The sequence below is a fragment of the Pseudogulbenkiania sp. MAI-1 genome, assembly GCF_000527175.1.
Lineage (GTDB): Bacteria > Pseudomonadota > Gammaproteobacteria > Burkholderiales > Chromobacteriaceae > Pseudogulbenkiania.
This window is the reverse complement of record NZ_AZUR01000001.1, coordinates 3293248-3350263: the sequence shown is the minus strand read 5'-3', so window position 1 is coordinate 3350263 and position 57016 is coordinate 3293248. Positions and strand designations below refer to the sequence as shown.

Genomic DNA, 57016 nt, shown 5'->3' with positions numbered 1-57016 from the left:
GCCGTGGCGCCGAGGTGGTGGCGTACGACCCGATCGCCGCCGAGGAGGCGCGCCGGGTGATGGGCGGCAACCCGCGCCTGAGCTTTGCCGAGGACATGATGAGTCCGCTCGCCGATGCCGACGCCTTGCTGATCGTCACCGAGTGGAAGATGTTCCGCGCCCCCGACTTCGAGGCGATCCGCCGAGCGCTCAAGACGCCGGTGATCATCGACGGGCGCAATATGTACGATCCGGCCTGGCTGCGGGCGCAGGGCTTCGATTACCAGGCGATCGGGAGGTAACACATGACGACAGGACTGTTGCAGACCCTGGGACTGGAACCGGCCAAGCTGGCCGACACGCTGGCCGACGCGCGCGTGCTGGTGGTGGGCGATGTGATGCTCGACCGCTACTGGTTCGGCGATGTATCGCGCATCTCGCCGGAGGCGCCGGTGCCGGTGGCCAAGATCGGCCGCATGGAAGAACGCGCCGGTGGCGCCGCCAACGTGGCGCGCAACATCGCCGGTCTGGGCGGCAGGGCCACCATCCTGTCGGTGGTCGGTGACGACGAAGCGGCCAGCGCGCTGGAGCGGCTGATGGACGCCGACGGCATCGCCACCTCGTTCAAGCGCGATGCCGGCATCTCCACCACCATCAAGCTGCGCGTGGTGGCACGCCAGCAGCAGCTGATCCGGCTCGACTTCGAAGACGCGCCGAGCCACGAGATCCTGGCCGACAAGCTGGACGAGTACGCCGCCATCGTTGCCGAGCACGACGTGGTGATCCTGTCCGACTACGGCAAGGGCGGCCTGACCCACGTCACGCGCATGGTCGAACTGGCGCGCGCCGCCGGCAAGCCGGTGTTGATCGACCCTAAGGGCGACGATTACAGCAAGTACGCCGGCGCCACGCTGCTGACGCCGAACCGCAGCGAGTTCAAGCAGGTGGCCGGCAGCTGGCAGAGCGAAGAGCAACTGACTGCCAAGGCCGAGGCGCTGCGCGCCGAGCTCGATCTCGACGCCTTGCTGGTGACGCGCAGCGAGGAGGGCATGACGTTGTACCGTCCGCAGGGCGTGGTGCACCAGCCGACGCTGGCGCGCGAAGTGTACGACGTGTCCGGCGCGGGTGACACCGTGATCGGCACGCTGGGGCTGGCGCTGGCCGCCGGGCTGGAACTGCCGCTGGCGATGTCGCTCGCCAACGCCGCCGCCGGGATCGTGGTCGGCAAGCTGGGTACCGCGGTGTGCACCCAGCCGGAATTGTTCGCGCTGTAATCGGGCAGCAAAGGGGACGCGCCATGCTGTGGCACGAAGAGGTGCTGTCATTCTGGTTTGGCGGCATCGACGACGCGAGCCTGGGGGGCGAACGGAGCGCCTGGTTCCGCAAGGATCCGCAGTTCGACGACACGATCCGCAAGCGCTTCCGGACGCTGGTCGAGGCGCTCGCAGCGGGCGAGCTGTCGCCCGATCTGGGCGACGCCCGCGCCACGCTGGCCTGGCTGATCGTCGCCGACCAGTTTCCGCGCAACCTGTTTCGCGGCACGGCGCGCGCCTTCGCTTGCGATGCGCGGGCGCGCGAGGTCGCCAAGCGGGCGCTCGCGGCCGGGCTCGACGCCCAGCTGCCGCCGGTGGCGCGCTGGTTCGTCTACCTGCCGTTCGAGCATAGCGAGAGCCTTGCCGACCAGGACGAGGCGGTACGCCGGTTTGCCACGCTGGCCGGCTATCCCGGCCAGGAGAACGTGATCGACTACGCCCACCGTCACCGCGCGGTGATCGAACGTTTCGGGCGCTTTCCCCACCGCAACGCCGCCTTGGGACGGGAAAGCACCGCGGAAGAAGCGGCGTTCCTCGCGGAACCCGGTTCCTCCTTCTAGAGAATTCGTCTGAAAAGGACTACATCATGACCATCGTCGTTACCGGCGCCGCTGGCTTCATCGGCTCCAACATCGTCAAGGCGCTCAACGGCCGCGGCATCACCGACATCATCGCGGTGGACAATCTGACCTCCGGCGACAAGTTCCGCAATCTGGTGGACTGCGAGATCAGCCACTACCTCGACAAGCACGAATTCCTCGACCTGCTGCTGGACGGCGAATACGACGGCGAGCTGATGGCCATCGTGCACGAGGGCGCCTGCTCCGACACCATGAACCATGACGGCAAGTACATGATGGACAACAACTATCAGTACACGCTGGCCCTGCTCGACTATTGCCAGAGCGAGGAGATCCAGTTCCTCTACGCCTCCAGCGCGGCGGTGTACGGCGGCGGCAGCACCTTCAAGGAGGAGCGCGAGTTCGAGGGGCCGCTCAACGTCTACGGCTATTCCAAGTTCCTGTTCGACCAGGTGCTGCGCCAGCGCATGAAGGAAGGCCTGACCGCGCAGGTGGCCGGCTTCCGCTACTTCAACGTCTACGGCCCGCGTGAGCAGCACAAGGGGCGCATGGCGTCGGTGGCGTTCCACAACTTCAACCAGTACCGCGAGACCGGCAAGGTCAAACTGTTCGGCGGCTGGGATGGCTGGGGCGACGGCTGCCAGAGCCGCGACTTCGTGTCGGTGGAAGATGTGGTCAAGGTCAACCTGTACTTCCTCGATCATCCGGAACTCTCCGGCATCTTCAACCTGGGGTCCGGCCGGGCGCAGCCGTTCAACGACGTGGCGGTGGCCACCGTCAACGCCTGCCGCCGCCACGAGGGCAAGCCGGCGCTGAGCCTGGCGGAACTGGTGGAGCAGGGCATTCTCGAGTACATCCCGTTCCCGGACGCGCTCAAGGGCAAGTACCAAAGCTTCACCCAGGCCGATATCGGCAAGCTGCGCGAGGCCGGCTACGGCGAGCCGATGCTGTCGGTGGAGCAGGGGGTGGATCGATACGTCGACTGGCTGATGACTCGCTGAGAACCAAAGACAAACAGCCCGCATTGCGGGCTGTTTGTCTTGGTGCCGAAGGGCTGGGTGTGCCGGATCAGTTCTTCGGCATGATGTTGTTGAAGACGAACTTCACGCCTTCGACCTTTTCGGCGATGGCGCCGACTTCCGCCATCTGCAGGCCTTCGTCGACGCTGCCTTCGATGGTGACGTCGTTGTTCTTGCCGGCGACCTTCAGGTTGAAGGCCTTGAGGGTCGGGTTGGCGTCGATGGCGGCCTTGACCTTGGCAGCCAGCGCGGCATCGGAGGCCTCGTCGGCCAGGGCGAACTGGGTCGGCAGCAGGGTGGCGGCCAGCAGGGCGGCTACCAGTTTCGAAGCAAAAACACGTTGTTTCATGGCGGACTCGCTTATGGAAGAAGGCGGGAACGATCATTCGTCGAAGGGCCATCCCTTGCCGTGATTCCCGATCAACCGCCATCGTAAATTTTTAATATTACAAAAAGATTGAATTAAATCGTGCGGTAGTCGATGTGCTGGTAAACCCGAGCCAAGACCATGGATTTTTTTTCGGCGGCAGCCGGTATAATGATCGGCTGATACGGAGAACCCGCATGACCCTGCCTACGTTCAAGCATCTGGAAGATTTCGTCGGCCACACCCCGCTGGTCAAACTCAAGCGCCTGCCCGGCAATACCAGCAACACCGTCCTGGTGAAGCTGGAAGGCAACAACCCGGCCGGGTCGGTCAAGGACAGGCCGGCCCTGTCGATGATCCGTCGCGCCGAGGCGCGCGGCGACATCAAGCCCGGCGACACGCTGATCGAGCCCACCAGCGGCAACACCGGCATCGCGCTGGCGATGGCGGCGGCGATGATGGGCTACCGCATGGTCCTGGTGATGCCGGACAACTCCAGCGCCGAACGGGTGCAGACCATGCGCGCCTATGGCGCCGACGTGGTGCTGACGCCGGCGGCGCTGTCGATGCCCGGCTCGATCGACGAGGCGCGGCGCAGGGAAGCGGCGGGCGAGGGCATCATCCTCGACCAGTTCGCCAACCCGGACAACCCACTGGCGCATTATGAAGGGACCGGCCCGGAAATCTGGGCCGACACCGCCGGCACCGTGACGCACTTCGTCTCCAGCATGGGCACCACCGGCACCATCATGGGCACCAGCCGCTTCCTCAAGGAAAAGAACCCGGCGATCCAGATCGTCGGTGTGCAGCCCGAGCCGGGCAGCCAGATTCCCGGCATCCGCAAGTGGGAAGACGAGTACCTGCCGAAGATCTGCGACTACTCGCGCATCGACCAACTGATGCTGGTGTCCCAGCAGTTGGCCGAGCAGACCACGCGCGACCTGGCCCGGGTCGAAGGCATCCTGGCCGGCCCGTCGTCCGGCGGCGCGCTGGCTGTTGCCTTGCAGTTGTCGCAGCAGCTGGAGAACGCGGTGATCGTCTCCATCGTCTGCGACCGCGGCGACCGCTACCTGTCCACCGGGCTGTTCGCCTGAGCGTGGCGACACCGGCGGCGTACCCAACCCTGCGATGCTCGCCGTACCAGTGGTGCGGCGTGACGTTGCAAACCGGTTTGACCGAACCGGTCTGGATGCGCCCACGACGATTCCTTAGCTCCAGCCTGAGCCTGTTTTCGACTTTCTGATTCCGTCCGCATGGCACAACACGCTTTCTCCCCCGACAAAGACGGCTCGATGAGCCCGCTGGCCTGGTATCAGGCCGCTTCGCAGAAGGAAGGCTTCATCCACGACCCGGTGCAGGCGACCGCGGTCGGCATGCTCGATGCGCTGTGGCACGAGCTGGTCGATTTCAAGGCCAAGCGCAACCGCTTCCTCGGCCGCAGCCTGCGCAGCCCCGAGGTGCCGCAGGGCTTGTACTTCTGGGGCGGGGTGGGACGCGGCAAGAGCTTCCTGATGGACGCCTTCTTCACCTGCGTGCCGTACCGGCGCAAACGCCGCGTGCATTTCCACCATTTCATGGCTGAGGTGCACAACCAGCTGCGTTCGCTGAGCAAGGAGGCCGACCCATTGGTGACGGTGGCGGAACGCATTGCCAAGACCACGCGGCTGTTGTGTTTCGATGAATTCCACGTCAGCGATATCGCCGATGCGATGATCCTGTCGCGCCTGTTGAGCGAGCTGTTCCGCCACGGCGTGATCATGGTGCTGACGTCGAACTACCCGCCGGACCAGCTCTATCCCAACGGCCTGCAGCGCAACAACTTCCTGCCGGCGATCGAGCTTTTGAAGCAGAACCTGAGCGTGTTCAATCTCGACGGCGGCAACGACTACCGCCTGCGCGAACTGACGCGCGAGCCCTTGTTCATGGTGCCGGCCGGGGCGGACAGCGATGCGCGCATGGAGGCGATGTTCGATCGTCTCACCGCCGGGGCACCGGAGTCGCCGCACCAGATCGAGGTCCAGGGACGCAAGCTGATGGTCAGGCGCCATGCGCCGGGGGTGATCTGGTTCGATTTCGCCACGCTGTGCGGCGGCCCACGCTCCCAGACCGACTACCTCGACATCGCCGGCGAATACCATACCGTGTTCGTCTCGGGCATTCCCAAGCTGTCGGCCAGCCAGGCCTCGCCGGCGCGCCGCCTGACCTGGCTGGTCGACGTGTTCTACGACCACCGCGTCAAGCTGGTGGCGAGCTGCGCGGTGGAGATCGACGATATCTACACCGAGGGCATGCAGGCCAGCGAGTTCTTCCGTACCGCGAGCCGGCTGACCGAGATGCAGTCGAGCAGCTATCTCGAGCTGCCGCACCTGGTCGACAACTTCAAGCTCGAGTCGCTGCAGTCGATCGCGCTGTGATGGCGGTTAGCCCGGAGGCATTGTGCAGCGAATACTGAATGGAATGATTTTGCCGCTGGCAGTGCTGGGGGTGTCGGGCTGTTCCGTGCTGACGGCAACCGCCACGGTGGCGAGCGCGGCGGTGGGCGTGACGACGACGGTGGTGGGCGTGGCGGCGGATGTCACCGTGGCCGCCGGCAAGGGCGTGGTCAAGGCGGGCAGCGCCGTCTACGACGCGGCGACGGCACCGAGCGAGGTTCCTCCTCCAGGAGAACCACCTCAATAGCAAGACAACAAAAAAGCGGCCATCAGGCCGCTTTTTTGACGAGAAGCGTGGTGATTACACGCGCTTCTTGAATTCGCCGGTACGGGTGTCGATTTCGATCTTTTCACCGATTTCGACGAAGGCCGGAACCGGCACTTCGAAGGTGGTGCCCTTCAGACGGGCCGGCTTCAGTACCTTGCCCGAGGTGTCGCCGCGCACGGCCGGCTCGGTGTATTCCACTTCGCGCACCACGCTGGTCGGCAGTTCGACGGAGATGGCCTTGCCGTCGTAGAAGGTCACCTGGCAAACGTCTTCCATGCCGTCGACGATGTAGTTGATAGTGTCGCCGAGGTTGTCGGCTTCCACTTCGTACTGGTTGTACTCGGTGTCCATGAACACGTACATCGGGTCGGCGAAGTAGGAGTAGGTGCAGTCCTTGCGGTCCAGCACGATCACGTCGAATTTGTCGTCGGCGCGGTATACGGTTTCGGAGCCGGCGCCGGTCAGCAGGTTCTTCATCTTCATCTTGACGACGGAGGCGTTACGGCCGGATTTGCTGAATTCGGCTTTCTGCACGACCATCGGCTCGGAGCCGACCATGAATACGTTGCCTGCGCGGAGTTCCTGTGCGGTTTTCATTGCTTCAAAGTCCCAAATCTTGAGTCGGAATTCGGAAACGGATTTCCGTAAAAACTCGCTATTGTAGCGTGTTTTCAACCATTTGCACTAGCCGGGTCGCCAGATCGCTCGGCCCCAGCGCGCGCTCGGGCCACCCATGGGCATGCCCTTGCAGTTCGTCAAGGTGCGGCGCCAGCGCGGCCCACGCCTCGGCCATGCCTTGGCCACGGTTCCAGGCGTGGTGGGTGGCGACGAGCGCGGTGCAGGCGCCGTCGGACAGGGTAGCGCCGTAGTGTGACAAAAACGCATCAAGCTTGACCAGATGCGCGTCCTCGTCCTGGAAGTAGATGTGCCAGAGCAGCGGCCGGGCTGCCCACTGCGCGCGTACGAAACTGTCCTCGCCGCGCACGATGTTGAGGTCGCACGACCACAGCAGGCGGTCGTAGCCGGGCTGGTCGGTGAACGGTAGCACGTGCACGGTGAGGCTGCCTTGTTGCCGTACCTCACCGGCCTGCAGCGTCTCTTCCCCGAATATCGCCGCCACGTCGCCCAGCACCTTGCCCACCGGCACCAGCACGCGTACCGGGCGGTTGCCTGCCGCCCACGCCTGCAGCAGCTCGCCGGCGGCTGGGGTGGCGTAGCTGAACAGGCTGATGCGCAGTTCGCCTTCTGCTCGCGGCGGTACGCCGAGTTGCTGCCAGTAGGCGGCCTGTGCCGCTGCATCTGCCTGCCAGCGCGTGCGTTCGGCCAGCAGACCGGCCTCGCAGATCAGGCCGCCGGTGCGTTCGGTGAAGCCGGGGAAGAAGAAATACTTGGTCAGCGGCAGGCGCGGGTGCGGCGAGGGCAGGCCGTGGCAGCCCTCCACCCAGTCTTCGGCGCTGAGGTATTCCAGGTTCAGCCACACTGGCTTGACCGGCCGCGCCGCCATGTTGGCGAGGTAGCTATCAGGCAGCTGGCAGCCGAAGGCCTCGATCACCACGTCGGCGGCGGCGATGCCGTCCGGAAACGCTGTCGGCCAGCGGCGCAGGGTCACGCCGTGCCGCTCTTGTTCGTCAAGATCCGGGTCGAGGTCGGGGCAGAGCCGGGCGAAGCTCGCCAGGTCGTCCACCCACAGCCGCACCGTCTGGCCGAACTCGTGCCGCAGCTGGCGTGCCAGCCGCCAGGTCACGCCGATGTCGCCGTAATTGTCGATGACGGTGCAGAAGATGTCCCAATGACGGGCGGAGAAGCGGTACGGCATGGCGGGGAGGAAAAGTGGAAACGCTGCCGAGGATACCACTGGTGGCAGGCCATGGCAGGTTTCTCGCTCCCCGGAGCAGCCAGTTGCCGTCCTTGCCGTCCGGTCGGGCCGGCCAAGGCGTCAGGGAGATACGAAATCCGGCTATAAATACTAATAGCATAAGCAGATTGATTAATGGTGGACTACGCTTACTCTCAAAGGGGCGTGGTTTCGGCGCCGCCGCACGGTCGAATCAGGCCGAGTGGCGCCGGCCGGTGCCGAGATCGATCGGGAGAGGATGCCGTGGAAATCCAGTTGTTGCCGTTCATGCTGCAGGGGGAGCGTTTTGCGCTGCCGTTGGCCCAGGTGCGCCGTGTGCTGCCCGCGCTGAAGGCGACGCCGCTGCCGGGGGCTCCGCCGGTGGTGGCCGGCGTGGTGGATCTGCGCGGCCAGTTGGTGACGGTGATCGACCTGTGCGCCCGGCTGGGCTGGCCGGCATCGCCGGCACGGCTCTGGGCGCCGTGGATCTGGGCGTGCACGGCGCGTCGTGATCTGCTGCTGCCGGTCGACACGGTGCTGTCGGTCCGGAGCGCCGTCAGCGAGGACTGGACGCCGGTCGCCTCTCTCGCCAAGGTGCCGGGCAGCGTGGCGGGGGTGCTCCGCTCCAGCGACGGTCTCTATCTGCTGCACGATCTGGACACCTTTCTCTCCGCCGCCGAGGAGCAGGCGCTGGAACGGGGGCTGGTCGAGTATGGCTCATCCGAAGCGGCCGTCTGATCCCCCCTTGCTGTCGGCCGGCCCCTTGCTGGAGCGGCTGGCCGTACGCATCCGCGAGGAACTCGGGCTGGCGTTTTCAGGCGCACGGCGCGACGACCTGGCCCGCCAGCTTGCCCTGGCCGCGCATGAGCAGGGCGGGGAACGGCCGGAACAGTGGCTGGCCGAACTCGCCGCGCGCGACTGGACGCCGGAGCAAGGGCAACGGCTGGCGCGCTATCTGACCGTGGGGGAAACCTATTTCCTGCGCGATCCGTCCTGTTTCGCCGCCGTGCGTGACACGGTGCTGCAGCCACTGGTCGAGTCCCGGCGCGGGCGGCAGCCGCAATTGAGACTGTGGAGCGCCGCCTGCTGTACCGGCGAGGAGGCCTACGGTCTGCTGTTCATGGTCGACGAGCTGCTGGGTGAGGAGCGCGACGCGTGGCGGCTGGAATTGCTGGCCAGCGATCTCAACCCGGAATTCCTGGCCAGGGCGCGGCGTGGCGTGTACGGCAGCTACGCCTTTCGCCAGGCCAGCCCGGCCTGGCGCGCGCGCCACTTTGTCGCGGAAGGAGGGCAGTGGCGGGTGGCCCCGGCCTGGCGCGACCGCATCCGCTTTTTCAGCCAGAACCTGTCCCATCCCGATTACCCCGATGCCGGGCGCGGCCTGGCCGAGCTGGACCTGATCCTGTGCCGCAACGTACTGATGTACTTCGCTCCGGAGCAGGCGGCAGCGGCGTTGGGGCGGCTGCTGGCCTGCCTGGCGCCGGACGGAGTGCTGCTGCTGTCGGCGGTGGAGGCGGGGATCGCGCTAGAAGCAGGCTTTACCGGCTCCTGGCTGGGCGACGGCTATGCCTTGCGCCGGCAGCAGCCAGCCGCCACGTCGCCGCTGCGCGTTCCGGCGCCAGTGGTGCCGTTGGTGGCGCCGCATCCACGCATCCCGGGCGGCCGTCCTGGGCCATCGCCACCCCCCGCACCCGGACCGGCCGGCAGTCGTGCTGCGCTGTGGGCGGAGGCGCTCGGGGCGCTGCAGGCGGCACGCTACGGCGATGCGGTGCTGCTGCTGGAGCGCCATCTGGCCTGTCCCGGCTTGTCGACGCCTGAGCAACTGGAGACCTGCCTCAAACTCGCCCATGCCTGCGCCAATGGCGGCCGGCACGAACAGGCCGAGCGGTGGCTGGCGAAGGCATGCGCACTCGGCCGGCTTGACGTTCGGCCTTACTGGCTGCTGACCCTGTTCCGCTATGAACAGGGGCGGCTGGGCGAGGCGCTCGATTACCTGAAAAAGGTGCGCTATCTCGCCCCGGATTTCGTCCTGGCGCCTTTTTTCGAGCTGCAGATCCGTCTGTGCCAGGGCGACGGCGCGCGCGCCGAACAGGCCCGGCGGCGTTGCCTGGAACTGCTGGCGGGACAGCCGGACGACGCGCCGGTGGCGGAGGGCGGCGGCCTCAGCGTCAAGCAGTTGCGGCTGCAGTGCCTGGCGCTGGGGGGACATCGGCTGGAGAGCACGACATGAACGATGGCGATACGACCTCCCCGGTGGCAGGCGGCATCGAGTGGTCCAGCGTCTATGCCCAGCTGCAGAGCCTGGAGAGCCAACTGGCCAGCAGCATCGAGGGCGATGCGGCGGCCTGCGAGCACAGGCTGCGCCAGCGCACGGCCAGTTGGGCCGCGCGGGAGCAGGCGGCGGACCCCGATCCGCCGTTCGAGGTGCTGGCGTTCTCGCTGGGAGAGGAGAGCTACGGCATCGCGCCGCATTACGTCGTCGAGGTGGCGCCGTTGCGCCAGTTCACCCCGCTGCCGGGGACGCCGCCGTTCGTGCTCGGCATCGTCAACCTGCGCGGGAGGATCGTGTCGGTGCTCGATTTGCGCGTGCTGTTCGAGATTCCCAAGCGTGGTTTGTCGGAGCGCAATCACCTGGTGCTGCTGCAGCATGGCGGCATGGAGTTCGGCGTGCTGGCCGACCGCATCCTCGGCATGCAATGGGTCTCGCCACATACCTTGCAGCCGGCGCTGGCCAATCTGGCCGGCATCCGCCAGGCCTACCTGCAAGGGGTCACACCCGAGCAATGGGTCATCCTGGATGGCGCCAGGCTGCTGGGGGACGAACAATTGCTGGTGGAGTACAACTCCTAGGGAGAAAGCATGCTGCTATTGAACCTGCGTACCGGTACCAAGCTGCTGCTGGCCTTCGCCGTGGTGACCGGCAGCTTTGTCGGCCTGTTGTATCTGGGCCAGGACAGCATCCGGCAGATGCACGAGAAGGGACAGGCGATCGACCAGCTCAACCGCGACATCGCCGACGTCAAGGATCTGCGCATCAACGTCAATACCATGCGTGCGGAGGTGATGGCGGTCTTGATTCGCGGCGATGGTCGGCTGGCGGACATGGAGCGCGATTTCCAGCGCCGCACCGAGGAGGACCGGGCCACGCTGGCGCGGCTCCAGGCCCGCGCCGCGGCCTCTCCGACCCTCGCCCCGCTGATCGCCGAAATCCACCAGCTGTGGCTGGCCTACGTCGAATTCCGCGACCAGCAGATCGTGCCGCGGATGCGCGATGGCCGGCTGGAGGAGGCGCGCCAGCTCGCCACCGGCCAGCAGGCGGCAAGGGTGGAGGAGTTCCGCCTGCTGGCGCGCCGGCTCGATGCGATCATCGAGCGTGAGCTGCGGCAGCTCGACGACAGCAGCCGCGCCCTGGTGGAGCGTCAGCAGCAGCTTTTCCTCGGGATAGGCGGCGGATTGCTGCTGCTGACGGTCCTGCTGGCTGGGCTGCTGACGCGCAGCATCGCCAGGCCGCTCGGAGAGCTGACCCGCTACGCGGAGCAGATCAGCGTCGGCGAGTTGCCCGGTGAGATCGGTTTTACCGGGCGCCACGACGAGGTCGGGCAGCTTGGTCAGTCCTTCGCCCGCATGGCCGGCTATCTGCAGCGCTTGGCGGATCAGGCCGAACGGCTGGCGGCGGGCGAGTTGGGCGGCAACATGGCGGCTCCCTGTTCCGAGCGCGATCTGCTCGGCCAGTCCTTCATGCGCATGGTGGCCAATCTGCGCAGCCTGGTGCAGGAAATGCACGAGGGCATCGCGGTGCTGGCGGCGGCCAGCGAGGAAATCCTCAGCGTGGCGAGCCAGGTGGCGGCCGGCGCGCAGGAAACCGCCACGGCGGTGACCGAGATCGCCACCACGGTGGACGAGGTGAAGCAGACTGCCGTCATGGCCAACGGCCGGGCGCGCCAGGTGACCGAGGCGGCGGCGCACACCCGTCAGGTGGCGCAGCAGGGGCGCGAGGCGGTGCAGCAGAGCCTGGAGAGCATGGCGCAGATCCGCGGCCAGGTCAGCGCGGTGGCCGAGAGCATCATGCGGCTGGGCGAGCAGAGCCAGACCATCGGCGAGATCGTCGCCACCGTCAACGACCTGGCCGAGCAATCGAACCTGCTGGGGGTCAACGCTTCGATCGAGGCGGTCAAGGCGGGCGAGGCCGGCAAGGGCTTCTCGGTGGTGGCGCAGGAGGTCAAGGCGCTGGCGGAGCAGTCGAAGCAGGCCACGGCGCAGGTGCGGGCGATTCTTGGCGACGTGCAGCGGGCGATGACCAAGGCGGTGCTGGCGGCGGAGCAGAGCGGCAAGGCGGTGGAGGCAGGCTACGAGCGCTCACAGTTCAGCGGCGAGGCGATCCACACCCTGACCGACAGCATCGACACCTCGAACGACGTGGCGCTGCAGATCTCCGCCACCAGCCAGCAGCAGCTGACCGGGATGGACCAGGTGGCCAGCGCGATCGACAACATCCGCCAGGCGAGCCAGGACAACGTGGCGGGCACGCGCCAGGTCGACCAGGCGGCGCGCAACCTGCACCAGCTGGGTACCCGGCTCAAGGCCGTGGCGGGGCAGTTCAAGCTGTGAGGTCGGGAGGGGCGGGATGGCTCGCCCCGGCGGATCAATCCGGGACAGAGGGAAGCCTATGATCTTGTTGAACTTGCGCACCGGAACCAAGCTGTTGCTGAGCTTCGCCGTGCTGGTGTGTGGTTTTGTCGGCCTGCTGTACCTGGCGCAGGACAGCAGCCGGCAGATTCACGAGAAAGGTCAGACGATCGACCAGTTGAACCGCGACCTGGCCGGGGTGAAGGATTTGCGGGTCAATTTCAATGTCATGCGCGCGGAACTGGTCACCGCGCTGATTCGCGGCGACCGCAGCCAGCTCGACAACCTGGAGCAGCGCCTCGCCGAGCGAACCCGGGAAGACCGCGCTACCCTCGAGCGCTTGCAGGCCAGCACCGCCGACAACCCGGCCCTGGCACCGTTGATCGGCGAAATCCGCCAGTTGTGGCTGGGCTTCATCGAAACCCGCGACCAGCAGATGCTGCCGTGGCTGCGGGCCGGCCGGCTGGAAGAGGCGCGCCAGATTGCCTTGGGATTGCAGGCCGGGCGGGCCGAACAGTTTCGCCAGCTGGCGCGGCGGCTGGATGCGGCGGGCGAGCGGCAGTTGCGGCAGCTCAGCGAAAGCAGCCAGGAGTTGTTGGCGCGCCAGCGGCAGCTCTTCCTGTGGGCTGGGGGCGGGCTGCTGCTGTTGACGGTTCTGCTGGCGTGGCTGCTGACGCGCAGCATCGCCCGGCCGCTGGGGGAGCTGACCCGCTATGCGGAGCAGATCAGCGCCGGCGAGTTGCCCAAGGAGATTCACTTCACCGCCCGCCACGACGAGGTCGGCCGGCTCGGCCAGTCCTTCGCGCAGATGGTGGCCAATCTGAGGACGCTGGTGCAGGAAATGCACGAGGGCATCGCGGTGCTGGCGGCGTCCAGCGAGGAGATCCTCAGCGTGGCGAGCCAGGTGGCGGCCGGCGCGCAGGAAACCGCCACGGCGGTGAGCCAGATCGCCACCACGGTGGACGAGGTGAAGCAGACCGCCGTCATGGCCAACGGCCGGGCGCGCCAGGTGACCGAGGCGGCGGCGCACACCCGCCAGGTGGCGCAGCAGGGGCGCGAGGCGGTGCAGCAGAGCCTGGAGAGCATGGCGCTGATCCGCGGCCAGGTGAGCGCGGTGGCCGAGAGCATCATGCGGCTGGGCGAGCAGAGCCAGACCATCGGCGAGATCGTCGCCACCGTCAACGACCTGGCCGAGCAATCGAACCTGCTGGGGGTCAACGCCTCGATCGAGGCGGTCAAGGCGGGGGAGGCGGGCAAGGGGTTCTCGGTGGTGGCGCAGGAGGTCAAGGCGCTGGCCGAGCAGTCGAAGCAGGCCACGGCGCAGGTGCGGGCGATCCTGGGCGACGTGCAGCGGGCGATGACCAAGGCGGTGCTGGCGGCGGAGCAGAGCGGCAAGGCGGTGGAGGCAGGCTACGAGCGCTCACAGTTCAGCGGCGAGGCGATCCACACCCTGACCGACAGCATCGACACCTCGAACGACGTGGCGCTGCAGATCTCCGCCACCAGCCAGCAGCAGCTGACCGGCATGGATCAGGTGGCCAGCGCGATCGACAACATCCGCCAGGCGAGCCAGGACAACGTGGCAGGCACGCGCCAGGTCGACCAGGCGGCGCGCAACCTTCATCAACTGAGCCTGCGTCTGCAGCAGCAGGCCAGCCTGTTCAAGCTGTGATCCGCCATGGCGATCGATCGTGAAGCCCTGCGCCAACGCCTGCTGAGCAGCTTCCGTGAGGAAGCGGCGGAGCGTCTGGCGGTGCTGGAGCATGAACTGCTGCGCTGGCAGCAGGCGCCGCCGCAGCAGGAATCGATCGAGACCGTGTTTCGCGAGGTGCACAGCCTGAAAGGGGCGGCGCGGGCCGTCGGGCTCACCGAGCTGGAACGGCTGAGCCACGCCTGGGAGACGCTGCTGTCGGCATTGAAGCGCGGTCAGCTGGAGTTTCAGCCGCCGCTCACCGAGATCTCGCGCGACGTCTTGCGCCTGCTGCAGCGCGCCCACGCCGGCGAGTCCCTGGCCGAGGCCCAGTACGGTGAGCTGTGCCGGGCGCTGGAAGCCGTCGCCGCCGGGGAGCAGCCGGCTCCGCGCATCATGGTGCCTCCGCTGCCGGGCATGCCGGCGAGTGCGCCGGTGGAACCGCCGCCCCCGGCGCGAGGCGACAGCGTGCGCGTGCCGGTGCAGCTGTTCGATGCCTTCCTCTACCACGGCGAGGCGCTGACCCAGAGCAAACTCGAGGCGCAGGCGCTGCGCCAGCAGTTGCGCGCCATGCAGCAGGATTTCCAGACCCTGAAACAGCGAAGGACTTCGCTCGCCCCGCTCTTGCGCCTGCTGCGCGAGAACCTGGCCGACGGCGCCGCGCCGCGTCCGGACACGCTGCATGGCCTGCTCGACTACCTGGACTGGAACCAGGACCAGCTAGACCGGCTGCACTTCAACAGCAACCAGCAGGCGCGGGCCGGCACCCATCTGGCGGCCGGCCTCGCCGGTCTGGCCGACGGCTTCGCCCAGGGCTTGCACGAGGTGCTGCAGATGCCGTGCCAGGCCCTGCTGGACGGCCTGTTGCCGGTGGTCGACGACCTGGCGCGCCAGACCGGCAAGCGGGTGCGGCTGCAACTGCCGGACACCGCCTTGCAGGTCGACAAGCGCATCCTGGACGATCTCAGGACCCCGCTGCACCACCTGGTGCGCAACGCCATCGATCACGGCATCGAGACGCCGGCGGCGCGGCTGGCGGCGGGCAAGGCCGAGAGCGGCACGCTGACGGTGGAGATCCAGCAGGAATCGGGCAGCCATTTCCTGCTGCGGCTGCGCGACGACGGCGGCGGCATCGACGCCGAGCAGGTGAAGGCCAAGGCGGTGGAGCTGGGCCTGCTGGCGGCGAGCGAGGCAGGGCTGCTGGACGAGACGCAGGCGCTGTCCTACATCTTCGAATCCGGGCTGTCGACCAGCCGGCTGTTGACCGACCTGTCCGGGCGCGGGCTGGGGCTTGCCATCGTGCGCGAGGCGGTGGAGAAGCTGGGTGGGCGCATCGGCGTGCAGTCCCGGCCGGGGCGCGGCTGCGAGTTCAGCCTGCGTTTGCCGCTCAGCCGCTCGTCGTTCCGCGCCGTGCTGGTGCGGGTCGCCGAGCGCCTGTTCGGCATGCCGGCGCAGGCGGTGGAGCGCACCCTGCGGCTGCCGCGCAGCGCCGTGCGGCGGGTGGAGAACAAGGCCACGGTCAGCGTCGACGGCCAGGTGCTGCCGCTGTGGTCGCTGGCCGAAGTGCTCGGCCTGCCGGCGGCCGAGGAGGACGGGCGCGACCTGCACCTGTTGCTGGTGGGCACCGAAGGGATACGGCATGTGCTGCAGGTCGACGAATTGCTGGGGGATCAGGAAATCACGTTGAAGTCGCTGGGGGCGCAGCTCAAGCGGGTGCGCAACCTGCTTGGTGCCACGGTGCTGGGCGACGGCACCCTGGTGCCGGTGCTGCACCCGCAGGACTTGCAGCGCAGCGCCCTGTCCTGCGCCGGTGCGGCCTTCGCCAGCAACCTGCCGGAGCGCCGCAGGGAACGGCAACGCATCCTGGTGGCCGAGGATTCGTTTACCTCGCGCGGCCTGTTGAAGGCGCTGTTGGAGACTGCCGGCTACGAGGTGCAGACCGCCAACGACGGGCTGGACGCCTGGAACGCCCTCAAGCAGGGGCAGTTCGATCTCTTGGTGTCCGACATCGAAATGCCGCGGTTGGACGGTTTCGCCCTGACCAGCAAGATCCGCGCCGACCGCACCCTGGCCGAGCTGCCGGTGGTGCTGGTCACCGCCTTGCAGTCGGCGGAGGACCGGGCCCATGGCCTAGATGTCGGCGCCAACGCCTATTTGGTGAAGAGCGGGCTGGAGCAAGATACGTTGCTCGACGCGGTGAAGCGCCTGCTGTAGAGCGGCTAACAAAACCCTCCCTGCGTTGTTGCGCTGCCTTGCCGTACTACTTGTACTGTCTGCGGCAGCGCGCCTAGCAGGGACCGCTTCGCTGGGGTTTGTTAGCCACTCTAGATATGGGGCCGGATTCATTCTATGCCGCTTGCTCCATGAATACGGACACGAGCCGGCAAGCGGTGACGACACGGCCACGGGCCTGGCCCCGGCCGTGATAACGGGAGAATCCCATGCGTGTGATGGTCATCGACGATTCCAGCGTGGTGCGCCAATTGCTGCGCACCATCCTCGAAAGCGAGGGATACGAGGTGGTCGAGGCCGTGGACGGCCTGCAGGCGCTGAGTTCGGTCGCCCGGCTGCGGCCGGACCTGGTCACCATGGACGTCCACATGCCCGGCATCGACGGCTTCGAGACCACCCAGCGGCTGCTGCAGCGCTACTCGGTGCCGGTGGTGATCGTCACCGCCAGCGCCAATACCAAGGAGGCCGAAACGGCGATCCGCGCGCTGGAGGCCGGCGCGCTGGCGGTGGTGGAAAAACCGCGCGGGCCGCTGCATCCGCAGTTCTACGAGCACGCCGAGCTGCTGATCCAGACGCTGCAGCGGGTGCAGTCGATCAAGGTGCAGCCCCCTCCGCCGCAGCCGGCCAAGGCGAGCGCCGACCCTGGGCGCTGGGACAAGCCGATCCGGCTCGTCGCCATCGGCGCCTCGGCCGGTGGGCCGGCCGCGCTGAAGGTGCTGCTCGGGGGGCTGGACGCGGCCTGTCCGTGGCCGATCCTGATCGTGCAGCACATCAGCGCCGGCTTTCTCGACAGCTTCCGCGACTGGCTCGGCATGCTCTCGCCGCTGCCGGTCCATATCGCCGAGGCAGGCCAAGCGCTGCAGCCCGGTCACCTGTACCTGGCGCCGGAGGCGCACCATCTGGCGGTGAACGGCGAGCTGCGGGTGGTGCTGACACGCTGCGCGCCACGCGAGACGGTGTGCCCGTCGATCAATCACCTGTTCGACTGCCTGGCCGGCGAACTCAAGGGCGAGGTGCTCGCCATCCTGCTGTCCGGCATGGGGCGCGACGGGGCGGCTGCGCTGGCGAAGCTCAAGGGGATGGGGGCGCTCACCCTAGTGCAGCAGCCCGACAGCGCCGTGGTCGACGGCATGCCGTCCGCCGCCATCGCGCTGGGGGCGGCGTGCCGCGTGCAGGCGCCCGAGGCCATGGCGTTGACCATAAACGGCCTGATGCGACAGACCAGCTAAGAGCCACTGACAAAACCCTCTTGGCGTTGTTGTGCGGCTTGGCCGTACTGCTTGTACTGTAGCTTCGCAGAAACTTCGGCTACGCCTTGTTTTCTGTGGCCGCACGCCTAGCCAAGACCGTTGCACTGGGTTTTGTGAGCGGCTCTAAGTGGATGGAAAGGAGGCACTCATGCTGCAGGGAACCGACATTCTGATCGTCGAAGACAGTCCGACCCAGGCGCTGCAGCTGCAGGCCCTGCTCGAAGGGCACGGCTGCCGGGTGCGGGTGGCGCGCGACGGTTTCCAGGCCTTGCGTGAAGTCTCCCGGCAGGCGCCCACCATCATGATCAGCGACATCATGATGCCGGGCATGGACGGCTACGAGCTGTGCAGCCAGCTCAAGGCGAATCCGGCCACCGCGACGATCCCGATCGTGCTGGTCACCACGCTGTCGGACCCGCGCGACGTGCTGCGCGGCCTGAGCTGCGGCGCCGACAATTTCATCCTGAAGCCCTACGACGAGAAATACCTGCTGTCGCGCATCCATTATTTCCTGGCCAACCTGGCCTTCCGCCAGCCGGAGAGGGCGGGCAGCGGCATGGAGGTGGTGCTGGAGGGCGAGCGCCACTTCATCACCTCGGCGCGCCAGCAGATCCTCGACCTGCTGATCTCCACCTACGAGCAAAGCATCCGCCTCAACCAGGATTTGCAGGCCAAGCACGACGAACTGTCGCGCTCCCATTCGCTGCTGGACTCGCTGTTCCGCTTCTCGGCCGCCATGACCGGGGCGCAAAGCGAGCGCGAGGTGATCCGGCAGGCGCTGGCCGCGGCGCTGGCCTTTCCGGAGAGCGCCGGAGCATGGCTGCTGCTGGCGGACAAGTTCCAGCTCGACGAGCCGATGCAGCTGGCCGGCTGGAACGGCCGGCTGGACGAGGGCGCCTTGCGCCACGCCATCCAGGAGGGCTGTCCCTGCCTCTACGCCGGCCGCCAGCAGGAGCTGCGCCAGGCGTTCAACATCGCACAGTGCCCGGCGCTGTCCGGCGGGGGCGGGCACTGGCACGCCTGCAGCCCGCTGCTGCTGGGCGACGAGGTGATCGGCGTGCTGAACGTGCTGCGGGCCGATCGCATGCCGTGGGACGAGTCGGCGCTGGATGCGCTCACGGTGATCGGCCAGCAACTGGCGGTGGCGCTGACCCGCGCGCGGATGTTCGAGGGGCTGGAATCGCTGGTGGCCGAGCGCACCCGCGCCCTGCGCAACGAGATGGCCGAGCGCGAGCGCGCCCAGGCGGCATTGCGCAAGAGCGAGGCATTGCTGCACAAGGTGCTGGACACGCTGCCGGTCGGGGTGTGGGTGACCGACGACAACGGCTGCATCCTGCTGCACAACCCCGAAGGCGGGCGCATCTGGGGCGCGAGCCCGAGCCCCGAGCCGCCGCAACGCTGGTACGGCGCGCAGGGCGAAGAGGTTGCTGCCGACGACCGCGAACTGTTGCGCACCATCCGCCACGACGAGGCGGCGGACAACCCGGTGCGGCAGATCGTGTCGTTCGACGGCACCGCGCGCACCCTGCTCGATGCCGTCGTGCCGCTGACCGACGAGGAGGAACAGGTGCGGGGCAGCATCCTGGTCGAACAGGACATCACCGCACAGCAGGTGATCGACCTGGAGCTGCGCATCCGCCAGCGCGCCATCGAGGCCAGCGTCAACGCGGTGCTGATCACCGACAACCGCCGTCCGGACAACCCCATCATTTACGTCAACCCGGCCTTCGAGCGCATCACCGGCTACTCGCGCGAGGCGGTGCTCGGCCGCAACTGCCGTTTCCTGCAGGGGAGCGATACCGCGCAGCCGGAGCTGGCGGCGATCCGCCGCGCCTTGCAGCACCGGCACGAAGGCAAGGCGCTGCTGCGCAACTACCGCAAGGACGGCTCGATGTTCTGGAACGAGCTGCGGGTGGCGCCGGTGCTGGACAGCCAGGGCGGGGTGAGCCATTACGTCGGCGTGCTCAACGACGTGACCGAAGCCAAGCGCTACCAGGAGGAACTGGAGCGCCAGGCCAACTTCGACACCCTGACCGGCCTGCCCAACCGCAACCTGCTGCAAGACCGCCTGGGCCAGGGCATCGTCGCGGCCAAGAGCAAGGACGAGCGTTTCGCCGTGGCGCTGCTCGACCTGGACAACTTCAAGTACGTCAACGACAGCCTGGGCCACACCGTGGGCGATGCGCTGCTGGTGGAGGTGGCGCGGCGCATCGAGAGCAGTGTGCCGGCCTTGGCCACCGTGTCGCGGCTGGGCGGGGACGACTTCGTGCTTCTGCTGCCCGAGGTGCAGACCGTCGAGCAACTGGACCACGTGCTCAAGGGGGTCATCGACCGGCTGGGCCAGCCGGTCGAACTGGGCGGCTCCGAGCTGTTCCTCACCGCCAGCATCGGCTGCTGCTTCTACCCGGACGACGGCGGCAACGCCAGCGAGCTGTTGAGCAACGCCGACACCGCCATGTACCAGGCCAAGGAACTCGGCAAGAGCCAGGTGCGCTGCTTCGCGCTGCACATGAACGACCGCGTGCAGCGGCGCGTCGAGCTGGAAGGCGCGCTGCGCCGGGCCATCGCGCAGCAGGAACTGCTGATGTACTACCAGCCGCAGCTTGACCTGCAGACCGGCCGGCTGTGCGGTTTCGAGGCGCTGATCCGCTGGCGGCTGGGGGACCGGCTGATTTCGCCGTTCGAGTTCATCCCCGTCGCCGAGGAAACCGGGCTGATCCGCGAGATCGACCGCTACGTGATCCGCGCGGTGTTCCGCCAGGTCGAGGAATGGCGCGCCGAGGGGCTGGACCCCGGCGAGGTGGCGATCAACATCTCAGCCTTCAGCCTGCAGGAAGCCGGCATCGTGCCCTATATCGCCGCCGAGATCGAACGGCGCGGCCTGCCGCCCGAGGGCATCAAGCTCGAGGTCACCGAGAGCCTGCTGATGAAGAACGTCGACACCGCGCAGCAGGTCATGTCCGAACTCAAGGCGCTCAACATGAAGTGGTCGATCGACGACTTCGGCACCGGCTACTCGGCATTGAGCTACCTGCGCCGCTACCCCTTTGACCAGCTCAAGATCGACAAGAGCTTCATCGACGACGTCAACGTCAACCCGGAAAACGCCTCGGTCACGCGCGCCATCATCAGCATGGCGCGCTCGCTGCGCATCGCCGTCATCGCGGAGGGAGTGGAGAACCGCGAACAGCTGGGCTTCCTGGCCGAAGCCGGTTGCGACCAGATCCAGGGCTATTACTACTCGCCGCCACTGCCGCCCGAGGCCTGCCGGCAATGGCTGATCCACCGTGGTCCGCCCAGCCAGGCCGCCGCGTCGACCAACCCTGCGCGTATCACCAGCGGCAGCGACGCTGCCAAGGACTGATCGCGTCCAACTCCCCCCGCCTGCTGCCGGGGCGCTCCCTGGACCCTCGCATCCGGCTCGGCGCAGGCCGATGGCAGAGCCGTGCCGGCGGCAGGGAACAATCTTGCCGCAAACCAGTCCCGTCATATCGGTGATAAGACACCCGGCTCGGGCGTGCCGCTGCCAGCGCGCCCGTCTGGAGCAGCGCTGCGCGGGTTGGGGTAGCCCGGCAGGGCACGGGCCGTCGCTGAAATCGGCCGAGCAGGCTGTCATAATGAGAACGAAAACAAGAAGGGGCGTATTCCGTGGTGGAAAGTGAACAAGTCAAGGGTGTGGTCAAGCGGCGCCGCTGGCCCTACTGGCTGGGCGGCGGCGCGGTGGCGCTGGTGGCCGTGAGCTGGGGGACTCTGGCCTGGGTGGTGCCGGACGTGGCGCGCAACGCCGCCGCCGACTGGGCGGCAGGCAAGGGCCAGCAGCTCAGCATCGGTGCACTGAAGATCGAGCCGTGGTCGATGAAGGTGGAGCTGGGCGACGTGCGCCTGGCCGAAGGCAACGGCGCGCCGCTGTTCTCCGCCAAGCGGCTGGTGCTCGATGCCGAACCCTCCGCGCTGTTCCTCGGCCGCTGGCGTGCCGCGCTGGTGCGGCTGGAAGCGCCGCACTGGTCCGTCGAGCGCAACGCCCAGGGCGAATGGAACTGGGCGCGCTTCGTCAAGGCCGTGAGCGGCCCGGCCAAGCCCGCTCCCGAAGAAAAAAGCGAACTGCCCAAGCTGGTGCTGGACCTGATCCAGCTCGACGGCGGGGAAGTGCGCATGGTCGACCGCTTCGGTGGCGAGACCCGCTCTTTCGACCTCAAGCCGGTCAACCTGACGCTGAGGGACCTGAGCACGCTGCCGGTGGAGGGGGGCTACACCCTCACCGCCGCGCTGGGCGACGGCACCCAGCTGGCCTGGAAGGGCAACGTGCGGCTGCAGCCGCTGCAATCGTCCGGCGAGGCCAAACTCGACAAGCTGACCCTGGCCAGCGTCTGGCCCTACGTCCAGCCGTTCTTCCGCACCGCCGCGCCGCAGGGCGAGCTGGCCGCCAGCGCACGCTACCAGTTCGACCTGAGCGGCAAGACGCCGCAACTCACGGTGGCGCCGTTCAGCGCCACGCTCAACAATCTGCGCCTGAGCGCGCCGCAGAATGGCAGCGTGCTGGCCTTGAAACAGGTTTCGCTCGAAGGCGGCCGCTTCGATCTGGCCAGCTCCAGCGTCGATATCACCCGCTTGCGCCTTGCCGACGGCGAACTCTCCGCCCAGCGCGACCGAGCCGGTCAGCTCGACTGGCTCACCGCGCTGCCGCCGGCCAAGCCCGAAGCGGCCCCGGCGCAACCCTCGCCGTGGCAGGTCAAGGTCGGCGAAATCCGCGCCGAGAACTGGCGCTACCGCTTCGGCGATGCCGGTTTCACCCGCCCGCTCGACGTGCAGGCCGCCATGCCGCTATTTAGCACGCAGCTCGCCGTCGGCCCCAAGGACGGCGTGGTGTTGAACAAACTGACCGCGCAGCTCGCCGACATCGGCGTCGGCGCGGCCGGCAGTGCGCCCGCCATCAAACTGACCTCGGTCGCACTGGCCGACAGCGAGGTGCAACTGGCCAAGCATGACGTCCGCCTCGGCGCGCTGACGCTGGGCGGCTTGGTCGCCGACGTCGAGCGCAACCGGCAGGGCGCCATCAATCTGCAGCAACTGTTCACCCCGCTCGCCAAGGCCCCGGCCGCGAAGCCGACGGACAAGTCGAGCGACGCCCCGGGCTGGCAGCTGCACTACCCGACGGTGACGCTAGACAAGGGTCAGCTCAACTGGCTCGACCAGACCCTGCCGACCCCGCTGCGCACCGCCTTGAGCGACCTCTCCGCCAGCGTCACGCCACAGGACTCGGGCGCGCTGGCGCTGGACCTGAGTGGCCGGCTCGCTTCCGGGCGACTCGGTGCCAAGCTGACGGTGCAGCCGGACAGCGCCACGCTGAGTGGCAAGATCACCGCCGACGCCGTGCCGCTGGCACCGTTCGCCCCGTACGCCCTGACCGGCACCGTGCTGAAGCTGGCCGGCGGCAGCCTGTCGGCCAACCTCGACGTCGACGTTGGCAGCAAGGGTTGGAAGGTCGGCGGGCAGGGCGCGCTGAACCGCTTCTCGCTGCTCGAGCCCAACAACCGTCAGCCGCTGCTGGCCTGGCGCCAGCTCGCGCTCAACGGTATCACCGCCAGCGGCGGCTCGCCGCTCAAGGTGCAGTTGCGCGAGGTGCGGCTCAGCGACCCGGTGGCGCGGCTGATCCTCAACCCGCAGCGCCAGCTCAACGTCAGCAACCTGCTGGCGGGCAAGCCTACTGCGGCGGTGCCGGCTTCTGCCCCCACGCCTGCCGCTGTCCCGGCCAAGGTCGGGACGAAGGCCAAACCGGCTGCCGGCAGCGCACCGCTGGTCGAAGTGCGCACCGTGCACGTGCAGGGCGGCGACATCGAGTTCGCCGACCTCGGCATGAAGCCCAGCTTCGCCACCCGTATCCACCACCTGCGCGGTTCGGTGCAGGGGCTGTCGAGTCAGCCGGGACGGCGCGGCACGGTGACGCTGGACGGCGACGTCGACCAGTACGGCGACGTGCGCGTGCGCGGCGCGCTGGCGCCGCAGGCCGTCACCGACGACACCGACATCACGCTGGCCTTCCGCAACATCCCGCTCACCAGCCTCAACCCGTACTCGATGAACTTCGCCGGCTGGAAGGTCAACGACGGGCGTCTCTCGGTGGACCTGCGCTACCTGCTCGACAAGCGCCAGCTCAAGGCCGACAACCGCGTGGTGATCGACTCGATCCAGCTCGGCGAGGAAGTCGACCAGCCCGGCGTGACGAAGCTGCCGCTGCGCCTCGCTGTGGCGCTGCTGGAAGACAGCGACGGCCGCATCGACCTCGACCTGCCGATCAGCGGCAGCCTCGACGACCCGCAGTTCAGCTATGGCCGCGTGGTGTGGAAGGCCTTCGTCAACGTCGTCACCAAGATCGTCACCGCGCCGTTTAGGGCGCTGGGCGCGTTGATGGGCGGCGAGGGCTTCGACGAAGTGCGTTTCGTCGCCGGCGAGGCCAACGTGGCGCCGCCCGAGCGCGAAAAGCTCGACAAGCTCGCCGCCGTGCTGGCCAAGCGCCCGCGCATGACGCTGCAGCTCGCCGGCACCTACGACCCGGCGGTGGAAACACGCGAACTGGCGCGCGCCCGCATCGACCGCGCCATCCTGCAGGCCGCCGGCCACAAGCTCGAAACCGGCGAACCGCTGCCCCTGCCCGACCTGGCCGACCCGGCGGTGCAATCCGCCGTGAAGAGCGTGTACGGCCAGCGCATCGGCCGGCTGAAGCTGGTCCAGCGCGTGCTCTCCCTGCCGGACAACGTGGCGCGCTACAAGACGCTGCGCGACGAGCTGATCGCCGCCGAGCCGGTGGCCGAGGCCGAATTGAAAGCGCTGGCGCAGGCCCGTGTTGCGGCGGCGCGCCAGGCCATGCTCAAGACCGACCCGGCCCTGGCCGAGCGGCTGACCGTCGGCGAAGTCAAGCGGGTCAAGGCCGACGGCGACGGCGTGGCGCTCGCCATCGAACTGGGCAGCCGCTGAGCGCGCTGGGAGGCATCTAGAAACGTAGTCCATTTGTCATCATCGGCGTAGCATGGGGGCAGGCAGCATTCCTGCGCGACGTATTCCTTCGCAACGCTGCGCTACCTTGCTCAGTCAAGCTAGCCTCGCTCAGTCAGTGCCGTAACCCATCGATGATGGGGTTGCGCTACGCTCTACCTACCCTATGGACTGACGGGGGCATGGGCTGTCATTGGCGTAGGATGGGTGCTGGCACAAGGTGCCGTAACCCATCGATGATGGGTTACGCTACGCTCCACCCACCCTACGGGACGGGGCGCTCGCGACGAATGTTTCAGCCACCGACGGAGCTTGACCAACATCAACGCCCGGCCGCGCCGGATGGCGTGAAATGCCGGTTTTGCTGCACCGAATGCCAGTTATGGAAGGGGGGAGTTGTGAAACAGGAAAACGTGGCCGCCATGAGCGAACAAGCCATCTCGCGAGAAGTGCTGCTGGAAAAGTACGCCAAGGGCGACGAACAAAGTGTCGCCGACGTGCGCCGCCGTGTGGCGCGCGCGCTGGCCGCCATCGAGGCCGATCCTGGCCGTTTCGAGGCGCCGTTCTTCGACGCGCTGCAACGCGGCTTCATCCCAGGCGGGCGCATCAACTCCGCCGCCGGCACCGAACTCAAGGCCACGCTGATCAACTGCTTCGTACAGCCGGTGGGCGACGCCGTCAGCGAGAACGAAGGCGGCAAGGTCGGCATCTACGAAGCGCTGCTGCAAGCAGCGGAAACCATGCGCCGTGGCGGCGGCGTCGGCTACAACTTCAGCCGCATCCGCCCCAAGGGCGCCCGCGTCAAGGGCACCCACAGCCGCGCCTCCGGCCCGGTCTCCTACATGCGCGTGTTCGACCGCAGCTGCGAAACGGTGGAATCGGCCGGCTCGCGGCGCGGCGCGCAGATGGGCGTGCTCAACATCGAACACCCCGACGTCGAAGAATTCATCCACGCCAAGGACCAGGGCGACCTGCGCAACTTCAACATCTCGGTCGGCGTCTCCGACGCCTTCATGCAGGCGGTCGAGGCCGACGGCCCGTGGCAGCTGGTGCACGCCGTCGAGCCGGCCAGCGACGCCTTCCCCGACGCCTTCCGCCGCGACGACGGCCTCTGGGTGTACCGCACCGTGCGCGCCCGCGAGCTGTGGCGCCAGATCATGGAATCCACCTACGACCACGCCGAGCCGGGGGTGCTGTTCCTCAGCCAGATCAACCGCGACAACAACCTCAGCTACTGCGAAGTCATCGAATCGACCAACCCCTGCGGCGAGCAGCCGCTGCCCGACTACGGCTGCTGCGACCTCGGTTCGATCAACCTCGCCGCCTTCGTCGAACACCCGTTCACGCGCCGCGCCCGCTTCGACTTCAAGGCCTTCGAGACCGTGGTGCGAAGCGCCATCCGCATGCTCGACAACGTGCTCGACCTCACCGTCTGGCCGCTGCCCGAGCAACAGCGCGAGGCCCAGGCCAAGCGCCGCGTCGGCCTCGGCTTCACCGGCCTGGGCGATGCGCTGATCCTGCTGCAGATCGCCTACAACAGCCCGCAGGGGCGGCAGATGGCGGCCAAGTTCGCCGAAACCATGCGCGACGCCGCCTACGATGCCTCGGTCGACCTCGCCATCGAGAAGGGCGCGTTCCCGCTGTTCGACGCCGACCAGTACCTGGTCGAACCGCACTGCGCCAGCCGCCTGCCGGACGCCATCAAAGCGCGCATCCGCCAGCACGGCATCCGCAACTCGCATCTGCTCAGCATTGCCCCCACCGGCACCATCTCGCTCGCCTTTGCCGACAACGCCTCCAACGGCATTGAGCCGCCGTTCTCGTGGTACTACACCCGCAAGAAGCGCATGGCCGACGGCTCGCAGCAGGAATACCGTGTCGAAGACCACGCCTACCGGCTCTATCGCCTCAATGGCGGCGATGTCGAACAACTGCCGCCGTACTTCGTCTCGGCGCTGGAAATGAGCGCGCTCGACCACATGCAGATGGTCGCCGCCGTGGCCCCGTACATTGACACCGCCATCTCCAAGACCGTCAACGTGCCGGCCGACTATCCCTTCGAAGACTTCGAGCACCTCTACCTCGAAGCCTGGAAGGCCGGCCTCAAGGGCATCACTACCTACCGCCCCAACAGCGTGCTGGGCTCCGTGCTGTCGGTCGAACCGGCCAAGGCCGCGCCGCAAGACCTGTCTGCCAGCCAGGAAGGCGACCCGGACCGCCGCATCGCGCTCGTCAGCACCCCGAGCCCGGCGCTCGCCAGCCTCAAGTGGCCGCACCGCCCGCGCCTGAAGGGCGGCAACCCCTCGTGGACCTACATGATCGAGCACGAAGACGGCGCCTTCGCCGTGTTCGTCGGCCACGTCGAAAACGGCCACACCCAGCCCTTCGAATGCTGGGTCAACGGCAACGAACAACCGCGCGGCCTGGGCGCGCTCGCCAAGACCCTGTCGATGGACATGCGCTGCCGCGACAAGGCCTGGCTCGCCCTCAAGCTCGACGCGCTGGCCCAAACCATGGGCGACCGGCGCTACACCCTCGAACTGGGCGAGCGCACGCTCTACGCCAGCTCCGCCGCCGCCGTGCTGGGCCAGGTGGTGCGCCACCGCGTCGAACAGCTCGGCGCGCTCGACATGAACGCCGACGACACCACCCCGGTGATGGACGCGCTGTTCGCCAAGAAAGAACCCAAGACCGGCACCGACGGCACCATGAGCTGGTCGGTGGACGTCAGCAACCCGCAAACCGGCGACGACTTCGTGCTGTTCCTGAAGGAGCTGGTGCTGCCCGACGGCCAGCGCCGCCCGTTCTCGATGTGGCTCGCCGGCAGCTACCCGCGCGAGCTCGACGGCCTGTGCAAGATGCTGAGTCTCGACATGCGCGTGATCGACCCCGCCTGGATCGGCCTGAAACTGCGCAAGCTGCTCAACTACGCCGAACCGCAAGGCGATTTCTTCGCCCGCCTGCCCGGCAGCGACAAGTCGCAGAGCTGGCCCTCCACCGTCGCCTACGTCGCGCGCCTCCTGATCCACCGCTTCGCCATGCTGGGCTTACTCACCGAAGACGGCGTGCCGGTCGAAAACATGGGCGTGATGGTGCCGGAGCAGGGCGACCTGTTCGACAGCGTGCAAATGGAAACCGTCGCCCCGGTCGCCGGCAAACCCTGCCCGGAATGCGGCCACCACGCATTGATCAAGAAGGACGGCTGCGAATTCTGCACCGCCTGCGGCCATATCGGGGCGTGCGGGTGAGGTTTTGATCGATGTTGGTGGGACTGACTCCCGAATGACGAAACCCCGTGGCTGTGAGGCTGCGGGGTTTTTTGCTGGTTGGGGGTGGGCACGGCTGTTCTCCCGCCAGGGCTGGCAGGGGGTGATGTATTTTGTTTATGATTGGTGAATATTTGGTGCTGTGAAGCCAGGCCGAGCATGGCTTGGCTGTGATCATTGGCGTCGGTGACGCAATAAATTACGTCGTTTAGGACGTCTACTTCTAGGCCGTACATATGGAAATACCGACTTCCAGTCAACCAAAGCCGAAGCTTCGCTGGTTGCTTATTCCTTGGCTTGTTGTCATTCTCATTTGGATCGCCTCCGGTCTTTGGCTCCACGCTGATGCAAACCGAGGCACCTTTGGCGACATGTTTGGCGCAGTGAACGCCCTGTTCTCTGGACTAGCGTTTGCCACCCTGATCTTCACCTCTTGGATGCAGAGAGACGAACTCGCGCTGCAGCGCGAAGAGCTTGCTGCAACGCGGGCTGAGCTTGAGGGGCAGAAGCTCCAACTTGCTGAGCAAACCGCCACGTTTACCTTACAACGGTTCGAAGACTCCTTCTTCTCATTGCTACGAACTCACGGGGACATCGTCAATGCAATGGACCTCGTGGGTGACAACGGTCGAGTCACCCGATCACGGGACTGCTTCAAGGTCTGGTACCATCGCCTTGAGAGGGTGCATGCCACGGAGGCTCATTACCCAGATGCCCAAGCGTTGCAAACAGTGCAGGCCGTGTATCGCAAGTTCTACTCCGATCATCAGTCGGAGTTGGGCCACTACTTCCGTCACCTCTATCACATCCTGAAGTTCATCAAGAAAGCGCCCATCGAAGACAAGCGAAAGTACACATCGCTTGTGCGAGCGCAGCTTTCCGGTTACGAACACCTCATGCTGTTCTACAACTGCCTCAGCGAGTACGGCCACAAGAAGTTCAAGCCCCTCGTAGAGGAATTTGCATTGCTGGAGAACATGCCTCAACTCCAGTTGATCGCTCGCCCGTTGCACATCGGACTTTACGCACCAGCCGCCTACGGCGACGACAGTGCAGACTAACCCTGCAATCGAGCGGACGGTCTCCGGCGCGCTGCGCACGCCTGTGTCCGCCACTCATCTCCAACATTGGGCATCACGAGAACTGGCGGACGCGCCGGGTACGCTGACCGCGAAGAAATAGGGAGTGACTAGATGACCGAACTGGCCGTTGTAATGGCTAAGCTGGCCGGAATCCGTAAGGCTATTTTGGCCGTGATGGACGAAAACGTTAGCCGCAATCGAAGTAGGGGCGAAGTGCTAACCCGCGGAAACTTCCCTCCAGATTTGGTGCGGCATTACTTTGATCAAGCTGCCGACCAGTTGAATGCGCTGAAGCGACTGCTCCCAGATCTCTACGGAGATTTCCAAGCGATCAAGACCGAGCCCGAGGCTGAGATGGCTAGCTCTGGGTCTGGCATGCCTGCTCCTGTTCACTATTCAAGAGCTCAGGCCGAAAGGCTAGTTCGTGATATAGACCAAATTTTCGAAATTCGAGCAAACAGTGAGCTTGCTCAGCCTAAAGAGTCAAGCATTTGCCGCGTATTCATCTCTCATGGTCGATCCGCCGATTGGCGTGCAGTTCAGCCATTCATCGAGAGGGATGTAGGCATACCGACCCTGGAATTAGAGCAGGAGCCAAACCTTGGCCGCACGATCATCGAGAAGCTGATCGACAATGCGGCCCGCTGTAGCAGCGCAGTGATAGTCATGACAGGAGATGACGTTGCGAACGAAGACGAAGCAAGAGTTCGGGAGAATGTCATGCACGAGATCGGTTTCTTCCAAGGACGATACGGTCGGAATTCGGTAGTTCTTCTGCACGAGGAGGGGGTCAACATTCCGTCCAACCTTACCGGAGTCGCATATATCCCGTTTCCAAAGGGGAGCATCAGTTCCGGTTTCCATGTCCTTCAGCGCGAGTTGAAGGCCCTGTACAAGTTGTGATCGAACGGTGATGCCCAACATTTCCTTCCAGTGGACAGCCTACGGCTGCCGCTGAAGTCAGGCGTTGAGGCTGTAGATTTAAGGCCGTAACCCGCAATAAGCCGTAGGGTGCAATCGGAGCGCAGCGAGAAATAATGGGGGACAGACCACGATTTCTTTGCTGCAAGCAGTTTTGGGGAAATAGCGGAAACCGAGGCCTGTCCCCTGTTTCTCTCTGATAAATGGGCTGACCGTGGCGCCTTCCTGATGAATTCTGTCCCAGATAACTCGTTGGGCACTTAGGAGATAACTGGTGGTGCGAACTTCTCTCTGCTTGGTCATTATCCTTCGCGAGTTCAAAAAGTAAGTGCAACAGTCAATAGGTAAATCAATTCAGTGATTTGCTTCCTTCGAACAGCATCCTTGGCGTCTTCCAGTCCAGCCGTTTCCTGGGACGGTCATTCAACTTTCTTTCCACTTTGACCAGCGCAGCCCGAGTAATCCTCCTGAAGTCAGTCCCCTTTGGGAAGTATTGCCGGATGAGCCCGTTCAGGTTTTCGTTGCAGCCGCGCTGCCAAGAACTGTACGGGTCGGCAAAAAAGCAATCTGCTTTCAACCGCTTGGCAACCGTCTGGTGGCCAGCAAACTCCTTGCCGTTGTCGAACGTCAGCGTCAGCACCTGTTTCTGGTGTGGACGGAGCGCTTGGACAATCGCCTTCGTGACGCCCGCCGCTTCCTTGTTTGGCACCAGCATCAGCTTGGCGTAGCCGGTCTTGCGCTCAACCAGTGTCACGATGGCACCCTTGTTCCCGGCTCCGATCATCGTGTCAGCCTCCCAATCACCGACCCGGCTGCGCGCCTCAACTTCGGCGGGACGCTCCGTAATCGGCCGGCGGTTGGCTATCTGACCGCGACGCTCCGGCTTGCCGTAGCGCTTTCTGCGTTCTTTCTGGCAGCGCAGCGCTTTGTAGACATCACCGCCTTGGCGCTTGTTCTGCAGGACCCGCTGGTAAATCCATTCATGGCTGACTGCATAGTCACTACCTTTGAACACGCCGCTGATTTGTTCAGGACTCCAGCCCTCCCTCAGCAACGGGACGGCGATCTCGTCGAATACCGGCCCCCATGGCTGCCGCAATTTGCCCTTGGCTTGCAGGCGCTGGCGATAGCTGCGCTGGGCATCGCTGGCATGGTAACGGCCGCGCAGGCGATGGCGCCGCAGCTCTCGGCTGATCACGCTTTTACAGCGACCAATGCGCTGGCCGATGGCCGTAGGGCCAAAACCCTCGGCACTCAATGCCTGGATCTGGTATCGTTCACCCTCGGTGAGATGGCGGTATTTCATTCCTTGTGCTCCTGACTGGCCGGTCAAAGAGCGGGGGAATTTACCTCATCTCACCCCCTTCCTCCAGACCTGCCTGCCGTTGCACTTACTCCCTGAATCCGCCCTTGTTACAGCCTGCACGGGCTACCAGAAATCTGGAAATGGTGTTGTCTACAAGAGCTGGAACGAAGCTTGGGGCAGCAGTTCATTCATCGTAAAAGGCGCTGATGCCACTTCATTTCAGTCGCTCAAGGGGCCTTACGCAAAAGATAAGGATCACGTGTACTTTCGTGGCAGCCCGATTGTTGGCGCGAAGCCAAGCACCTTTGTTGCGTTGTCAGAGACTTACGCAAAAGATAGCGAACACGCCTATTTCGAGGCAGTCGTAATCACGCATGCAAACCCAGCCTCCTTCGTTGCATCCAGTGATCTGAATTACGCCAAAGACGAAAATGATGTGTACATTTTGGGTCGGCCAATTGAAGCTTGTGATCCGCAATCGTTCCGCTGGCTTAAAGACGATTGGCAAATTGATAGTAAATGTGCCTATCGAAGAGCCAAGAAGCTTCCTGGCGCAGATCCGAGGTCATTCTCTGTTATCAATTATTGGTATGCAAAGGATAAGCACCAAGTCTACTCAAGCATCAGAGCTGTTATTGAAGGGGCAGATGCAGGCACCTTTGCACTTGCTAATGGTTCATGCGAGGTCTGTGCGCGGGACATCAATCGCTGTTACAGCGATGGAAAAGTAGTGTCATGCGATTCATTCAAATAGAGGCGGCCCAACAAGGAGTTCAACGCGACGGTCGGCCTAAAAACATAATAATAGGGGACAGGCCACGATTTCTTTGTAGAGGCCGCCGACGATGGCGCAATGTACAGCGCTTCGATTGTGTCCTACGGGCTCCGTTGTGTTGCTGCTTCCCCCATGCCAAATATTAGGACCATATGAGCACTCGTCCGTTTGAAACTTGCGCACCATCGAACAGCCTCATCGAAAAATTGGTTCCCAGTTCTTATTTTCATGATGCCTGGTCTGTAGAGGCGGGTGATCTGTCGCTCTCAGCACTGGGGCAGTTTCTTAAAGCGCTATCGCAAACACCCTCTTGGGTAAACACATGCATGGCGCTGCGCAATGGTGCAGTGTCACTCCTTGGGCTCAAGGATTTAGGCTTGCTCGATAATGTGGACAAGTTGAAAAGTGATTCCGAGTACCAGCCGGGTGAGCGTGTCGGCATCTTTACTCTCTTCGAAAATACTTTCAGCGAAGTGCTTCTCGGTGACAAAGACAAGCATTTGAATGTAACACTGTCAGTGCATCGGACGTCAGCAGAGCAGACTGGAAAAGTGCTCGTCACGGTCACCACTGTCGTCCAGGTCAATAATCTCCTCGGTCAAGCATATATGGCGGTTGTTAAACCGATGCATCGCCTCATTGCACCTTCAGTTTTGGCTGCAGTAGCAAGAACCGAGTGATGATGGAAGTTGTACGCAAGCGTGTGAATATCAAAGGCCGTAACTCGGGATAATCTGTAGGGGGCAATCGGTGCGTAGCGACATTGCACTGCATGTCAATATCATTCGCTGCCAATGTACTTGAGCGGCAGGTTGACAGTCATAAGTCACACCAAAATCATCCCCCTCCAGCCAAAACGCCGCTTCCCATCAACGGAAAGCGGCGTTTTCAATCCTGCCAACCCTTCGGCTGGCATGTCCAAGCAAGCCTTCTTCAAATCAAATCATTCACCCGCATCAGCGCCTGCTGGAAGCGCTGGTTCAGCGGTTGTAGCAAGCTGTACAAGCCGTTACCGGGCAGGGCGACCTCGCCGGCGTGGTCGAGCAGCATCAGTGCGGTGCTCAGACCCTCATGGACGGCATGCAATTCCTGCAGGCCGGCGCTGAGGATGGTGTCGATGTCGTGGCCGTTGGCTTCCAGCCGGGCCAGCAACGCATCGACCGTGTTCAGTTCCGGGTGAGCACTACACAACTGTCGCAATTGCCGCAGCGTGTCTTGCAACTGGGCTACAGCCAGCGCACCGTCGTTCGGGGCGAGGGTGGGGATGGTGGAGTTCATGCGGCCACCTCCCTGGTATGACTATCGGCCAGCAAACACAGGAGCCGGGCTTCGGCCAGCGTAGGCAACAGAAAAACCAGGGCGGCAATGTCAGGTAACAGGCGCAACAGGGCGCGGGAGAGGGGTTTAGGCATGGAGGCCTCCGTATGTAGGATCGACCTGCTGCCCGACGCCAATCGGGGGTGGCAGGCGCATGGCGGGATTGGCGTACCGGCCATACGGAAACCGGCGAGCCCGAAGGCTCTCCCACCACGGCCCGCCATAGAGAAGACGCACCAATGGTGTGTAACGGACGTAAAAAACGCCGCGCGGGGCGGCAGTCCGCCGTATGAATCGAGACGCCAATCTCGGTTGCAGGATTGACTGCAACAGTGGAATTGTTGCCGACGCTCACGGCGGCGTCAACCTTGTGGCTTTGTACCGGCCGTTTGGCAGGGAATGTGGCCGTCCTCGTGGCTGGTAGGACAGGGTTTGTTTATGATTGATGGATATCTGGTGCCGCGACGCCTGGCAAGGCCTGATGGTGATCGATGGCACCGGTGAAGTAGAAAATATGCCTTTTAGGGAATGTGGCACGGGCTTGGTCTTGATCAACCCCTGGCTGGTTTGAGTGGCTTGGGGCAAGACTCAGCCAAACCGCTCCACCAGAAAATCCACAAAGCTGCGCAGCTTGGGCAAGAGATACCGGTCCGGCAGATAGACCACGCTCATCGATCTGCTCGGCAGTTCATAGTTGGGAAGCAGCTGCACCAAGCGCCCTGCCCGCACATCGGCCTCCAGCAGGATCGCCGGTTGCAGGACGATGCCTAGCCCGTATAAGGCGGCAACCCGCAGTGCTTGCCCGTGATTTGCTTGTAGTCGTCCGGACACCGGTATGCGATACCCGCCATCTTCGCCATTCAAACGCCAATGCGTCATCGCCGCCGGGCTGAAGGAGAGGCATTCGTGCCGGGACAAGTCTTCGGGCCGCTCCGGCATCCCCCTGCGCGCCAGATAGTCGGGCGATGCGCAGATCATCAAACGATAAGGTGCCAGCGGCTTGGCGATCAAGGCCGAATCCGGCAAATTGCCGATACGGATGGCCGCCTCGAAGCCTTCTTCCACCAGATCCACCACTCGGTCGTTCAAGGACACGTCGACGCTGACCTCGGGGTAGCGCTCCAGATACACCGATAGCGCCGGCATCAGCGCTTCGCTGCCGAAGGTGACCGGGGCGGTGACGCGCAACTTACCCACGGGGGCCATCTGCAGGCGCTGCGCCTGCGTATCGCTGTCGTCCACTAGCCGGAGAATCTCCTTGCAACGCTGGTAGTAGTCCTCGCCGAACGCCGTCAGGTGCTGGCGCCGTGTCGTCCGGTTGAGCAATTGCACGCCCAGGCGTAGCTCCAGCGCCCGCAGGTGATTGCCCGCCATCGTTGCAGAAATGCCGCTGGCCGCAGCGGCAGCGCTGAGGCTGCCTTTCTCCACCGCCAGGACATACACCTTCATGCTCTCCAGTAAATCCATTGCTAAGCCACAGTTCTAAATGAATCAATGGAGCGATAGTTTATCCCTTGATGATTGTGAATAAAACTGACGTCTTCTGCTCAAACAAAGAAGGGAAGCCAGCATGTCGACGAAATTCAGCAATCAAGTGGCTGTCATCACCGGCGGCTCGACCGGTATCGGTCTGGCCATCGCCAAAGCCGCGCTCGCCGAGGGAGCCAAGCGGGTCTATATCACCGGCCGCTCAGCCAAGAGCCTGGATGCCGCAGTCACCACGCTGGGAACGGCTGCGGTGGCCATAGTGTCCGATGTGGCGCAGCAGGCCGATCTGAACAAGCTCAAAAGCGAGATCGAAAGCCGCGGTGATCAAGTGGATGCGCTGTTCGCCAATGCCGGCATCGCGGAAACGAATGAATTGGGAACGACGAGCGAGGATGAATTCGCCAAGAGCTTCGATATCAACGTGAAGGGCGTCTTCTTCACCGTGCAAACGCTGCTCCCCTTGCTGAAAGAGGGTAGCTCCGTGGTGCTGACGGCTTCCATCGTTGCCAACAAGGGGATGCCGAATTTGAGCCTGTACAGCGCCTCGAAAGCTGCAGTACGTTCTTTCGCGCGTTCGTGGGCGAACGATCTCAAGACCCACAAAATCCGGGTCAATGCCCTCAGCCCGGGCTACACCCGCACACCCATCATGGAAAACGGCCTGAAACTGAGTGCCGAACAGATCGTCGCGCTGCAGGAGCAGGCCAAGGAAACGGTGCCCTTGGGTTATGTGGCGCAGCCGGATGAGATCGCCAGCGCGGCGTTGTTTCTGGCCTCGAGTGAAGCAAGCTACATCAATGGAGTGGAGTTGACGGTGGATGGAGGCCTCACCCAGATTTGAGCTGCCGGCCCGATCCGCCAAATAAAAACGCTCCCGGCCAAAGCACGGGGGCGTTTTTCATGCTCAGACTGGCAACGCTTACTTCACATGCGGCGCCAAGAGATGCAGCAGTTGGCCCAGCATCTTCGGGCTGCCGGCCACCACGTTAATAATAGGGGACCACGATTTCTTCGCTGCTAGCAGATTTGGGGAAATAGTGGAAACCGTAGTCCGTCCCCTTTACTCCTACGTATCCAGTTCGTCACGACGATAGAGCACCCGGTCGTCGGCCGCAGGGCTCGCCATTACCCTTCTTACGGAAATACACTACTTGCCACAACGCAGTTTCTGCCCCGGCGCTTCGCTTCATAAAGTGCGGCATCACAGCGATTGTAGATGGTCGTGAAGTCATCCTCGGCCGCAAGTTCCGCAACACCTATACTAACAGTTAAGTGAATCTGTCCGTTTAGCGTTTGAATCGTGCTCTTTTCGACTTCGCGGCGTAGTCGCTCTGCCACCTCTTGCGCTTCGGATTCAGGAGTGTTGGGCAACAGAACGGCGAACTCCTCCCCGCCAAGGCGGCCGAGAATATCACAGCTCCTGAGCACCTGCTGAAAAACAATGGCGACGCGCTTCAGTGTTTCATCGCCACTGTAGTGGCCGAAGCTGTCATTGATGCGTTTAAAGTAGTCGAGGTCAATCAGGAGCATTGACAGTTGGCATCCATAGCGCCTCGTCCGACTGAATTCTTTCTCAGCGATCTCTGTAAAGTGGCCACGACGCATCACGCCCGTCAGCTCGTCCGTTGTCGCTAGTGCTCTCAGCTTGGTGAGCGATCTTTCCTCGGCAATTGCGATGCCCACCCAGCGCCCCAACAACCGCACGAACTCGATATCGCTGCGATCGAACGTTCGGCCATAGGGTCTGGTAGAAGAAAAATTGACGGTACCATAGAGTTCGCCACCGACCCAAACCGGGGCGCCGATATAACACTCCAGTTTGAAGGCGTCGAAACAGGGGTGGCCGGCATATTCGGAATCGCTCATATGGTGGATCGCCACCACGTCGGAGCGATTAAGCGTCATTGCACAGTAGGTCTGCGCAAGCTCGAATTCATCGCCCGCCTTCAGGTTGGCAGACGGCGGCGCACAGCAGCTTTCAACATGGTAGCGGTCTCCAATCACATGGCTGACAATGCCAAATTCAACCCCTAGGTGGCGGCATCCGAGTTCCAGTGCTTTCTGTAGTCGCTCTTGGAGGGTATCGCTCGACTGGATGGTGATATCGTTCAGAGTGCGCAAGCTGTTGTTGACGAACAGTAATCGGCTGCGGAATTGACCTTGTACGTGCAGGGCTCGCGCCAGTAACGCGCCGCCCAATACCATCAGTAGCGAGATGACACCTGCGACGAGGCGGTACCGGAACCAGCGCTGTTCATGCGCTGCGAAAATGTCTTCGACCGGTTGGGTGATCGACACGACCATCGGATAGCCATCCAGGCGTCGATACGTCACCAGCCGGTCGATTCCATCGATCGTACTTTTCGTTTCAAAGCTCCCTTGCGGAGGAGCATTTGGGCGCAAAAACGGACGATCAGACGGTACCGCAGTGCCGATAGCCTTGGCATCCAGTTTCCCGGCGCTTCCGCGTACTCGGAAAATACCATCCGTTCCGACCAGCCCGATAGAGCCACGTGCGCCTAGGTCAACAGATTCAATAAATTGTTTGAAGTAGTCGGGACTGAGTGAAATGACCAGTACGCCCTCAAAGCGGCCATGCTCGCCCAGGATGGGGCGCGTCATCTGAATGCTGTAGCGGCTGGAAACGCGCCCCTTTACGGGTTTGCTAATATGAAGCCTGTCCTGGCTGCTGTGACGATGCACCCGGAAATGCTCACGGTCGCTCAGATCGACCGGTTTCGCGTTCGGGTCGAGATTGGAGTACGCGAGCTTTCCGTCTGGACCGATGACCGCGACCTGGACCAGAAGTGACTTGGAGTAGGCAGACTGGAGAAACTGGACTTCCTGATCGAAATCGGATCGATCGTTAAGCCATGCCTGACGCAGGATCAGCAGCGCCTCGTCGACCTCATTGAAGGTTCGAACGACGTATTCACCAAAGGCCCTGACAAGATTGGCCGACTCGGTCTTGGCATTACGCTCGACAGCAGCGTGATTGCGGTCTTCTTCTGCGATTAGAACAAACCAGAGCGATGCGACCATGAGACCCACGATGGTCAGGATCGCAAGCGGGTGGGAGATGGTTCGGGTGGAACGAAATCGGGGTTCATATGGCATTGTGGGCCAGCCAGCGAAAAAGGTAGCAAATTACAGAATTAGATGTCAGTTTTTCTCATCAAACAAGTAAAATTTATGCATCTTTAATGTCCAGGGAAGGGCTGAATAAGTCGACTTGGCTCGACCCGGCACGTTTCTGTGGACGGAGCCGCCCGTGGGCAGGCTGGCAGTCGCAGCCCGGCCTGAGGCCCGAGTATCATGAGTACTACTATGGCGCGTACTTCCGGGTCCCCGACGGCAACAAGCTCTGCGTGGCCTGCCATTCCCCGCAAGGCTGAGTCCATGCGGTTCTGCAGCGGAATGAGGCCTGGCTCTCCATCGAGCAGATACGTCGTCGGAGAGGAGGCCTGTTCTAGCCAGATTGCAACGCTCATTCATTCACAAGAGATCCTCTGATGAAAACTGCCCTGCTCATCATCGACGTTCAGCGCGGGCTGTTCGACGATGAACCGCGTCCGTACGAGGCCGATGCGGTCGTCGAACGAATCAACGCCTTGGCTGGCCGGGCCAGGACGCACGGTATTCCGGTCGTGTTCATCCAGCACGAACGAGCCTCGGGCAAGCTCGCTCATGGGTCGGAGTCCTGGCAGCTGGAACGTCACCTTCGCACGGTGCCGGGAGACCACTTCGTCCGTAAAACGACGCCGGATTCGTTTCTCCGCACGCCGCTGCAAGCGTTGTTGGACCAGCACCAGATCAACCATGTCGTGATTTGCGGCTACGCCAGCGAGTTCTGCGTGGACACCACCACCCGGCGGGCGGCCGCGCTGGGCTATTCCGTCACCGTGGCCGCCGACGCCCACACCACCCACGACAAGGCGCACGCATCGGCCGCCGCCATCCGCGAGCACGAGAACGCTACGCTTCCCGACATCGTGAGCTTTGGTCCGCCCATTCAGGCCAAGCCAGGCAGTGAAATAGAATTTGTCGCCTGACTCCCCGGCGGCAGTTTCCGGCAGGCGGTTGCTCGTGAATCATCGATAGCGTCAAGGATCGACTACAGTCAAAGCGGGCATGGCGACTGGTGCAAACCAACCGGCTGCCGGCACGAGACGCTGTCGTCATCGGGCATGCTCTGTCAACGAGGGGACATCGGGAAATGGTGAGCAGAGTCGTTTGGGGCGTGCTGCTAGGTTGGGCTGGGTTGGGTGTGATCGTGCCGGCCTTGGCCAAAGACTGCATCGAGGTGGTCTCCGCCGGCGGCGGTTATGCCTTCTGGAAAGCGGTGGGGGAGGGGGCGAATCAGGCGGGGAAGGAGCTGGGTGTCGACATCTATTTTCGGGGGCCGCCCAGTGAGGAAGATCGCCAATCGCAAGCCGTGATCGCCAATATGATCTGGGATTTGCGCTGCAAAGCCCTGGTGATCGCACCCAATGCGCCGGAGCGCGCCCAACTGGTTGGCCAGCTCAATGCGAAAGGCATCCCGACCGTTTACATCGACCGTGACACCGGGGGCGCCGACGTCGCGGCGGTCGTGGCGACCAATAACGTCGAGGCAGGCCGCTTGGCCGGCAAGGAAATGGCCAAGGCCTTGTCGGGGAAAGGCCGCGTGGTCTTGCTGCGGGAAAAAGAGGATGTCGTGTCCACCGAGGACCGCGCGCGCGGCTTCATCGAAGGGGCCACCAAGGCGGGGTTGAAGGTGGTGCACGATGCCTATATCGGCACGTCGGTCGGCGACACCCGGGTCCGTGCGGAGGAAGCGCTCAAGAAGTTGCGCGGCAAGTTCGATGGCGTCTTCACCCCCAACGAGTCGACCAGTCTGGGCGCCCTGATCCAGTTGAAGAAGATGGGGCTGGCCGGGAAGGTTGTGCACATCGGCTTCGACACCAATCAATACTTGCTCTCCGCCGTCCGGCTGGGGGATCTCCATGGGCTCGTCGTGCAGCGGCCCCGCGAGATGGGGTACCAGGGCGTCTATCTTGCCCATCGCAAGACGCAGGGGCAGACGATCGAGAACCGCAAGGTCGATACCGGGGTGGTGTTCGTCACCAAGACGAATATGGATCAGCCGGATATCGCCAGGGAGTTGTACTGAGGTTGCCCCTCCGTGTCAAAGCGATGCCGCAAACGGCGCCATCGCCGCGAGCTTGGCGCATTGCCTCTTCACGCTGCCTGTGTGAGTGCGCGGCGCCCCATCTCTACCACCTCTCTTTTTTCTTCGTGGCAACGACCGGCTGTGGGGTGGTCGGCGTCGGCATATCCCCCGTTGCTGTGGCTCTCCCAGCGGGCTTGGCCTCTTTGCCTGTTGGTGTTGTGGCGCTCGTAGCAGGCGTGTTGGCGGCAGGGGACACCTGCCCGGCCGCGCCGGCATCGTGCTGCGTCGGGAAGGTAGAAGTGGCGCCACTCAGCACCAGTTCGACCCCAAGCGCCCTCAAGACCGTGAACAACCTCTCCACGCTGGCGGATGTCGGGTTGGCTTCCAGCTTCGCATAACTCTGCTGGGTGATGCCCAGTCTCTCGGCCAAGGCCGCCTGCGTGAGGCCGTTGGCCTTGCGAAATCCTTGCAGGATGGGACGTAGCTGACTGAGCGTCTTGATGGGATAGTCCACGGCAACCTCCGCTGATGTCCCTGCTCATTCTACAGGCTAAGAGCTGTAAATGAAGAAAACAGTTTATGGGCTGTACTGATCTAATACAGCTTAAATGTTGTAAATGGAAAATACAATCTATAGGATGTTAATGTGGGGTAGGGTGGGACGGCAGCTCGGACAACATTGCCAGGCTGGCGTTGCAGTGACTGGAACGCCAAGGCCATCGGCACACTGCGGTTCGTCGTGCCTCTCTTATCGTGAACAGCCCTACCGCAACGCCCATCTGGCCGCTCGGATCAAGGGCCCTTGCACGGCGCGGGTGAGAGCGGTGGGCAGGTCGAGCGGCTTGAGCAGCATCTTGACCGCCATCGTGACCGGGTAATGGCGTTTCAGTTGCTGGCCGAGCCGTGCGTTCAGCGCCTGGAAAGAGGCCTTGTCGGAGGCGGCTTCGGGCTGACGCACGGTGAAGGCATGCCACAAGGCGCATTCCGCATCACCACGCCGGGCTTCGAGCACGCGTCGGCCGAGGGCGGTAAGCACGCGCAGGCGCCCCGGCGGCTGGCCGGCGCGGTACTGGCGGAAATAGCGGTAGAAGTGCTTGTAGTGATCGATCTCGTCGGCGCGGATGCGGGATGCCAGGCCGGCCAGCACAGGTTCCTCGGCAGCGTGTTCGGCCAGGGCCTGGTAGAAGGTGGCGGTGCCGGTTTCGATCACGCAGCGGGCGGCCATTTCGAGGCCCGGCGTGGGTTCGAACTCGTCGAGCGTGCATTGGCGCGAGTAGTCCTCGAAGAAGGCGGCAAAGGCGCGTTCCCAGTCGAACTTCGGCCAGACGTGGCGAACATAGGCACTCAGGGCGCGGCCGTGCCGCATTTCCTCCGGCTCCCAGCGGTTTTGCAGCCAGTCGACCAGCTCCGTCTCGCCGGTACAGTAGCGAATCAGGTTGCGGGTGTAGAGATCGGAGCCGCTTTCGATGAACGAGGCCGCCGTCGCCAGGTAGAACAGATCCTCCCGGCAGCGGACTTGCTGCAGGTCTATCGATTCCAGCGGAATCCGATCGAGGTTCCACGTCGATGCCATGCTCGCCGGTCTCTGCATCGTGAACTCCTCCCGACTATCCTTCCCATCGATGGTACGACTTGCGTGCTCCACCTCCGTTCTGCTGTGCAGGGGGACGCAGCGGCGGTGAATTTCAGCATAGTCCTGGTTTTTCGGGTCTGTTCGAGCCGGTTCCGCCCAAACTATGAACTTGGAATTGTTGAGCGCGTGGCCGACAATCAAGAAGCCCGAGAGCCGCTGACCAAACCCGGTGCCGTCGTCCTGGCCAGGGGGGCTGCCGCAGACCGTACACGCCGTCCGGTAAGACTATGCGGTCATGCCAGGCGGGTTTGGTGAGTGCTTCCATATCGCGAGGGCTTCGTCATGACGGTATTGCTGCTGGGGTTGCTGATCTTTCTGGGCGGGCATTCGGTGCGCATCGTCGCCGAGCCCTGGCGCGTGGCGCAGATTGCCCGCTGGGGGCTGCAGGCCTGGAAAGGCGCGTTCACGCTGCTGGCGCTGGTCGGGCTGGTGTTGATCGTTTGGGGCTACGGGCTGGCGCGCGGGCAGACGCTGGTGTTGTGGGCGCCGCCGGTCTGGACGCGGCATCTGGCCTCGCTGCTGACCGCGGTGTCCTTCGTGCTGTTCGCGGCGGCGAACGTGCCGGGCAATCATTTCAAGGCGGCGGTCGGCCACCCGATGGTGCTGGGGGTGCAAATCTGGGCCGTTGCGCACCTGATCGCCAAGGGCACGCTGGCGGCCGTGGTGCTGTTCGGCGCCTTCTTAGTGTGGGCGGTGGTGGATTTCCTCTCGGCGCGACGCCGCGACCGGGAGGCGGGGACGCGCTACCCGGCCGGCGCGCTGGCGGGCGACGCGGTCACCGTCGTCGCCGGGCTCGCGGTATGGGCGCTGTTTGCCTTCCTGCTGCATGGCTGGTTAATCGGCGTGCGGCCATTCGGGTGAACGGATCAGGCCAGCCACCGGCCCAGCGTGGCGATGGCAATGGTCAGGAAGCCCAGCATGAGATTGATCCCCACCGCCTGGCGGATGCGGCCCAGCTCCGCGCCGCCGGCCTTCCAGTCGTCGGCGGCCACGGCGCGCTTCAGCGCGGCGTAGGGGCCGAAGAACACGTAGAGGTAGATCGCGATCATCGCCAGCCCGATCATCAGCATCAGGTGCCAGTTGAGCGGGGCGGCATCGAAACCGACGCGGGTGAGCATGACCAGCCCGCTGACGGGGATCAGGATCACGGCGCCCCACACCCAGACGAAGAAGCGGGCGAACACGCGCTGCCACAGCCGCAGCCGGTGCGGCGGGTCAAGCAGCTCGGCCGCGACCGGGCGCAGGCAGACATAGGCGAAAAACATGCCGCCGACCCACAGGGTGATGCTGGCGAGGTGCAGGAAACGGAATAACGGTTCGGCGGTCATGACGTCGGCTCGGCCTTGCATGGTGGTGGATGCTGTCATTCTATACGGCCATCGCGGTCCGTGCCTCGGCCTGCCATCCCGGCCGGGCCTTGGGCGGCCGGGGAAAGCATGCCGCTTCTGCGGCGTGACGCCGGGCTACCCCCGTCGGAGCCATGGCTGCTAAGCTTCAATGAAGACGGCGCCGCAGGCTGCACCGGCCACCCGCGGCCTTGCACGGTTTGTTGACGGGGAGAACCATGCCATACAGTTCGCACCGCGGTAAGGACTTCACCCGGGAGGTGGTGGAGCGGTTGTATGCCGAGAACGGCCAGACGCTGAAGATCCTCGACCTTGGCGCCGGCAGCGGCACCTATCCGCGCTTGTTCCAGCACAGTGCGCTGGACCGGCAGCGTTGCCTGTGGCACGGCGTGGAAGTCTGGGCGCCCTACGTCGAACGCTTCGGGCTGCGCGAGCTCTACGACACGCTGTGGATTGCCGACATCCGCGATCAGCACGGTCCCCTGTCCGAGCTCACCGCGCAGCGTTACGACCTGGTGCTGGTGGGGGACGTGCTGGAGCATATCTCGCTGCCCGACGCCACTCGCCTGTTTCACTGGCTCGGCGGCTTCTGCGCCCGCCTCATCCTGTCGATTCCCATCGTCTACTATCCGCAGGAGGAGTCCGAGGGCAACCCGTACGAGCGGCACGTGGTCGACGACTGGTCGCACGACAAGATCCTGGCTTGGCTCGCACGCGAGTTCCCCGCCGTCTGGCGGCTGGAGGATTATCGCTGCTACAAGGATGTCGGCGTGTACGTCATCGGCAATCTGCACTGGCCCTTGCCGCCGCCCTGAGCGGGGCAGGGGGCGCCGGCAGGTTCTGCCCTGTGCGCCGGCCGATTCTGGCAAAATGGCAGGTTGTATCCGCCTGAGGTTTCTTCGTGGTCAGTCCGTCCCCGCGCGTGCTGTCGCTCATCCCCCCGATGACGCAGCTCAACACTCCCTATCCGTCCACCGCCTACATCACCGGTTTCCTGCGTTCGCGCGGGGTGCCTGCGGTGCAGGAGGACCTGGCGCTGGCGCTGGTGTTGCGGCTGTTTTCCGTGGCGGGGCTGAAGGCGATCCGCGAGCGCATCGACGCCATCCCGCCGAAGAAGCGCAGCGCCCAGGTGCACGGTTTCGTCGAGCAGTTCGAGCGCTACCTCGCCACCATCACCCCGACCATCGCCTTCCTGCAGGGGCGGGATTCCACCGTCAGCCACCGCATCTGTAGCCGCAACTTCCTGCCGGAAGGCGCGCGCTTCGCCTCGCTGGAGGTGTACGTCGACCCGGGCGATCCCTACGGCGGCGACCCGCTGGCCTGGGCCTTCGGCGCGCTGGGCCAGCAGGACCGCGCGCGCCATCTCGCCACGCTGTACCTGAACGATATCGCCGACGTGCTGCGCGAGGCGGTGGACGAGCGCTTCGAGTTCGTGCGCTACGCCGAGTCGCTGGCGATGAGCCAGCCGACCTTCGAGCCGCTGGCCAAGGCGCTGGCCGCCCCGCCCACGCTGGTGGACGATACCTTGCAGGCGCTGACGATTGACGCGATCGAACGCCATCAGCCCGAGCTGGTGCTGCTGTCGGTGCCGTTTCCCGGCTCGGTGTACGCCGCGTTCCGCATCGCCCAGACCATCAAGGCGCGCTGGCCGCACATCAAGACCGCGCTGGGCGGCGGCTTCGTCAACACCGAACTGCGCGAGCTGAAAGAGCCGCGCGTGTTCGATTACTTCGACTTCGTCACGCTGGACGACGGCGAGAAGCCGATTCTGGCGCTGCTGGAGCACCTGCAGGGCAAGCGCTCCACCTCGCGCCTGGTGCGTACCTTCGTGCGCGAGGAGGGGCAGGTCCGTTACGTCAATATGATGGAAGCCGACATCCCGTTCGAGGAGGTCGGCACGCCGACCTGGGACGGCCTGCCGATCGAGCGCTACCTGTCGTTGCTCGACATGCTCAATCCGATGCACCGGCTGTGGTCGGACGGGCGCTGGAACAAGCTGACGGTGGCGCACGGCTGCTACTGGAAGAAATGCAGTTTCTGCGACGTGACGCTGGATTACATCTCGCGCTACGAGACCGCCTCGGCGGAGACGCTGGTCGACCGCATCGAGGCCATCATCGCCGAGACCGGCCAGTCCGGCTTCCACTTCGTCGACGAGGCCGCGCCGCCCAAGATGCTGCGCGCGCTGGCCGAGGAACTGCTGCGCCGCAACGTGGCGATCTCGTGGTGGGGCAATATCCGCTTCGAGAAATCCTTCACCCCGGAGCTGTGCCAGCTGCTGGCCGACAGCGGCTGCATCGCCATCTCCGGCGGGCTGGAGGTGGCCTCCGACCGGCTGCTCAAGCTGATGAAGAAGGGGGTATCGGTGGAACAGGTGGCGCGCGTCACCCAGGGCTTCACCGAGGCCGGCATCCTGGTGCACGCCTACCTGATGTACGGCTTCCCGACGCAGACGGTGCAGGACACGGTGGACGCGCTGGAATACGTGCGCCAGCTATTCGACAACGGCTGCATCCAGTCCGGTTTCTTCCACCGCTTCGCCTGCACGGTGCACTCGCCGGTTGGCCAGAATCCCGAGGAGTACGGCGTCGAGCTGATTCCGCTGCCCGAGGTGAGCTTCGCCAAGAACGACGTCGGCTTCATCGACCCGACCGGGGTCGATCACGACGCCATGGGCGAGGCGCTGAACAAGGCGCTGTACAACTATATGCACGGTATCGCACTGGACGAGGACGTGCGGCGCTGGTTCTACGGCCGGGTGCCGCGCCCGCGGGTGCCGCGCAATTTCATCGCGCGGGCGCTGGCCGCCCGGTAACGGCAGCGCCTGGCGGCGCTTCGCTCCGTTCTGCGCGCCGCTGGGCAGGGGCCTGACCCGTTGAGCCGGAGCCCGCTCCCGCCACCGTTGTACTACGCGGCCCTGCTGGCCGCAGGGCACAGTTCCCGGTTTGCCCGTGATGGCTGGCCTTTTTTCGTGATTCGAACGCTTGAATCTGCAGCTTTTTTGTCTTCCGGGCCCCGCCTGGGTGATAATGTGAGGTTACGAAATACGGAGAGGCAACTAATGAAGCGCGTGGATGATTTTCGCCTGAGATTGGGCAAGCAGGAACTGGTGCCCATCATGGTCGGCGGCATGGGGGTCGACATCTCGACTTCCGCTCTGTCCCTCGAGGCGGCACGCCTCGGCGGCATCGGCCATATCTCGGACGCCATGGTGCCGACGGTTGCCGATCGCCGCTTCAACACCAAGTACGTCAAGAACAAGCTGCAGCAGTACAAGTTCAACGTCGCCAACTCGGACAAGTCGGTCGTCCAGTTCGACCTCGACCTGCTGGCCGAAGCCACCAAGCTGCACGTGGGCAGCACCATGGAGGCGAAGCGCGGCAAGGGGCTGATCTTCATCAACTGCATGGAAAAGCTGACGATGAACGGCCCCAAGGAAACCCTGCGCGTGCGGCTGCGCGCGGCGCTCGATGCCGGCATCGACGGCATCACGCTGGCGGCCGGCCTGCACCTGGGCTCGTTCGCGCTGATCGAGGACCACCCGCGCTTCCGCGACGCCAAGCTCGGCATCATCGTGTCGTCGCTGCGCGCGCTGCAACTGTTCCTGAAGAAGAACGGCCGCACCGGCCGCCTGCCCGACTACGTGGTGGTGGAAGGCCCGCTGGCCGGCGGCCACCTGGGCTTCGGCATGGACTGGGCCGAGTACGACCTGGCCACCATCGTGGCCGAGATCCGCGACTGGCTGATCGCCGAGAAGCTCGACATCCCGCTGATTCCGGCCGGCGGCATCTTCACCGGCAGCGACGCGGTGAACTTCCTGGAAATGGGCGCCAGCGCCGTGCAGGTGGCCACGCGCTTCACCGTTACCCACGAGTGCGGCCTGCCGGAGAAGGTGCAGCAGGAGTACTTCAAGGCCACCGAGGACGACATCGAGGTCAACCAGCTGTCGCCGACCGGCTATCCGATGCGCATGATCAAGCATTGCCCGGCCATCGGCGACGGCATCCGCCCCAACTGCGAGGCTTACGGCTACCTGCTCGACGCCAAGGGTAGCTGTGCATACATCGAGGCCTACAACCGCGAGGTGGCGGCGCACCCGGGCGAGCGCCGCGTCAAGGTGTGGGACAAGACCTGCCTGTGCACCCACATGCGCAACTTCGACTGCTGGACCTGCGGCCACTACACCTACCGCCTGAAGGACACCACGCGCCGCAACGAGGACGGCAGCTACCAGATCCTCAGCGCCGAGCACGTGTTCCGCGATTACCAGTTCAGCACCGACAACACCATCGCGCTGCCGGAGTGAGGCGGGCGGTTGGTGCCGCCGCTGTCAGCAGACGAAACCCCGAGGAGTGATCCTCGGGGTTTCTGTTTTTCGGCCACCCGGCAGCAGCTCAGTCGACGGGTTCCCAGGGCTGGGTATGGCCGGCCTGGGCCATCAGCCACTGGATGAACACCCTGAGGCGTGGCGACGGTGGCGAGCGCTCGGGCAAGACCAGGTAGTAATGCTGCGGGGCGCGGCTGGAAAGTGTGGGGAATGGCTCTATTAGGCTGCCTTGGCGCAGCGCCTGTTCGACCAGGCGCTGCCGCCCCATGGCCACGCCGGCGTGGTGCTGCGCCGCCGTCACGGCGAGGTCGGAGCGGTCGAAGATCATCTGTGCCGCGTCGTCGAGGCCGGTGATGCCATGCTGCGCCGCCCAGGTTTGCCATTCGGCGTCGTGGCCGGCCTGCGGCCAGGCGCGGGCGTCGTGCAGCAGGGTACAGTGCACCAGCTGCTCCGGCCGGTCGAACAGCTGCTGACGGCGGGCGTAGTCGGGCGAGCAGACCGGTGTGAGGGCTTCGTCCATCAACGGCACCACGCGTTGCCCGGCCGCCGGCAGGGTACCGTAGTACAGCGCCAGGTCGACCGGCTGGGTGCGGAAATCGACCTCCTCGTTGCCAGTGCGCAGATCGAGCCGGATGGCGGGATAACGTTGGCCGAAGTCGGCCAGCCGTGGCACCAGCCAGCATTGCGCGAGCGACGGGCGGGCAAACAGCGTCAGCGTGCCGGACAGCTCGTGGCGGCGGATGTCGTCGATCTCCTGGCTGACGCGCTGTAGCGAGTCGTTGAGCAGCGCGAACAGGCGCCGCCCCTCATCGCTCAGCTGCAGTTGCCGCGGCCGGCGCTGGAACAAGCGGAAGCCGAGCTGCTGTTCCAGCTTGAGGATGCGGTGGCTGACGGCGCTGGGCGTCAGGCTCAGCTCGATTGCAGCCAGGGTGAAGCTCAGGTGGCGCGCAGCGCACTCGAAGGTATGCAGCGCCGCCAGCTGGCTGCTGTTGAGGCGGCTGAGTTTCCTTAGAGGAGCCATGGGTGTCTTGGCCGGTTACTGGGTTGGGTCAGGCCTGCTTGCCCCGACGCAGGTAGTCGGCCATTTCCTCGGCGGGCACCATGCTGCCGCCGGTGGCCCACACCAGGTGGTGCGCCCGGGCGAGGCGTTCGGAGGTGAGTCCCGTGCGTTCGCGGTAGCCCTGGTTTTCCGTCAGCACGCGCGCCATGCCCGGCATGCCGGCCAGCGCCGACGGCTCCAGCGCGATGCCTTCCTGCTGTTCCAGCAGCGCGAGCAGGCGGAAGAGCTCGCCGTCGTCGACCGTGTAGTAGCCGTCGATCATCCGTTCCATCGCCCGCCCGACGAAGCCGGACGGACGCCCCACCGCCAGGCCGTCGGCGGCGGTGACGTTGTCGATGCCGAAGTCCTGCACCGCAACTTCGTCGTGCAGGCCGGTGTAGACCCCCAGTAGCATGCTGGGCGAGTGGGTCGGCTCGGCAAAAAGGCAGTGCACGTGGTCGCGGAACGCCAGCTTCAGGCCGAACGCCACCCCGCCCGGACCGCCGCCGACGCCGCAGGGCAGGTAGACGAACAGCGGGTGTTCGGCGTCGACGACGATGCCAGCCTGGTCCAACTGCCGTTTCAGCCGCTCGGCGGCGACGGCGTAGCCCAGGAACAGCTCGGGCGAGTTCTCGTCGTCGACGAAGTGGCAGCGCGGGTCGGTGGCCGCCTGGCGTCGCCCCTCGGCCACCGCCGCGCTGTAGTCGGTGGGGTATTCCACCACCGTGACGCCGTGCTCGCGCAGCCGGCGTTTCTTCCACTCGCGCGCATCCGCCGACATGTGCACCGTGGTGCGAAAGCCGAGTTTGGCGCCGATCAGGCCGATCGACAGGCCGAGGTTGCCGGTCGAGCCGACGGCGATGGCGTACTGGCCGAAGAAGGCGCGGAAGGCGTCACTGTCGAGCTGGGCGTAGTCGTCGTCGAGACGCAGCAGGCCGGCGCCGATGGCCAGGTCCTCGGCGTACTTGAGTACCTCGTGGATGCCGCCGCGCGCCTTGATCGAGCCGGAAATCGGCAGGTGGCTGTCGAGTTTGATCAGCAGGGTACCGATGGGGTCGATGCCGTAGCGTTGGCACAACGCCTGCTGCATGGCCGGGATGGCCTGCAGCGGGGATTCCAGAATGCCGCCGGCGTCCCGGGTTTCCGGAAAGGCGGTGCGGAACCAGGCGGCGAAGCGCTGCAGCCGGGCGCTGGCCTGGGCGACGTCCTCTGCGCGGAGGCCGACGTGGGGGAGTGCTGCCTCGAACGCGGTGACGGCCGGGTTGAACCAGCTGCATTCCTCGAGGGCGACCAGTTTTTCCAGCAGGGGATGGTCGCGGTACCACTCCTGCCGGGTTTTGCCGTGAATCATGGTGTACTCCTTGGCGCCCGGAGGGCGAATGGCCGTATTAGGCCAGAGAGGGCGCCGGCGGACAAACGATGACTGTTCATGGCATGGATGAAACTGGCTCAGCCATGGCAGGAGGGCGATGCCAGGTTACAGCACCGCCCAGATGCCGATGATCAGGACCATGATCACCACGCCGGTCATGATCTGCGCCGTGCTGCGTTCCTTCTGCAGCGCCTGCTGCAGCGTCTGCTGGCGCGATTCCAGCGTGGCGACGCGCTGCTCCAGCAGGGCGCGCGTCTCTTCCTGCTGGGCCATGGTCTGCAGCATTTCCTCGCCGCTGAATTCGGTGATGTGATTCTTGTCCCATACGCCAAGCAGCTTGTTGACCTTGTCCTTGAAGAACAGCGCGTTTTTCTGGTTGCTGTCCTGCCATTCGAACTCGAAGCCCTGGCGGGCGAAGAAGGCGTTGCGCTGCAGGCGCTCGTCCTCGCTGCAGTTGGGCGGCAGCGTCACCAGCCCGGGGCTGACGGCGTAATCGGGGTAGATGCCCTTGATCCAGCCGATGACCTGGGCCTGCAGGAAGGTATCCAGCCCGCCGTGGCGGAAGGTCTCGCTGACCATGACGCCGCCCTTGGGGCCGAAGGTGGCCGAGCGGCTGGGATGGTCGGCCCGCACCCAGGCGCTGTTGTAGACGGTGTGGAATTGCGCGTCGTCGCCGCCGAAGGCCTGCCACTGGGTGCCGATGGCGGTGGCGAAGCCGCGGAACTGCAGCCGGAAGTAGTCGGACTGGCCGGTCATGGCGCGGCTGCGATGCAGTATGCCGTAGATCTCGACGCCATCGCGTGACAGCTTCAGGACGGTCTCGCCCAGCGGCATGGCCAGGCTGGCGAGGTAGGCTTCGCTCTCGGGCGCCGGCAGCGCCGGCTTCTCGGCGGTGGCCACGGCAGCGGGTTTCTTGGTGTTGGGCTGGCTATCCATGGCGTAATCATAACGCAGGCCGGGCGAAGCCGGGGTGTGCCGGTTCGCCATGTTGCGGTGCAGCGGCGCCTTGTTGTTGTGCATTGCGCAAAAAAATCCCGCCCCTCTCCCGGCAAAAGGCGGCACGCAGCCTGGCACGGTGATTGCAATTGAATCCAGGCGGTCCCGCTCTGAGGGATTCGTGAGTGCCTGTCCCGTAGTTCTATTTGGCCTCTTTTTTACGTGTGTAAAGCCTCGCCTGAAGGATTCGTCCTTCAGGCTATTTTTTCGCCCGTTTTCCCGCCGCCGCTTTTGCCTCCCTCCCAAGCCGCTTGGCGCTATACTGCCGTTTTTCGTCACCGGGGGTGCCGCGATTCGTCGTGGCTGAGAGAGACCCCACAAACCTGATCTGGATCATGCCAGCGGAGGGAGCGTGATGATGCCGTCCGGCATGTCCACCTTCTTCTTTGGGGCCGTGATACCTACCCGAAAGGAGATGCCAAGATGTTCAAGAAAACGCTGTTGCTGGCGCTGTGCGCGGCCGCTATGGGTGCCAACGCGGCTGAACTGCGTGTGCTGACGCACAGTTCTTTCACGCTGTCCAAGGAGCTGCTGGCCGGTTTCGAGCAGCAGTCCGGCGTCAAGGTGGCGGTGATCAAGGCCGGCGACGCCGGCGAGATGCTCAACAAGCTGATCCTGACCCGCGCCAACCCGATCGCCGACGTGGTCTACGGCATCGATAACACGCTGATCGGCAAGGCACAGCAGGCCGGCGTGCTGGAGCCGACCACGAGCGCGGCCGGCGTCGGCGTGCAGCAGAGCTTGCCGGGGATGGTGAGCGTCGACTACGGCTACGTTACGCTGAACTACGACAAGGCCTGGTTCGCCAAGCAGAAGCTGGCCCTGCCCAAGTCGCTCGACGAGCTGACCCGCCCGGCCTACAAGAACCTTATGGTGGTGGAGAACCCGGCAACCTCGAGCCCGGGGCTGGCCTTCCTGCTCGCCACGATCAAGGGGATGGGCGAGGAGCAGGCCTTCGCCTGGTGGGGCCGGCTCCGCGACAACGGCGTCAAGGTGGCCAAGGGCTGGAGCGAGGCCTACTACACCGATTTCAGCAAGAACGGCGGCAGCCGGCCCATCGTGGTGAGCTACGCCACCAGCCCGGCGGCCGAGGTGTTCTACAGCAAGGAGAAGCTGACCGAGGCGCCGACCGGCAACCTGCTGCTCAAGGGCGGCGTGTTCCAGCAGGTGGAGGGCGTGGCGCTGGTCAAGGGCGGCGGCCAGAAGAAGGCTGCTCAGCAGTTCGTCGACTTCCTGCGTTCCGACGCGGTGCAGGCCGACCTGCCGACGCAGATGTGGATGTACCCGGTGGTGTCCGGTGTCAAGCTGAACCCGGTGTTCTCCCTAGCGGAGAAACCGGCGGCGCACGATACGCCGGACAGCAAGACCATCGCAGCCAAGAGCGCCGGCTGGGTGAGCCGGTGGACCAAGGTGGTGTTGAAGTCCGGCTACTGAGGCCGCGATGCGTGCCGTGTTTTCCCGTCAGGCCCTGGCTTTGCTGCCGCTGGCCTTCCTCACGCTGATGGCGCTGGCGCCGTTGGCGCGGCTGCTGCTCGAGGGCGGCGGCGGTCTGTCGGCCAACCTGTTTTTCGACGATTACCTGCGCTGGCGTCTGGTCTGGTCGCTGACGCAGGCGGCCGTCACCTGCGTGCTGGCGCTCGCCATCGGCCTGCCGCTGGCCTGGGTGCTGGCGCGCTTCGCCTTTCCCGGCCGGGAACTGATCCTGCGCCTGCTGCTGCTGCCGTTCGTGATGCCGACCTTGGTGGCCGCACTGGGCGTACTGGCGCTGTTCGGCCCGCACGGCATCACCGGCCTCAATCTGCAGGACACGCCGTGGCTGCTGCTGTACGGCAACCTGTTCTACAACCTGCCGCTGGTGATCCGTGCCGCCAGCGACGCGCTCGCCACGGTGCCGGCCTCGCGGCTGGCGGCGGCGCGCACGCTCGGCTGCACCGCCTGGCGCGCGTTCTGGCGCGTGGAGTGGCCGGTGGTCAGGCCCTGGCTGGCGTCGGCGCTGTGCCTGGTGTTCCTGTATTGCTTCTCCGGCTTCGGGCTGGCGCTGCTGTTGGGCGGGCAGCGCTACGCCACGGTGGAGGTGGAGATCTACTCGCTGGTGGCGTACGAACTCAACCTGGCCGACGCCGGTGCCTTGGCGCTGCTGCTGCTGTGCCTGAGCGGCAGCGTGGCGCTCGCCTACGCCTGGCTGGAGCGGCGCCTGGCCACGCCGGGCAAGGTCGAGCCGCTGCCGCCGCGCTCGGCCTCCGGCTGGGCCGAGCGGGGGCTGTTGGCGGGCGCGCTGGCCTTACTGGCGCTGTTTTCCGCGGCGCCGCTCTTGGCGGTGGCCGGCCGCGCCTTGTCGGCCGGGATCGAGGCGTGGGCGGTATTGGGCGAGGGCGGCACGCTGGCGGCGCTGGCCAACACGCTGCGCTTCTCGGCGCTGGCACTCGGCGCGGCGGCCTTGCTGGGGTTGGCGCACGCGCTGGTGGCGCAGCGCTGGCTGTGGCTGCGTGCCGCCGCCTTCCTGCCCTTCATGCTGTCGCCGGTGTGCATGGCGTTCGGCTTGCTGCTGCTGTATCCGGCATGGACCGCCAGCCTGACGCTGTTGCTCAGCGCCTACGCCTTGTTGGCGTATCCCTTCATCACCAAGAGCGTGGCGGCGGCGCTGGACGGCGTGCCGCCGCAGCTGCCGCAGGCGGCGCGTACGCTCGGCGCCAGCGCGCCGCGCGCCTTCGCCCGCGTGGTGTGGCCGTTGCTGCTACCGGCGTTCCGGCGCGGGCTGGCGTTCGCCGCCGCCACCGCGCTGGGCGAATTCGCCGTCACACTGTTCCTGTCGCGCCCGGAGTGGACCACGCTGACCACGCTGATCTACCAGCGGCTGGGTCGTCCCGGCGCGGCCAATCTCGACGCAGCGCTGGTGTTGTCCAGCGTGCTGATGCTGTTTGCCGTGAGCGCCTTCGTCATCATCGAATGGCCGGGGCGGCTGGCCAAGGACTCCGACCATGCTTGAACTCGTCAATCTGTGCAAAGCCTTCGGCCAGCGCGTGGTGGCCGACCAGCTGTCGCTCTCGGTGGCCGACGGCGAAACGCTGGCGCTGCTCGGGCCGTCCGGCTGCGGAAAGAGCACGCTGTTGAAGATGATCGCCGGGCTGGAGCGGCCCGACGCCGGCCAAATCCGCCTGGGGGGAGTCGATCTTGCCGGGCTCGCGCCGGAAGCGCGCCAGGTGGCGCTGATGTTCCAGGACTTCGCGTTGTTCCCCCATCTCGACGTGCGCGACAACGTCGCCTTCGGCCTGATCGAACGGCGCATGCCCCGCCGTGCTGCGCTGGAAAAGGCCGAACGTGCCTTGGCCGAGCTGGGGCTGGCAGGTTACGGCGGGCGCCGGGTGTGGACCTTGTCCGGCGGCGAGCAGCAGCGCGTGGCGCTGGCGCGTGCGCTGGTGACCTCGCCGCGCCTCTTGCTGCTCGACGAACCGTTCTCCAGCCTCGATGCCCACCTGCGCCAGAGCCTGCAGGCCGAGTTCCGCACCCGGCTGGCCGCTGCCGGCATCCCGGTGATCCTGGTCACGCACGACCGCGCCGAGGCCTTCGCGCTGGCCGACCGCGTGGCGGTGCTGCAGCAGGGCAGGGTGGTGCAGTGCGGCCGGCCGCAGGAGCTGCTGGCGGCGCCAGCCAACGCCTGGGTGGCCTCGTTCATCGGCTACCACAACGTGCTGGACGACGGCGTGCTGCCGGAGCAGGCCTTCCTGCTCGGGCCGGCGCATCCGCCGGCGCGGGTGGAGCGGGTGGACAACCTGAGCGAGGGGCTGCGGGTGGAGGTGTCGCAGCAGGCAGCGCGCTTTACGCTGACGCTGTCGGCGCGCGAAGCAGCGCAGTTCCCGCTGGGGCTCGCGGCGGGGCAGGACATCGGGCTCGCGGTCGACCGCAGCCGGCTGATCCGCTTTGCCGGCGCTTGATGCGCCGGCACTCTCCACCAACAAAAACGGCACCCGGTTTCCCCGGATGCCGTTTTATCTGGCGTGCGCTAAAGCTTATTGAGCGGCGGAGGCGTTGCCCGCAGGAGCAGCACCACCACCCAGCACCTTGGCCACTTCCCACTGGCCATTCTTGACCTGGTAGATGGTCACGGTCGGGTTGAGGCGGTCGCCCTTGGCGTCGAACTTCACCGGGCCGGTCACGCCGGCGAACTCCACCTTGGCCAGTTCCGGCAGGTACTTGGCCGGCTGGGCCGAGTCGGCCTTCTGCATCGCGGCCACCAGGGTGCGCACGGCGTCGTAGCTGTACGGCGAGAACACCGCCACGTCCTGGTTGAACTTGGCCTTGTACTTCTCGCTGAAGCTGGCGAAACCCGGCATCTTGTCGTTCGGCTGGCCGGCGGTGGAGGCGTAGTGGCCCTCGGCGTCGCTGCCGGCGAGCTTCAAGTAGTCCGGGGTGCGGGTGCCGTCACCGGACAGCAGTTTGGCGGTCAGGCCGAGACGCTTCATCTGCTTGGTCAGCGGGCCGGACTGCGCTTCCATGCCACCGAAGAAGATCACTTCCGGCTTCAGCGCCTTGAGCGTGGTCAGAATGGCGGCGAAGTCGGTGGACTTGTCGTTGGTGAACTCGCGCTTGACGATCTCGGCGCCGCCCGCCTTGGCGGCCTTCTCGAACTCGTCGGCCAGGCCCTGGCCGTAAGCGGTGCGGTCGTCGATGATGGCGATCTTCTTGGCCTTCAGCTCGTTCACGGCGAAGGCGCCCAGAGCCTGGCCCTGCGCGGCATCGTCGGCGATCACACGGAAGGCGGTCTGGTAGCCCTGCTGGGTGTAGCTGGGCGAGGTGGCCGACGGCGAGATCTGCGGAATGCCGGCGTCGGAGTAGATCTTGGACGCCGGGATGGTGGCACCCGAGGTGACGTGGCCGATGACGCCAGCCACCTGGGCGTCCACCAGGCGCTGGGCGACCTGGGTGGCGACTTTCGGATCGGCCTGGTCGTCTTCGGACACCAGTTCGAACTTCACTTTCTGGCCGCCGAGCGAGATGCCTTCGGCGTTCAGCTCTTCCACGGCGATCTGTGCGCCGTTCTCGCTGTCCTTGCCGTAGTTGGCGGCCGGACCGGTGATCGGGCCGGCATGGCCGATCTTCACCACCAGCTCGCCAGCGGCGGGGGCGGTGTTGCCGGCGTCGGCGGCTTGTTCGGCCTTCTGGCCGCAGGCGGCGAGGCCGGCGACGGCCACGGCGAGGCAACTCATCTTGAACAGAGTCATGGATTCTCCAAACGATCGATCTTGAATGGTAAGGGCCCGGACTGTGCCGGGCTTGCTTGTTATCTGACCGTCCGCGGCGTGTGCCCTGGCCGCAGTGGTCCATGGGGTGAATTCTACCGCGTAACGATGGTGCAGTGCAGGATGAAAGGCATGATTTTTTGGAATGCTTCAGATGAATTCACTGCATTTCGTCGCCAAGCCTGCGCTATTTGACGATAGCCATGCTAGATGGCAGCGATTGTTGCAGAGCAATATCGGTGGCGAGCTTGGGGCTCAGGCGGACAGGAAGGCGCGCAGCGCCTCGGCCAGCCTTTCTGGCTGCTCCCACTGGATCATATGGCCGGCCTCGGGGATGGAGACTTCGCTGAGCCGGCCGAAGCAGGCACGGCGCTCGTCCAGCGTGGAGAGCACGCCCTTGGCCATGGGGTGGTCCCACATGTCGCCGCCGATCACCCACAGCACCGGGCAGGCGATGCGTCGCCAGCAGGCCTTGGCCTCCTCCAGCCGGTACAGCACCGGGTTGACCATCTTGTGGCGCGGGTCGGCACGGTAGCTCAGCCTGCCGTCAACCTCGCGCGTCAGCGCCGCCGCCAGAAAGCGGGCGCGCTCCGGCCTCAGGCGCGGATTGCGCTCGATCAGGCGCACCGCCACCTCGTCCAGCGTGCCGATCGGCTGGTAGCCCGGCGTGTTCTGCTGCTCGCGCAGCCAGCGCGCGTAGCGGCCGGGCGCTTCTTCCGGGCGCGTCGCCGGCAGGCCGAAGCCTTCGATGCAGACCAGCCGAGCCAGCCGTTCGGGCCGCACCCCGGCATAGATGCCGGCGATCATCGCCCCCATGCTGTGTCCGATCAGCGTGACCGGGGCGTCGGGGGTGTAGTGCTGCAGCAGCGCGTCGAGATCGGCCAGGTAGTCAGGAAAGTAGTAGCTGCCGTCGTTCCACTCGGTATCGCCGAAGCCGCGCCAGTCCGGAGCGATCACGTGCCAGCCCCCGCCCAGCGCCTCGACCAGGAACTGGAAGGTGGCCGACGAATCCATCCAGCCGTGCAGCATGAACAGAGTGGGGGCATCGTCCGGCCCCCAGTGGCGTACGTGGTAGCGGCGCCGGCGCAGCAGCAGCGTCTCGGAGCGGGAAGGAGGAAAGGGCTGGGACATGGTGGCCTGCTGGCGATTGACAGTCAGGCGCCTAGTGTAACGTCATC

General features: G+C 65.0%; 47 protein-coding genes and 1 riboswitch (1 of these 48 cut by a window edge). Of the genes, 31 read left to right on the top strand and 16 right to left on the bottom strand.

Annotated elements, in window-relative coordinates; translation table 11 throughout:
- The 4 genes in view from PSEMAI1_RS0115605 to rfaD are tightly spaced (at most 26 nt apart) and all read left to right on the top strand, a layout consistent with a single transcriptional unit that may run on beyond the window.
- Positions 1 to 281, top strand: partial view of a UDP-glucose/GDP-mannose dehydrogenase family protein gene (locus PSEMAI1_RS0115605; protein WP_024303765.1) — the end only. It extends 1039 nt beyond the left edge of the window; the window shows 281 of its 1320 coding nt (coding positions 1040-1320); its start codon lies off the left edge, out of view; it ends in the stop codon at positions 279 to 281.
- A 3-nt stretch (positions 282 to 284) separates the two neighbouring features.
- Positions 285 to 1253, top strand: a complete 969-nt coding sequence (gene rfaE1 / locus PSEMAI1_RS0115600; protein WP_024303764.1) for a D-glycero-beta-D-manno-heptose-7-phosphate kinase — start codon at positions 285 to 287, stop codon at positions 1251 to 1253.
- Positions 1254 to 1276: 23 nt separating this feature from the next.
- Positions 1277 to 1852 carry a DUF924 family protein gene (locus PSEMAI1_RS0115595; protein WP_024303763.1) on the top strand — a complete coding sequence of 192 codons (576 nt, stop codon included), beginning with the start codon at positions 1277 to 1279 and terminating at the stop codon, positions 1850 to 1852.
- A gap of 26 nt (positions 1853 to 1878) precedes the next feature.
- Positions 1879 to 2874, top strand: coding sequence for an ADP-glyceromanno-heptose 6-epimerase (gene rfaD / locus PSEMAI1_RS0115590; protein WP_024303762.1), 996 nt, complete (start codon positions 1879 to 1881; stop codon positions 2872 to 2874).
- 67 nt (positions 2875 to 2941) lie between these two features.
- On the opposite strand, the gene PSEMAI1_RS0115585 is transcribed toward rfaD, so the two are convergent.
- Positions 2942 to 3241 carry a BON domain-containing protein gene (locus PSEMAI1_RS0115585; protein WP_024303761.1) on the bottom strand — a complete coding sequence of 100 codons (300 nt, stop codon included), beginning with the start codon at positions 3239 to 3241 and terminating at the stop codon, positions 2942 to 2944.
- Positions 3242 to 3456: 215 nt separating this feature from the next.
- Between PSEMAI1_RS0115585 and cysM the strand changes: the two genes are divergently transcribed.
- From cysM to PSEMAI1_RS0115570, 3 genes are all read left to right on the top strand, one after another.
- The gene (gene cysM / locus PSEMAI1_RS0115580) at positions 3457 to 4353 is read left to right on the top strand and encodes a cysteine synthase CysM (RefSeq protein WP_024303760.1); all 897 of its coding nucleotides are present in this window, start codon (positions 3457 to 3459) and stop codon (positions 4351 to 4353) included.
- 159 nt (positions 4354 to 4512) lie between these two features.
- Positions 4513 to 5673 carry a cell division protein ZapE gene (gene zapE / locus PSEMAI1_RS0115575; protein WP_024303759.1) on the top strand — a complete coding sequence of 387 codons (1161 nt, stop codon included), beginning with the start codon at positions 4513 to 4515 and terminating at the stop codon, positions 5671 to 5673.
- Between the two features lie 43 nt (positions 5674 to 5716).
- Positions 5717 to 5938 (top strand): hypothetical protein, encoded by a 222-nt coding sequence (locus PSEMAI1_RS0115570; protein ID WP_024303758.1) that lies wholly within the window; start codon positions 5717 to 5719, stop codon positions 5936 to 5938.
- A 54-nt stretch (positions 5939 to 5992) separates the two neighbouring features.
- Here the strand turns inward: PSEMAI1_RS0115570 and efp are convergent, their stop codons facing one another.
- Entirely contained in the window at positions 5993 to 6556 is a 564-nt protein-coding gene (gene efp / locus PSEMAI1_RS0115565) for an elongation factor P (RefSeq protein WP_024303757.1), read from the bottom strand.
- A gap of 58 nt (positions 6557 to 6614) precedes the next feature.
- Complete coding sequence (earP, locus tag PSEMAI1_RS0115560) at positions 6615 to 7775, bottom strand: elongation factor P maturation arginine rhamnosyltransferase EarP (protein WP_024303756.1); 1161 nt, start codon at positions 7773 to 7775, stop codon at positions 6615 to 6617.
- Positions 7776 to 8057: 282 nt separating this feature from the next.
- Between earP and PSEMAI1_RS0115555 the strand changes: the two genes are divergently transcribed.
- The 12 genes from PSEMAI1_RS0115555 to PSEMAI1_RS0115500 all read left to right on the top strand — a co-directional run bounded on the left by PSEMAI1_RS0115555 (position 8058) and on the right by PSEMAI1_RS0115500 (position 29832).
- Entirely contained in the window at positions 8058 to 8531 is a 474-nt protein-coding gene (locus PSEMAI1_RS0115555) for a chemotaxis protein CheW (protein ID WP_024303755.1), read from the top strand.
- Positions 8506 to 10023: a CheR family methyltransferase gene (locus PSEMAI1_RS0115550; RefSeq protein ID WP_051460235.1), complete on the top strand. Its 1518-nt coding sequence runs from the start codon at positions 8506 to 8508 to the stop codon at positions 10021 to 10023. The genes PSEMAI1_RS0115555 and PSEMAI1_RS0115550 overlap by 26 nt, the downstream gene beginning before the upstream one ends.
- Positions 10020 to 10643, top strand: coding sequence for a chemotaxis protein CheW (locus PSEMAI1_RS0115545; RefSeq protein ID WP_024303753.1), 624 nt, complete (start codon positions 10020 to 10022; stop codon positions 10641 to 10643). The genes PSEMAI1_RS0115550 and PSEMAI1_RS0115545 overlap by 4 nt, the downstream gene beginning before the upstream one ends.
- Before the next feature lie 9 nt (positions 10644 to 10652).
- Complete coding sequence (locus PSEMAI1_RS0115540) at positions 10653 to 12401, top strand: methyl-accepting chemotaxis protein (protein ID WP_024303752.1); 1749 nt, start codon at positions 10653 to 10655, stop codon at positions 12399 to 12401.
- A 58-nt stretch (positions 12402 to 12459) separates the two neighbouring features.
- Positions 12460 to 14091, top strand: coding sequence for a methyl-accepting chemotaxis protein (locus tag PSEMAI1_RS0115535; RefSeq protein ID WP_024303751.1), 1632 nt, complete (start codon positions 12460 to 12462; stop codon positions 14089 to 14091).
- A 6-nt stretch (positions 14092 to 14097) separates the two neighbouring features.
- Positions 14098 to 16323, top strand: coding sequence for a response regulator (locus PSEMAI1_RS0115530; RefSeq protein ID WP_024303750.1), 2226 nt, complete (start codon positions 14098 to 14100; stop codon positions 16321 to 16323).
- A gap of 227 nt (positions 16324 to 16550) precedes the next feature.
- The gene (locus tag PSEMAI1_RS0115525; protein WP_024303749.1) at positions 16551 to 17570 is read left to right on the top strand and encodes a chemotaxis protein CheB; all 1020 of its coding nucleotides are present in this window, start codon (positions 16551 to 16553) and stop codon (positions 17568 to 17570) included.
- Between the two features lie 169 nt (positions 17571 to 17739).
- Positions 17740 to 20955, top strand: coding sequence for an EAL domain-containing protein (locus tag PSEMAI1_RS0115520; protein WP_024303748.1), 3216 nt, complete (start codon positions 17740 to 17742; stop codon positions 20953 to 20955).
- Positions 20956 to 21242: 287 nt separating this feature from the next.
- Complete coding sequence (locus PSEMAI1_RS0115515) at positions 21243 to 24563, top strand: DUF748 domain-containing protein (RefSeq protein WP_232219937.1); 3321 nt, start codon at positions 21243 to 21245, stop codon at positions 24561 to 24563.
- 440 nt (positions 24564 to 25003) lie between these two features.
- Positions 25004 to 27829: an adenosylcobalamin-dependent ribonucleoside-diphosphate reductase gene (locus PSEMAI1_RS0115510; RefSeq protein WP_232219936.1), complete on the top strand. Its 2826-nt coding sequence runs from the start codon at positions 25004 to 25006 to the stop codon at positions 27827 to 27829.
- Between the two features lie 254 nt (positions 27830 to 28083).
- Positions 28084 to 28908 carry a putative phage abortive infection protein gene (locus tag PSEMAI1_RS0115505; RefSeq protein ID WP_024303745.1) on the top strand — a complete coding sequence of 275 codons (825 nt, stop codon included), beginning with the start codon at positions 28084 to 28086 and terminating at the stop codon, positions 28906 to 28908.
- A gap of 132 nt (positions 28909 to 29040) precedes the next feature.
- The gene (locus PSEMAI1_RS0115500; RefSeq protein WP_024303744.1) at positions 29041 to 29832 is read left to right on the top strand and encodes a TIR domain-containing protein; all 792 of its coding nucleotides are present in this window, start codon (positions 29041 to 29043) and stop codon (positions 29830 to 29832) included.
- A gap of 367 nt (positions 29833 to 30199) precedes the next feature.
- Here the strand turns inward: PSEMAI1_RS0115500 and PSEMAI1_RS0115495 are convergent, their stop codons facing one another.
- Positions 30200 to 31156 carry an IS30 family transposase gene (locus PSEMAI1_RS0115495; protein WP_024300950.1) on the bottom strand — a complete coding sequence of 319 codons (957 nt, stop codon included), beginning with the start codon at positions 31154 to 31156 and terminating at the stop codon, positions 30200 to 30202.
- Here PSEMAI1_RS0115495 and PSEMAI1_RS21495 point away from each other — a divergent pair.
- Positions 31137 to 31910: a DKNYY domain-containing protein gene (locus PSEMAI1_RS21495; RefSeq protein WP_198019627.1), complete on the top strand. Its 774-nt coding sequence runs from the start codon at positions 31137 to 31139 to the stop codon at positions 31908 to 31910. The genes PSEMAI1_RS0115495 and PSEMAI1_RS21495 overlap by 20 nt on opposite strands.
- A gap of 173 nt (positions 31911 to 32083) precedes the next feature.
- Positions 32084 to 32611 carry a DUF2867 domain-containing protein gene (locus tag PSEMAI1_RS21490; RefSeq protein WP_084612709.1) on the top strand — a complete coding sequence of 176 codons (528 nt, stop codon included), beginning with the start codon at positions 32084 to 32086 and terminating at the stop codon, positions 32609 to 32611.
- Positions 32612 to 32864: 253 nt separating this feature from the next.
- On the opposite strand, the gene PSEMAI1_RS0115485 is transcribed toward PSEMAI1_RS21490, so the two are convergent.
- The 3 genes from PSEMAI1_RS0115485 to PSEMAI1_RS0115470 form a co-directional block, all read right to left on the bottom strand.
- Complete coding sequence (locus tag PSEMAI1_RS0115485) at positions 32865 to 33209, bottom strand: DUF1484 family protein (protein WP_024303743.1); 345 nt, start codon at positions 33207 to 33209, stop codon at positions 32865 to 32867.
- A complete protein-coding gene (locus PSEMAI1_RS21870; protein ID WP_156943157.1) occupies positions 33206 to 33343 on the bottom strand; it encodes a hypothetical protein in 138 nt (45 codons plus the stop codon). The genes PSEMAI1_RS0115485 and PSEMAI1_RS21870 overlap by 4 nt, the downstream gene beginning before the upstream one ends.
- 493 nt (positions 33344 to 33836) lie before the next feature.
- Positions 33837 to 34715: a LysR substrate-binding domain-containing protein gene (locus PSEMAI1_RS0115470; RefSeq protein ID WP_024303742.1), complete on the bottom strand. Its 879-nt coding sequence runs from the start codon at positions 34713 to 34715 to the stop codon at positions 33837 to 33839.
- A 103-nt stretch (positions 34716 to 34818) separates the two neighbouring features.
- On the opposite strand from PSEMAI1_RS0115470, the gene PSEMAI1_RS0115465 reads away from it, so the two are divergent.
- Positions 34819 to 35577 (top strand): SDR family NAD(P)-dependent oxidoreductase, encoded by a 759-nt coding sequence (locus PSEMAI1_RS0115465; RefSeq protein ID WP_024303741.1) that lies wholly within the window; start codon positions 34819 to 34821, stop codon positions 35575 to 35577.
- Positions 35578 to 35870: 293 nt separating this feature from the next.
- Here PSEMAI1_RS0115465 and PSEMAI1_RS0115460 read toward each other — a convergent pair whose 3' ends face one another.
- Positions 35871 to 37778 carry a diguanylate cyclase gene (locus PSEMAI1_RS0115460; protein ID WP_024303740.1) on the bottom strand — a complete coding sequence of 636 codons (1908 nt, stop codon included), beginning with the start codon at positions 37776 to 37778 and terminating at the stop codon, positions 35871 to 35873.
- Positions 37779 to 38248: 470 nt separating this feature from the next.
- Here PSEMAI1_RS0115460 and PSEMAI1_RS0115455 point away from each other — a divergent pair, with 470 nt between their 5' ends.
- Positions 38249 to 38788, top strand: a complete 540-nt coding sequence (locus tag PSEMAI1_RS0115455; protein ID WP_024303739.1) for a cysteine hydrolase family protein — start codon at positions 38249 to 38251, stop codon at positions 38786 to 38788.
- A 215-nt stretch (positions 38789 to 39003) separates the two neighbouring features.
- Positions 39004 to 39888, top strand: a complete 885-nt coding sequence (locus PSEMAI1_RS0115450; protein WP_232219978.1) for a substrate-binding domain-containing protein — start codon at positions 39004 to 39006, stop codon at positions 39886 to 39888.
- A gap of 103 nt (positions 39889 to 39991) precedes the next feature.
- Here the strand turns inward: PSEMAI1_RS0115450 and PSEMAI1_RS21480 are convergent, their stop codons facing one another.
- Entirely contained in the window at positions 39992 to 40402 is a 411-nt protein-coding gene (locus PSEMAI1_RS21480) for a helix-turn-helix domain-containing protein (protein WP_024303737.1), read from the bottom strand.
- A 249-nt stretch (positions 40403 to 40651) separates the two neighbouring features.
- Entirely contained in the window at positions 40652 to 41479 is an 828-nt protein-coding gene (locus PSEMAI1_RS0115440) for a ferritin-like domain-containing protein (protein WP_024303736.1), read from the bottom strand.
- A 297-nt stretch (positions 41480 to 41776) separates the two neighbouring features.
- Here PSEMAI1_RS0115440 and PSEMAI1_RS0115435 point away from each other — a divergent pair, with 297 nt between their 5' ends.
- Complete coding sequence (locus PSEMAI1_RS0115435) at positions 41777 to 42382, top strand: NnrU family protein (protein WP_232219935.1); 606 nt, start codon at positions 41777 to 41779, stop codon at positions 42380 to 42382.
- 5 nt (positions 42383 to 42387) lie between these two features.
- Here the strand turns inward: PSEMAI1_RS0115435 and PSEMAI1_RS0115430 are convergent, their stop codons facing one another.
- Complete coding sequence (locus PSEMAI1_RS0115430; protein ID WP_232219934.1) at positions 42388 to 42888, bottom strand: DUF4149 domain-containing protein; 501 nt, start codon at positions 42886 to 42888, stop codon at positions 42388 to 42390.
- A 197-nt stretch (positions 42889 to 43085) separates the two neighbouring features.
- Between PSEMAI1_RS0115430 and PSEMAI1_RS20970 the strand changes: the two genes are divergently transcribed.
- The 3 genes from PSEMAI1_RS20970 (at position 43086) to PSEMAI1_RS0115415 (ending at position 47173) form a co-directional block, all read left to right on the top strand.
- Entirely contained in the window at positions 43086 to 43682 is a 597-nt protein-coding gene (locus PSEMAI1_RS20970) for a class I SAM-dependent methyltransferase (protein ID WP_024303733.1), read from the top strand.
- Between the two features lie 86 nt (positions 43683 to 43768).
- Positions 43769 to 45682: a B12-binding domain-containing radical SAM protein gene (locus PSEMAI1_RS0115420; RefSeq protein WP_024303732.1), complete on the top strand. Its 1914-nt coding sequence runs from the start codon at positions 43769 to 43771 to the stop codon at positions 45680 to 45682.
- Between the two features lie 246 nt (positions 45683 to 45928).
- Positions 45929 to 47173 (top strand): nitronate monooxygenase, encoded by a 1245-nt coding sequence (locus tag PSEMAI1_RS0115415; protein ID WP_024303731.1) that lies wholly within the window; start codon positions 45929 to 45931, stop codon positions 47171 to 47173.
- Positions 47174 to 47261: 88 nt separating this feature from the next.
- Here PSEMAI1_RS0115415 and dsdC read toward each other — a convergent pair whose 3' ends face one another.
- From dsdC to PSEMAI1_RS0115400, 3 genes are all read right to left on the bottom strand, one after another.
- Positions 47262 to 48215 (bottom strand): DNA-binding transcriptional regulator DsdC, encoded by a 954-nt coding sequence (gene dsdC, locus PSEMAI1_RS0115410; protein WP_024303730.1) that lies wholly within the window; start codon positions 48213 to 48215, stop codon positions 47262 to 47264.
- Positions 48216 to 48243: 28 nt separating this feature from the next.
- The gene (gene dsdA / locus PSEMAI1_RS0115405; protein WP_024303729.1) at positions 48244 to 49584 is read right to left on the bottom strand and encodes a D-serine ammonia-lyase; all 1341 of its coding nucleotides are present in this window, start codon (positions 49582 to 49584) and stop codon (positions 48244 to 48246) included.
- 126 nt (positions 49585 to 49710) lie between these two features.
- Complete coding sequence (locus PSEMAI1_RS0115400) at positions 49711 to 50625, bottom strand: hypothetical protein (RefSeq protein WP_024303728.1); 915 nt, start codon at positions 50623 to 50625, stop codon at positions 49711 to 49713.
- 246 nt (positions 50626 to 50871) lie between these two features.
- A riboswitch (TPP riboswitch) is annotated at positions 50872 to 50969 on the top strand.
- Positions 50970 to 51024: 55 nt separating this feature from the next.
- On the opposite strand from PSEMAI1_RS0115400, the gene PSEMAI1_RS0115395 reads away from it, so the two are divergent.
- From PSEMAI1_RS0115395 to PSEMAI1_RS0115385, 3 genes are read left to right on the top strand one after another with little or no spacing between them, the layout of a single operon-like run.
- A complete protein-coding gene (locus tag PSEMAI1_RS0115395) occupies positions 51025 to 52035 on the top strand; it encodes a thiamine ABC transporter substrate binding subunit (RefSeq protein WP_024303727.1) in 1011 nt (336 codons plus the stop codon).
- A 7-nt stretch (positions 52036 to 52042) separates the two neighbouring features.
- A complete protein-coding gene (locus PSEMAI1_RS0115390) occupies positions 52043 to 53587 on the top strand; it encodes an iron ABC transporter permease (protein WP_024303726.1) in 1545 nt (514 codons plus the stop codon).
- Positions 53580 to 54533, top strand: a complete 954-nt coding sequence (locus tag PSEMAI1_RS0115385; protein ID WP_024303725.1) for an ABC transporter ATP-binding protein — start codon at positions 53580 to 53582, stop codon at positions 54531 to 54533. The genes PSEMAI1_RS0115390 and PSEMAI1_RS0115385 overlap by 8 nt, the downstream gene beginning before the upstream one ends.
- A gap of 75 nt (positions 54534 to 54608) precedes the next feature.
- On the opposite strand, the gene PSEMAI1_RS0115380 is transcribed toward PSEMAI1_RS0115385, so the two are convergent.
- Together PSEMAI1_RS0115380 and PSEMAI1_RS0115375 are read right to left on the bottom strand one after the other, a co-directional pair.
- Positions 54609 to 55820: a branched-chain amino acid ABC transporter substrate-binding protein gene (locus PSEMAI1_RS0115380; protein WP_024303724.1), complete on the bottom strand. Its 1212-nt coding sequence runs from the start codon at positions 55818 to 55820 to the stop codon at positions 54609 to 54611.
- 273 nt (positions 55821 to 56093) lie between these two features.
- Positions 56094 to 56969, bottom strand: a complete 876-nt coding sequence (locus PSEMAI1_RS0115375; RefSeq protein ID WP_024303723.1) for an alpha/beta fold hydrolase — start codon at positions 56967 to 56969, stop codon at positions 56094 to 56096.
- Positions 56970 to 57016 lie beyond the last annotated feature (47 nt).

Bases quoted from the DNA above. Each gene is read 5' to 3' on its own strand.
- PSEMAI1_RS0115545 (WP_024303753.1), top strand. From the start codon at position 10,020: ATGAACGATGGCGATACGACCTCCCCGGTGGCAGGCGGCATCGAGTGG.
- PSEMAI1_RS0115510 (WP_232219936.1), top strand. From the start codon at position 25,004: ATGAGCGAACAAGCCATCTCGCGAGAAGTGCTGCTGGAAAAGTACGCC.
- efp (WP_024303757.1), bottom strand. From the start codon at position 6,556: ATGAAAACCGCACAGGAACTCCGCGCAGGCAACGTATTCATGGTCGGC.
- PSEMAI1_RS0115535 (WP_024303751.1), top strand. From the start codon at position 12,460: ATGATCTTGTTGAACTTGCGCACCGGAACCAAGCTGTTGCTGAGCTTC.
- dsdA (WP_024303729.1), bottom strand. From the start codon at position 49,584: ATGATTCACGGCAAAACCCGGCAGGAGTGGTACCGCGACCATCCCCTG.
- PSEMAI1_RS0115500 (WP_024303744.1), top strand. From the start codon at position 29,041: ATGACCGAACTGGCCGTTGTAATGGCTAAGCTGGCCGGAATCCGTAAG.
- rfaE1 (WP_024303764.1), top strand. From the start codon at position 285: ATGACGACAGGACTGTTGCAGACCCTGGGACTGGAACCGGCCAAGCTG.
- PSEMAI1_RS0115460 (WP_024303740.1), bottom strand. From the start codon at position 37,778: ATGGTCGCATCGCTCTGGTTTGTTCTAATCGCAGAAGAAGACCGCAAT.
- PSEMAI1_RS0115585 (WP_024303761.1), bottom strand. From the start codon at position 3,241: ATGAAACAACGTGTTTTTGCTTCGAAACTGGTAGCCGCCCTGCTGGCC.
- PSEMAI1_RS21490 (WP_084612709.1), top strand. From the start codon at position 32,084: ATGAGCACTCGTCCGTTTGAAACTTGCGCACCATCGAACAGCCTCATC.
- PSEMAI1_RS0115380 (WP_024303724.1), bottom strand. From the start codon at position 55,820: ATGACTCTGTTCAAGATGAGTTGCCTCGCCGTGGCCGTCGCCGGCCTC.
- PSEMAI1_RS0115550 (WP_051460235.1), top strand. From the start codon at position 8,506: ATGGCTCATCCGAAGCGGCCGTCTGATCCCCCCTTGCTGTCGGCCGGC.
- PSEMAI1_RS21870 (WP_156943157.1), bottom strand. From the start codon at position 33,343: ATGCCTAAACCCCTCTCCCGCGCCCTGTTGCGCCTGTTACCTGACATT.
- rfaD (WP_024303762.1), top strand. From the start codon at position 1,879: ATGACCATCGTCGTTACCGGCGCCGCTGGCTTCATCGGCTCCAACATC.
- PSEMAI1_RS20970 (WP_024303733.1), top strand. From the start codon at position 43,086: ATGCCATACAGTTCGCACCGCGGTAAGGACTTCACCCGGGAGGTGGTG.
- PSEMAI1_RS0115400 (WP_024303728.1), bottom strand. From the start codon at position 50,625: ATGCACAACAACAAGGCGCCGCTGCACCGCAACATGGCGAACCGGCAC.
- PSEMAI1_RS0115505 (WP_024303745.1), top strand. From the start codon at position 28,084: ATGGAAATACCGACTTCCAGTCAACCAAAGCCGAAGCTTCGCTGGTTG.
- PSEMAI1_RS0115395 (WP_024303727.1), top strand. From the start codon at position 51,025: ATGTTCAAGAAAACGCTGTTGCTGGCGCTGTGCGCGGCCGCTATGGGT.
- PSEMAI1_RS0115485 (WP_024303743.1), bottom strand. From the start codon at position 33,209: ATGAACTCCACCATCCCCACCCTCGCCCCGAACGACGGTGCGCTGGCT.
- PSEMAI1_RS0115390 (WP_024303726.1), top strand. From the start codon at position 52,043: ATGCGTGCCGTGTTTTCCCGTCAGGCCCTGGCTTTGCTGCCGCTGGCC.
- earP (WP_024303756.1), bottom strand. From the start codon at position 7,775: ATGCCGTACCGCTTCTCCGCCCGTCATTGGGACATCTTCTGCACCGTC.
- PSEMAI1_RS0115465 (WP_024303741.1), top strand. From the start codon at position 34,819: ATGTCGACGAAATTCAGCAATCAAGTGGCTGTCATCACCGGCGGCTCG.
- PSEMAI1_RS0115540 (WP_024303752.1), top strand. From the start codon at position 10,653: ATGCTGCTATTGAACCTGCGTACCGGTACCAAGCTGCTGCTGGCCTTC.
- PSEMAI1_RS0115470 (WP_024303742.1), bottom strand. From the start codon at position 34,715: ATGGATTTACTGGAGAGCATGAAGGTGTATGTCCTGGCGGTGGAGAAA.
- PSEMAI1_RS0115495 (WP_024300950.1), bottom strand. From the start codon at position 31,156: ATGAAATACCGCCATCTCACCGAGGGTGAACGATACCAGATCCAGGCA.
- PSEMAI1_RS0115440 (WP_024303736.1), bottom strand. From the start codon at position 41,479: ATGCAGAGACCGGCGAGCATGGCATCGACGTGGAACCTCGATCGGATT.
- PSEMAI1_RS0115530 (WP_024303750.1), top strand. From the start codon at position 14,098: ATGGCGATCGATCGTGAAGCCCTGCGCCAACGCCTGCTGAGCAGCTTC.
- PSEMAI1_RS0115595 (WP_024303763.1), top strand. From the start codon at position 1,277: ATGCTGTGGCACGAAGAGGTGCTGTCATTCTGGTTTGGCGGCATCGAC.
- PSEMAI1_RS0115455 (WP_024303739.1), top strand. From the start codon at position 38,249: ATGAAAACTGCCCTGCTCATCATCGACGTTCAGCGCGGGCTGTTCGAC.
- PSEMAI1_RS0115570 (WP_024303758.1), top strand. From the start codon at position 5,717: ATGATTTTGCCGCTGGCAGTGCTGGGGGTGTCGGGCTGTTCCGTGCTG.
- PSEMAI1_RS0115520 (WP_024303748.1), top strand. From the start codon at position 17,740: ATGCTGCAGGGAACCGACATTCTGATCGTCGAAGACAGTCCGACCCAG.
- dsdC (WP_024303730.1), bottom strand. From the start codon at position 48,215: ATGGCTCCTCTAAGGAAACTCAGCCGCCTCAACAGCAGCCAGCTGGCG.
- zapE (WP_024303759.1), top strand. From the start codon at position 4,513: ATGGCACAACACGCTTTCTCCCCCGACAAAGACGGCTCGATGAGCCCG.
- PSEMAI1_RS0115375 (WP_024303723.1), bottom strand. From the start codon at position 56,969: ATGTCCCAGCCCTTTCCTCCTTCCCGCTCCGAGACGCTGCTGCTGCGC.
- PSEMAI1_RS0115525 (WP_024303749.1), top strand. From the start codon at position 16,551: ATGCGTGTGATGGTCATCGACGATTCCAGCGTGGTGCGCCAATTGCTG.
- PSEMAI1_RS0115385 (WP_024303725.1), top strand. From the start codon at position 53,580: ATGCTTGAACTCGTCAATCTGTGCAAAGCCTTCGGCCAGCGCGTGGTG.
- PSEMAI1_RS0115415 (WP_024303731.1), top strand. From the start codon at position 45,929: ATGAAGCGCGTGGATGATTTTCGCCTGAGATTGGGCAAGCAGGAACTG.
- PSEMAI1_RS0115430 (WP_232219934.1), bottom strand. From the start codon at position 42,888: ATGACAGCATCCACCACCATGCAAGGCCGAGCCGACGTCATGACCGCC.
- cysM (WP_024303760.1), top strand. From the start codon at position 3,457: ATGACCCTGCCTACGTTCAAGCATCTGGAAGATTTCGTCGGCCACACC.